At 42.7% G+C, this 54165-nt stretch carries 44 protein-coding genes and 3 pseudogenes; 14 read left to right on the forward strand and 33 right to left on the reverse strand.

Features of this window, described 5'->3' with window-relative positions:
• The coding region (locus V7K35_RS07460; RefSeq protein WP_335077640.1) for an RNA-guided endonuclease InsQ/TnpB family protein at window positions 1–669 on the reverse strand (669 nt) is incomplete at its 3' end.
• Between the two features lie 344 nt (window positions 670–1013).
• On the opposite strand from V7K35_RS07460, the gene V7K35_RS07465 reads away from it, so the two are divergent.
• A complete protein-coding gene (locus V7K35_RS07465; RefSeq protein ID WP_335077641.1) occupies window positions 1014–1277 on the forward strand; it encodes a hypothetical protein in 264 nt (87 codons plus the stop codon).
• Between the two features lie 248 nt (window positions 1278–1525).
• The gene (locus V7K35_RS07470) at window positions 1526–1798 is read left to right on the forward strand and encodes a hypothetical protein (RefSeq protein ID WP_335077643.1); all 273 of its coding nucleotides are present in this window, start codon (window positions 1526–1528) and stop codon (window positions 1796–1798) included.
• Window positions 1799–1865: 67 nt separating this feature from the next.
• Here V7K35_RS07470 and V7K35_RS07475 read toward each other — a convergent pair whose 3' ends face one another.
• The 5 genes from V7K35_RS07475 to V7K35_RS07500 form a co-directional block, all read right to left on the reverse strand.
• Complete coding sequence (locus V7K35_RS07475; protein WP_335077645.1) at window positions 1866–2615, reverse strand: phosphatase PAP2 family protein; 750 nt, start codon at window positions 2613–2615, stop codon at window positions 1866–1868.
• A 496-nt stretch (window positions 2616–3111) separates the two neighbouring features.
• Window positions 3112–3846, reverse strand: coding sequence for a glutathione peroxidase (locus V7K35_RS07485; protein ID WP_335077647.1), 735 nt, complete (start codon window positions 3844–3846; stop codon window positions 3112–3114).
• Between the two features lie 76 nt (window positions 3847–3922).
• Complete coding sequence (locus V7K35_RS07490; RefSeq protein ID WP_335077650.1) at window positions 3923–4852, reverse strand: alpha/beta fold hydrolase; 930 nt, start codon at window positions 4850–4852, stop codon at window positions 3923–3925.
• 22 nt (window positions 4853–4874) lie between these two features.
• On the reverse strand, window positions 4875–5699 hold the full coding sequence (locus V7K35_RS07495) for an SDR family oxidoreductase (RefSeq protein WP_335077652.1): 825 nt from the start codon (window positions 5697–5699) through the stop codon (window positions 4875–4877).
• Between the two features lie 151 nt (window positions 5700–5850).
• Window positions 5851–6324 (reverse strand): glutathione peroxidase, encoded by a 474-nt coding sequence (locus V7K35_RS07500; protein ID WP_335077654.1) that lies wholly within the window; start codon window positions 6322–6324, stop codon window positions 5851–5853.
• Window positions 6325–6879: 555 nt separating this feature from the next.
• On the opposite strand from V7K35_RS07500, the gene V7K35_RS07505 reads away from it, so the two are divergent.
• On the forward strand, window positions 6880–7335 hold the full coding sequence (locus tag V7K35_RS07505; RefSeq protein WP_334795763.1) for a DUF2141 domain-containing protein: 456 nt from the start codon (window positions 6880–6882) through the stop codon (window positions 7333–7335).
• A gap of 189 nt (window positions 7336–7524) precedes the next feature.
• On the opposite strand, the gene V7K35_RS07510 is transcribed toward V7K35_RS07505, so the two are convergent.
• From V7K35_RS07510 to V7K35_RS07535, 6 genes and pseudogenes are all read right to left on the reverse strand, one after another.
• Window positions 7525–8667, reverse strand: coding sequence for a peptidoglycan-binding protein (locus V7K35_RS07510; RefSeq protein ID WP_335077656.1), 1143 nt, complete (start codon window positions 8665–8667; stop codon window positions 7525–7527).
• Window positions 8668–8797: 130 nt separating this feature from the next.
• Window positions 8798–9864, reverse strand: a pseudogene (locus V7K35_RS07515) (DMT family transporter).
• Between the two features lie 394 nt (window positions 9865–10258).
• Window positions 10259–11110 (reverse strand): hypothetical protein, encoded by an 852-nt coding sequence (locus V7K35_RS07520; RefSeq protein WP_335077658.1) that lies wholly within the window; start codon window positions 11108–11110, stop codon window positions 10259–10261.
• 119 nt (window positions 11111–11229) lie between these two features.
• Window positions 11230–12060 (reverse strand): PIG-L deacetylase family protein, encoded by an 831-nt coding sequence (locus tag V7K35_RS07525; RefSeq protein ID WP_335077660.1) that lies wholly within the window; start codon window positions 12058–12060, stop codon window positions 11230–11232.
• A gap of 818 nt (window positions 12061–12878) precedes the next feature.
• Entirely contained in the window at window positions 12879–13088 is a 210-nt protein-coding gene (locus tag V7K35_RS07530) for a hypothetical protein (RefSeq protein ID WP_335077662.1), read from the reverse strand.
• A gap of 503 nt (window positions 13089–13591) precedes the next feature.
• Entirely contained in the window at window positions 13592–15244 is a 1653-nt protein-coding gene (locus tag V7K35_RS07535) for a Ppx/GppA phosphatase family protein (RefSeq protein WP_335077664.1), read from the reverse strand.
• A gap of 624 nt (window positions 15245–15868) precedes the next feature.
• Here V7K35_RS07535 and V7K35_RS07540 point away from each other — a divergent pair.
• The 4 genes from V7K35_RS07540 (at window position 15869) to V7K35_RS07555 (ending at window position 20892) form a co-directional block, all read left to right on the forward strand.
• The gene (locus V7K35_RS07540) at window positions 15869–16750 is read left to right on the forward strand and encodes a 4-hydroxybenzoate solanesyltransferase (RefSeq protein ID WP_335077716.1); all 882 of its coding nucleotides are present in this window, start codon (window positions 15869–15871) and stop codon (window positions 16748–16750) included.
• A 42-nt stretch (window positions 16751–16792) separates the two neighbouring features.
• Entirely contained in the window at window positions 16793–17563 is a 771-nt protein-coding gene (locus V7K35_RS07545; protein WP_335077666.1) for a DsbA family protein, read from the forward strand.
• A gap of 552 nt (window positions 17564–18115) precedes the next feature.
• Window positions 18116–20089: an NACHT domain-containing protein gene (locus tag V7K35_RS07550; RefSeq protein WP_335077668.1), complete on the forward strand. Its 1974-nt coding sequence runs from the start codon at window positions 18116–18118 to the stop codon at window positions 20087–20089.
• 623 nt (window positions 20090–20712) lie between these two features.
• Complete coding sequence (locus V7K35_RS07555) at window positions 20713–20892, forward strand: hypothetical protein (RefSeq protein WP_335077670.1); 180 nt, start codon at window positions 20713–20715, stop codon at window positions 20890–20892.
• 80 nt (window positions 20893–20972) lie between these two features.
• Here V7K35_RS07555 and V7K35_RS07560 read toward each other — a convergent pair whose 3' ends face one another.
• The gene (locus V7K35_RS07560; RefSeq protein ID WP_335077672.1) at window positions 20973–21434 is read right to left on the reverse strand and encodes a globin domain-containing protein; all 462 of its coding nucleotides are present in this window, start codon (window positions 21432–21434) and stop codon (window positions 20973–20975) included.
• A 206-nt stretch (window positions 21435–21640) separates the two neighbouring features.
• Here V7K35_RS07560 and V7K35_RS07565 point away from each other — a divergent pair, with 206 nt between their 5' ends.
• Window positions 21641–23137 carry a carotenoid oxygenase family protein gene (locus V7K35_RS07565; RefSeq protein WP_335077674.1) on the forward strand — a complete coding sequence of 499 codons (1497 nt, stop codon included), beginning with the start codon at window positions 21641–21643 and terminating at the stop codon, window positions 23135–23137.
• A gap of 64 nt (window positions 23138–23201) precedes the next feature.
• Here V7K35_RS07565 and V7K35_RS07570 read toward each other — a convergent pair whose 3' ends face one another.
• On the reverse strand, window positions 23202–23498 hold the full coding sequence (locus V7K35_RS07570; protein WP_335077676.1) for a hypothetical protein: 297 nt from the start codon (window positions 23496–23498) through the stop codon (window positions 23202–23204).
• Between the two features lie 218 nt (window positions 23499–23716).
• Here V7K35_RS07570 and V7K35_RS07575 point away from each other — a divergent pair, with 218 nt between their 5' ends.
• Both V7K35_RS07575 and miaB read left to right on the forward strand, forming a co-directional pair.
• Window positions 23717–24532, forward strand: coding sequence for a Uma2 family endonuclease (locus V7K35_RS07575; protein WP_335077678.1), 816 nt, complete (start codon window positions 23717–23719; stop codon window positions 24530–24532).
• Window positions 24533–24656: 124 nt separating this feature from the next.
• Window positions 24657–26021 (forward strand): tRNA (N6-isopentenyl adenosine(37)-C2)-methylthiotransferase MiaB, encoded by a 1365-nt coding sequence (gene miaB, locus V7K35_RS07580; protein ID WP_335077680.1) that lies wholly within the window; start codon window positions 24657–24659, stop codon window positions 26019–26021.
• Between the two features lie 192 nt (window positions 26022–26213).
• On the opposite strand, the gene V7K35_RS07585 is transcribed toward miaB, so the two are convergent.
• From V7K35_RS07585 to V7K35_RS07605, 5 genes are all read right to left on the reverse strand, one after another.
• Window positions 26214–30107 carry a beta strand repeat-containing protein gene (locus tag V7K35_RS07585; protein WP_335077682.1) on the reverse strand — a complete coding sequence of 1298 codons (3894 nt, stop codon included), beginning with the start codon at window positions 30105–30107 and terminating at the stop codon, window positions 26214–26216.
• A gap of 206 nt (window positions 30108–30313) precedes the next feature.
• Window positions 30314–34357 carry a TonB-dependent receptor gene (locus V7K35_RS07590; RefSeq protein WP_335077684.1) on the reverse strand — a complete coding sequence of 1348 codons (4044 nt, stop codon included), beginning with the start codon at window positions 34355–34357 and terminating at the stop codon, window positions 30314–30316.
• Window positions 34354–35904, reverse strand: coding sequence for a hypothetical protein (locus V7K35_RS07595; protein ID WP_335077686.1), 1551 nt, complete (start codon window positions 35902–35904; stop codon window positions 34354–34356). The genes V7K35_RS07590 and V7K35_RS07595 overlap by 4 nt, the downstream gene beginning before the upstream one ends.
• Before the next feature lie 156 nt (window positions 35905–36060).
• Entirely contained in the window at window positions 36061–36624 is a 564-nt protein-coding gene (locus tag V7K35_RS07600) for a hypothetical protein (protein ID WP_335077688.1), read from the reverse strand.
• Window positions 36625–36797: 173 nt separating this feature from the next.
• Window positions 36798–39299 carry a beta strand repeat-containing protein gene (locus V7K35_RS07605; RefSeq protein ID WP_335077690.1) on the reverse strand — a complete coding sequence of 834 codons (2502 nt, stop codon included), beginning with the start codon at window positions 39297–39299 and terminating at the stop codon, window positions 36798–36800.
• Window positions 39300–40103: 804 nt separating this feature from the next.
• On the opposite strand from V7K35_RS07605, the gene thrC reads away from it, so the two are divergent.
• The 3 genes and pseudogenes from thrC to V7K35_RS07620 form a co-directional block, all read left to right on the forward strand.
• On the forward strand, window positions 40104–41414 hold the full coding sequence (thrC, locus tag V7K35_RS07610) for a threonine synthase (protein ID WP_273767552.1): 1311 nt from the start codon (window positions 40104–40106) through the stop codon (window positions 41412–41414).
• Window positions 41415–41650: 236 nt separating this feature from the next.
• On the forward strand, window positions 41651–41926 hold the full coding sequence (locus V7K35_RS07615) for a ubiquitin-like small modifier protein 1 (protein WP_334797366.1): 276 nt from the start codon (window positions 41651–41653) through the stop codon (window positions 41924–41926).
• Between the two features lie 273 nt (window positions 41927–42199).
• Window positions 42200–42398, forward strand: a pseudogene (locus V7K35_RS07620) (RNA-dependent DNA polymerase); the annotation flags it as partial.
• 40 nt (window positions 42399–42438) lie between these two features.
• Here the strand turns inward: V7K35_RS07620 and V7K35_RS07625 are convergent.
• The 14 genes and pseudogenes from V7K35_RS07625 to V7K35_RS07690 all read right to left on the reverse strand — a co-directional run bounded on the left by V7K35_RS07625 (window position 42439) and on the right by V7K35_RS07690 (window position 51206).
• Window positions 42439–43860: a mercuric reductase gene (locus tag V7K35_RS07625; RefSeq protein ID WP_335077692.1), complete on the reverse strand. Its 1422-nt coding sequence runs from the start codon at window positions 43858–43860 to the stop codon at window positions 42439–42441.
• Between the two features lie 163 nt (window positions 43861–44023).
• Entirely contained in the window at window positions 44024–44389 is a 366-nt protein-coding gene (locus tag V7K35_RS07630; protein ID WP_335077694.1) for a hypothetical protein, read from the reverse strand.
• 28 nt (window positions 44390–44417) lie between these two features.
• Window positions 44418–45065: a cysteine hydrolase gene (locus V7K35_RS07635; RefSeq protein WP_335077696.1), complete on the reverse strand. Its 648-nt coding sequence runs from the start codon at window positions 45063–45065 to the stop codon at window positions 44418–44420.
• Window positions 45066–45150: 85 nt separating this feature from the next.
• Window positions 45151–45399: a DUF302 domain-containing protein gene (locus V7K35_RS07640; protein ID WP_335077698.1), complete on the reverse strand. Its 249-nt coding sequence runs from the start codon at window positions 45397–45399 to the stop codon at window positions 45151–45153.
• Between the two features lie 52 nt (window positions 45400–45451).
• Complete coding sequence (locus tag V7K35_RS07645) at window positions 45452–45919, reverse strand: nuclear transport factor 2 family protein (protein WP_335077700.1); 468 nt, start codon at window positions 45917–45919, stop codon at window positions 45452–45454.
• Window positions 45920–46081 (reverse strand): DUF6130 family protein, encoded by a 162-nt coding sequence (locus V7K35_RS07650; RefSeq protein WP_335077702.1) that lies wholly within the window; start codon window positions 46079–46081, stop codon window positions 45920–45922.
• An 86-nt stretch (window positions 46082–46167) separates the two neighbouring features.
• Window positions 46168–47196: an alpha/beta fold hydrolase gene (locus V7K35_RS07655; RefSeq protein WP_335077704.1), complete on the reverse strand. Its 1029-nt coding sequence runs from the start codon at window positions 47194–47196 to the stop codon at window positions 46168–46170.
• Window positions 47197–47334: 138 nt separating this feature from the next.
• Window positions 47335–48330: an alpha/beta hydrolase gene (locus tag V7K35_RS07660; protein WP_335077706.1), complete on the reverse strand. Its 996-nt coding sequence runs from the start codon at window positions 48328–48330 to the stop codon at window positions 47335–47337.
• A gap of 135 nt (window positions 48331–48465) precedes the next feature.
• Window positions 48466–49353, reverse strand: coding sequence for an alpha/beta fold hydrolase (locus V7K35_RS07665; protein WP_335077708.1), 888 nt, complete (start codon window positions 49351–49353; stop codon window positions 48466–48468).
• Between the two features lie 148 nt (window positions 49354–49501).
• Entirely contained in the window at window positions 49502–49651 is a 150-nt protein-coding gene (locus tag V7K35_RS07670) for a hypothetical protein (RefSeq protein ID WP_335077710.1), read from the reverse strand.
• Between the two features lie 73 nt (window positions 49652–49724).
• Window positions 49725–49928 carry a hypothetical protein gene (locus tag V7K35_RS07675; RefSeq protein ID WP_335077712.1) on the reverse strand — a complete coding sequence of 68 codons (204 nt, stop codon included), beginning with the start codon at window positions 49926–49928 and terminating at the stop codon, window positions 49725–49727.
• A gap of 112 nt (window positions 49929–50040) precedes the next feature.
• Window positions 50041–50229 (reverse strand): annotated as a pseudogene (locus tag V7K35_RS07680) (response regulator transcription factor); the annotation flags it as partial.
• Between the two features lie 162 nt (window positions 50230–50391).
• Window positions 50392–50763 carry a VOC family protein gene (locus tag V7K35_RS07685; RefSeq protein WP_334793420.1) on the reverse strand — a complete coding sequence of 124 codons (372 nt, stop codon included), beginning with the start codon at window positions 50761–50763 and terminating at the stop codon, window positions 50392–50394.
• A gap of 221 nt (window positions 50764–50984) precedes the next feature.
• Entirely contained in the window at window positions 50985–51206 is a 222-nt protein-coding gene (locus V7K35_RS07690; RefSeq protein ID WP_335077718.1) for a hypothetical protein, read from the reverse strand.
• A gap of 122 nt (window positions 51207–51328) precedes the next feature.
• On the opposite strand from V7K35_RS07690, the gene V7K35_RS07695 reads away from it, so the two are divergent.
• On the forward strand, window positions 51329–53974 hold the full coding sequence (locus V7K35_RS07695; RefSeq protein ID WP_335077714.1) for an MGH1-like glycoside hydrolase domain-containing protein: 2646 nt from the start codon (window positions 51329–51331) through the stop codon (window positions 53972–53974).
• Window positions 53975–54165: the final 191 nt, after the last annotated feature.

Genomic DNA, 54165 nt, shown 5'->3' on the forward strand with positions numbered 1-54165 from the left:
TGCAGCAATCCTTTCATTGTCTGACGTGACAATAAAATCAATTAATCCTACATCAATACCAACAATATTGTTAGCATCAAAATCGGGCTTGATTGTTGGAACTGTCTTGTCTTCTAAGCTTAGTATTACATAATAGCCGTCAGCTTTTTTAGTTACAGCAACAGTTTTAATATCAAAACCATCAGGTATTTGACGATGAACAATAACTTTAACTGTACCTATTTTAGATAATGTGATTTTGTTGTTTTGAAGATGATACTTTTTGAATTGTGGATAAGTGAAAGTCTTGTATTGTCCTTTAGCTTCGAATCTAGGCTTGCCGCTACGTTTACCCGTGCTATCTCCTTTAATCCATCTGTCAAAAGCTATTTCAACCTTTTTAGGGACTTCTTGCAATACTTGAGAGTGAATACCTTTATACCAATTTCTATCTTTTTTTAGTTGGGTTAATGTTGCTTGTTGGCTAAAGCGATTGGGCTTGTCCTTTAACTCTGGAATATGGCACACAACAAGAGAACATCTATCTATAGAGCAACGGTTTCGCTCATACCAATCAAACCTTTGAGCAAGCTGATAATTGTACTGGTAACGTAACATATCTAGCGTATTATCGATAATTTCAGCTTGCTTTTTAGTTGGTTTCAATCGGTACTGATAAGATGTTTTCATAATATTATTTTTGCTTCGACCTATTGCTATAATAACATAAAGGATAGCCAAAAGACACCCAAAATGAAAAATAAAAGATTAAGCCTAAGAATTAGCGAAAGAAGAATGGTAGTGTTGCAAACTTATGCTGTAAACAAAGACAAAACTATTACATCGCTAGTAGAAGATTGGATTGATTCTCTCAATTCAGAAAAAGTTCGTTCGTCATCGACCAACGATCCTAATTGAACTGTGTTCAATATCGCTTGTTGGTCAATTCCTCACTCACGCGCATTCATCACAACACTGAATTGAGTACAATTTCAGTGTGAGACTTCTGCTGTTTCAGTTAAAGAAATAGGCGGATGTACTTGGAAGGCAAGGTGCTGGAACTGTTAGCACTGCTGCTGGGGCAAGAAGCAGAAATTTACATGGGAAGTCGGACACAGAAGCCACTAAAGTCGGGAACATTAGAGCGGATTCTCTACGCCAGAGACTTGTTATTGCAACAGATGGACAATCCACCTTCTATTGCAAAACTGGCACGCTTAGTCAAACTCAATGAGTATGCACTTAAGCGCGGATTTCTATACGATTTTAAATCATCAGGGGACAAGGTTTGTTCATAAATTTTTTAAATCATTTTGGCGATTGATATTCGTGCTGATTTTTTATGTTTGAGAATTTTTTTAGCTATTTCAATTCCTTGACTATAACTAAATATTGATTCTGTGACAAAATCAGATACTGGAATAACTAGAGCCTCTTTGGGGTGAGGTAAGTGGCAGCAAAATTTTTATATTTTTACATTTAGTCTGTGTGGAAATTTTAACTAATAATAGCTACAATAAAAATACTGAGGCATCTTCATAAAAAAATGACAGATTTAACTCCAAGTAACACATTTTTAATAGCAGGAATTGTTTTTATAACGATTGCTGTCATCGGGCAATCTAAATTAGGTTTTATTGAAATTAATCCCGGTTTTTTTGGAAGATTCTTGGCTCTATTTATTGGTATTTCGAGCTTATTATATGCTTTGGGATTACTTAATTTTTCAGCCGAAACCCTTGACTTATTAAGAACTTCTATGACAGAACAAATTAAACAAAGCATAGGTTCAATTAATGAACTTATACAAGGCTCGTAACAGGTTTGACAAATTGATTTATGGGTGCATTTGAATACTTTTGGTTAAGGGGAAAAGCTTAAGGTTATCAACTTTCTTCAGGAAGTAAGGTTGTTTCATCCTCAGGGCGATCGCCATCTAGAGATTTGACTTTAGTTATATACGGTTTGATAATTAGACTGACGCCAATTGTCCAACCTAATGTAACCATCCAACCTGCGAGAATGTCACTAGGAAAATGAACCCCCAGATAGATACGACACCACGCAATAGCTATCACATATAAACTGCCGAAGATGAGAAACAACCAGCGCCAGGAGCTAGCCCAAGTTAAGAATAGTAAAATTGCTACCAAAGTTACACTCGTCATGGCATGAGCACTGGGAAATGCAAAACTAGACTCAGGCGCAATGGACTGCCACAATTGTGGACGCACTCGATGCATCAATTCCTTCGCTGTGCGGTTGATGATGATGCTTCCCACTGAGGCGGTGAGTAAATAAGCTAGCGATCGCCAGCGTTTTTGAAGTAGTAATATTAGTGCGATCGCACCCAAAATCGGTATCGCCGTCCAAGGCAACCCAATTATAGCTAGCGTCACTGCTAAAACATCAAGCTGTGGGTTTTCTGTAGAATGAACTGCTAATAGAATAGGCACATCCCACGGGAAGCCAGCTTGATTCTGCCATATCTTCACTGTCAGGATTTCAAAGACTTGCAAAGGTAAATAGACTCCTATCAACAGGAGTAAGAGCGATCGCCAACGAGCAATCAACAGGTTTTTGAGAAAATTAAGAGGCGACTGACTCTCTTTATTGGCTTTTTTCACTTTTTCCATATCTAAGTTAAAAAGACTGATCAACGACTTCAATGATTACAAATTATTGAAATCTTGAGAAGTTCCACATTACAGTACGACAAATGTTCATAAGTAAGATTATGACAATTTTGGCATTCAATATATTGATAATAACCGTAGTGCGGGCAGTAAATATCAAGATGTTGAATTTTGTTGGCACAATTAACACAGCGTGATTTTTTAACTCTGCTAGCTGCTTGGACTTTAGCATTAAAAAAGAATTTTGAAAAAGCTGGATAATTCCAAAACCAATAATTTAAATCAGTAAAATATCAGCATAATTGTTCAGCAAAAGTAAACCACAAAAAAGGGCGCTAATGATATCAAATAGAAATCGAAATATTGCACCTATTTGAAGAAATTAAATATTTTAACGATAGAATGGCGGCGCTTGACCCATCCAAGGGCGATCGCCGCCTTTTCTCATAACAACCTAAAGTTGACACAGCTGTCACCTGTGTCAACCAAGTGAAACCTATTTCGCTGCAAAGTAGGCTTCTAGTGCCTCAGAACCACCAATTAATTTACCATCGATAAATACTTGGGGAACTGTTGTCGCACCTGTAACTGCTTTTAACGAGCGTGTGGTGATATCCTTACCCAAGGTAATTTCTTCGTAGTTAATGTCATGTTCCTTGAGCATCGCCTTAGCACGGGCACAGAAGGGACAGCCCACTTTCGCAAACAGGGAAACTACTTCGGGCTTCACTGCTTGAGGGTTGATGTATCTGAGCATTGTTTCGGCATCGGACACCTTAAAGGGATCTCCTGGCTCATCTGGCTCAATAAACATTTGATTAATTACACGATCTTTCACCAGCATCGAGTAGCGCCACGATCGCTTACCGAACCCCAAGTCTGATTTATCTACCAGCATTCCCATGCCTTCAGTAAATTCACCATTTCCATCGGGAATTACTGTGATATTTTCTGCCTCTTGATACTTTGCCCATTCGTTCATCACAAAGCTATCGTTGACAGAAATACAGATAATATCATCGACACCATTTTTTTTGAAAACCCCAGCCAACTCGTTGTAACCAGGGAGATGAGTTGATGAACAAGTCGGAGTATAAGCACCCGGTAAGGAGAAGACAACCACTGTCTTATCAGCAAACAATTTATCGGTTGTCACATCCACCCACTGGTCGTCCACACGAGTATGAAAAGTGACATGGGGAACCTGTTGTCCACGGCGATCAGAGAACATAATTTTACTTTTTGAAGTAATCAATTCCAGTCATAACCTATCATAGGAAGACTAGTATGATGTAACTATCGATCAGCTAAAAAACTTCATTAATAAATGGAGCGATCGCTGCGACAAATTCAGCGGTTGATTCATATGGTAAAACATTACGCCCATTTATTTTTATACCTCGACCTTGAGGCAAACAGGACAGGTAGTGAGCCAAGCGTTCATCTGGCGTTTCTTTTCTATTGTCTTGACTAATACTCGATGCAGTTTCCCCCACAACCGCTAATGTTGGTTGCCCAATAGAGGCGATATGACTAGTATAATCCTGTCGCCAAAACCCTGCTAAAAAAGAAAACACTGCATGGCGACTAGCAGGATTTTCTGCACCTGCAAACAATGTATCCAACCACTCTGCATCCACAGCATTATCAGAAGCAAAGAGTTGACGAGTCGAGAAAGAATGTAAAAATTTTGGGGTGCGTGCATAGCGATAAAAAGCACTCCCCAAAGGCGAATCTAACAGATTCCAAAGGAGTTTTTGCTGCCATTCTGGTGATTTATTTGTCATCAAAGCCCATGTAGGAGGCCCAGAGAGTACAAGTCTGGCAATTAAATTTGATTGCTTTTGGACTAATTGGATAGCAACTGGTAATAAAGCACCTTGTACTACTACAATCACAGGTTTTTGCACAACTGTTTGTAAAAAGTACTGTAACTGTTCTGCCCAATCACTAGGAGTGTAAGCTACATGAGGCATATCACTTTCACCACATCCTAGTAAATCAGGATTGTAAATTGAATTACACTCACCTGTATTATACCATTCGCGACAAAATCGCTGCCAAAATTGCCGTGACAATCCGACGCCAATAGGATGAATTAATAGTAAGGGAATACCCTCAGGTGTTGTATTAATTGGTTGATGAACTTCATAAGCACAACGATAATTCTGCCAACTGTAAAACTGGCTAGGAGATGCTGTCAAATTGATTGTGTTAGCTACAGTAGATGGTTGCATAATCCCTAGTTTTTAATTCTTGCTAAAAAATCATCTGTGGATGAATTAACTGGTATCCAGCCTCTTTAAGTTTTTCATTCGATACCCAAGCATTATATGGGCGGGTACTCTTGATAGAAGTATCCCATTTTACTTTGGGTAAATTATGTTTTTCAAATAGGCGCTCTAGCAAGTCTTGGCTGGTGAGATGTGCATCATCTACCAGATTGTAAATCCCTTGCAAACGACGGTGACGGGCAAATTCTATCGCACCAACAATATCATCCAAATGAATCCAATTTGTGATATCCTCGCCATTGCCAGGACGGGTTGTACCAGAATATCTGCTAAATATTTTCAACAGTTCTCTGCCAGTTCCATAAATTCCTCCTAAGCGAAAGATACAAACGCGGAGATTTTCACTAGATGCTGATAGCAATACATCCTCTGTTTTTCGGAGAATCTGTGCATTTTGATTAGCGGGTGCAAGCGGTGTTTCTTCATCTACCCACACACCATTTCTGTCACCATACACGGCATAACTCCCAGTGTATATTAATTGTTTCACACTCGGAATCTGCTGCAAGGATGAAATTAAAGTTTGAGCAGTTTGTAGATAAGTTTCTTCATAAACTTCCCCATTTTTTGCACCAACACTCAAAAGTACAACATCTTGATTGTGCAAAACTGATTTTAGACTATCTAAGTCATTCCCGCAGGTAACTACAACTCTTTGGGATACTGATTGTAGTGCCGGGACACGCTCAGGGGAAGTTGTGGTTACACTGACAACAAAATTCATCTTTTGTTGCCAATATTGAGTAACTTTATAACCAACATAACCACAACCAATGATTGCAACGTTCATGACAAATTAGACACAAATAAATTAAACTACTTATCGAGACTAAATTCTAAATTAAGGGACTGGATGTAAATAAATTTAACAGTCCAGAGCTAACACTCAATAGTCAATAGTACAGAAAACTTTACCTAATCACTAATGACTATTTTGTTAATTATTTCTCAATTATGGCAATTATTTCTGGTGAATTTTGCTGGACACTACTATTAAATCGAGCTATTACTTCACCTTGTTTATTAACTAAAAATTTTTCAAAGTTCCAAGCTCTAGTTCCCGTTGGTTTAATTGCTTTGATAAGTCGCTCATAAAGTGGATGCTGCTGCGAGCCTTTGGCATGAACTTTATCGAATAGTTCAAAGGTAACACCATATTTACTCGTGCAGAATTGCGAAATCTCTTCATTGCTTCTTGGTTCCTGCGCTCCAAAATCGTTACAGGGAAACCCCAAAATACGTAACCCTGCTTCCCCATACTTCTGGTTCAATTTTTCTAACCCTTCGTATTGAGAAGTATAACCGCAGTAGGAAGCCACATTCACAATTAAGAGTACCTTTCGGGTGTAGTCGTTTAATTGCTTATCCTCACCGTTGATGGTCTTGACCGAGATGTCCGAAATTGTGTTACTCATCTTGAATCTGATTTATCGGGAATATTGCCAAGTTTCCCATATTACAGGTACTCTAAACCCGGTTTATTTAAGGAAATTAGGTTTGTTAGCCAAGTTTCCCACTACGATTCTATTTAACTCAGGCTATAAGGTTGTATGGGAGTTTCGATAGATGTTTCCCTCACTGATTGGTGCTTAATGGGCAAGGCGATGTCTAACGATAAGCTAGGATGCGGAGCATTTTTGCTCAACTGGTGCAGCTGATCAATTAAGATAGCGATCGCCTGTGAATTGACACTGACAACGAGATTTAACTAAGTGATAACTCTTCTATAAATAGCTTAACAATCTCCTTTCTCAGGATAGATATTGGAAATCTGCGTTGTTTTTGATACAAATTTGTGTCGCAGAGATAAATAATGAATATTGACTATTGCGTATACAGACAAATTTAGAGACAAAATATGGCAGGATACTTGCGAGTATTGACCGAATAATGTCACGATCAATCTGCGTGATCTAAATCAAAGTGAAAACTTAATTTCAGCAAAACTTATTTTACCTTGTGACAATTTTATGGCTAAAGGATTAAGAGTTAGTATATTGTTATTGGCAGTTCTGGGAAATCTGGCATGGTCATTTAGTGCCAAGGCTAATTTTAACGGCAAACTCACCGTGGAAATTGATGGCTTGAAGAACAAAGAAGGACAAGTGTGTGCCAGTATATTTGCAAGCAGTGAAGGATTTCCTAGCGATCGCAATCACGTCTTACAAAAGCAGTGTACCAAGATTACTGATACTCCCTTTATCATTACCTTTGAAAACTTGAAAGCGGGCAGTTATGCCGTTGCTGTCTTCCACGATCAAAATAATGACGGCACTCTCAATAGAAATGGACTTGGTATACCAAGCGAAGGCTTTGGATTTTCCAGCAATCCAGAAATTCGCACCAGAGCGCCCAAATTTAGCGAAGCAGCATTTTTGGTTGCAGGTTCAAACACTAATATCCAAATCCAATTGAAATATTTTTAAGCTGACAACGGATTTAAACTTGGTGCAGTAGACAAACTAGAACTCAAAACCACATATAATATCATGTCTGTTTAATAAGTAATCAAGCGGACATGATATCAGACACTACGCACAGTCACTGACACAATGCTTATGAGCGTCAGGGATTGAAGGAAACAATCTAAAATCCGAAATCGAATGACTTCTGCTCTATTCTCGTGAATCGTCGTGTGAATCTTCTGGTAGACCTTGTTGTTCCGGTAAGCCACGCATTCGATTCATCTGAGTTAAAGCATATCGTGCTGTTGCTTGCACTTCGGCATCTGGGTCATCTAACGCATGGAGTAACATCTGACTCATTTGACCCATCGTGTCGTAAACGCGCGTCAAGTCACGGATGGCATTTTGCCGGACTTCTGGACTTTCATCTTGGATTGACATTGCTAAAGCCCGGTTCATCGGTTTGAGTGTGCGGGTCCCAATTTCTGCCAAAGCTGCCAAAATTAAGCTGTTTTCTTGAGAATCAGCATCAATCATCAGGTCAACCATAGGCTGAATTGCCCGCGAATCTCCGTGCTGACCTAAATCCCAAATAGCCTTGTGTCGCTTCGTTGGGTCAGAACTGCGTAAGTCTTGAATTAATTCGTCAACGATATTGAGTTTAGCAAGGCGGGAAGTTTTTTCTGGTAGCAGCAATTGTGTGGTGAGTGGTGGCGTAGCTGTTTGTGGACTAGTTACAGTCTCTGGTGAGGGTGGAATCATTGGGTCTTTGTTAGCTTCACTCAAACTTTTAATATTTGATATTTCGGACTTTTGCACTTGTTTCACTTGACGAAACCACCTCAGCAGGTAAACAAGTGCGCCAATACTTCCTAGAACTCCAATGGCAAATATTAACCACCAGACAAAACCTCTCTCAGTCGGCTTGGGTGTTGCAGATGGTTTGGAAGTTGGAGCAGGAGAGACAACAAATGGAGAGGTGACAATCTGATTTTTGGCAAACAAGGCTGCTTGCAGTCTGCCCATAGTCGCCAGACCCGTAATACCATCTACTTTTAAACCCTTTGCTTTCTGGAATTTAGCTACAGCGATTTCCGTACTGGCGTTGTACTGTCCATTTACCACGCCACTATAGTACCCCAACTGCTTTAATTGGGTTTGTAGTCTCTGCACATCTGACCCTTGACTACCGGGTCTCAAAACAGCCGGACTAGCAGTAACTGTCGAACTAGCTTGTGCAAGTTCTAAAATTTCAGGTGCTAGGTTAGGTGTGGCTGTACTTGCGCGATTTGGGTAAAAACCCACGCAAGAAAAACAGGTAAATATCAAGATTGAGGAACGGCATAGCCTCATATTGCAAGTTTCAGCCTAAACGTGCTTTTGAAGTCTTTTATCTCACAATAACTTTAAGATGACCAAATGTTAACTGTTATTTGTCATTTATTCTTCTGCTCCCCTATTCCCTCATCTCCCCTTTAACGAGTTAAAGTAAAATTTGTGGTTCCGATTCTCTGACTGCTAAGGTTAGGGGGTTCAATTTTTTAGCCGATGCTTCTAAAACTGGTTGCTGTATATTAGCTATTTCGCCGACAGTAACTGTGTCGTTTTACCCTCTAAAGCATCACGTTGGTTAATCAGATAGATGCTGATTAAAGTAAGGAAAACACCGATCCACTGCAACGGACTAAGGACTTCTGAGAGGAAGAGATTACCAAATACTAAGGCAAAGATGGGTGTGAAGAAGGTCAGGGAACTAAGACTGGTGAGATTGCCACTAGATGCAAAGTAGAAAAATAACCCGTAGGCGATCGCACTGCCAAATACAGTAGCATAACCCAAAGCCACTATATCAGATGCTCCTAGATTCTCCCACTGCTGAGATTCGACAACTGATGAAACTCCCCATAATGGCAATCCACCCAAAATCATGTGCCATCCCGTAGCAGTTACTGGGTCAGCATGTCGGCACACAAACCGAATCAACACTGTTCCCACAGCCATTGATAGCGCTGCCAATAGCATCAACCACTCGCCACTAGCAAACAAATCTTGCCAGTTCCCAATTGTGATATTTGCGCCTGAGTCGAGAAAATGGAAAATCCACTCATCAGGTAAGCCAATTAAACCAATGCCTGCCATTCCCAAGGCTAGCCCCAGCCATCCCCAAAAACCAATATGTTCCTGAAATAGCCACAACGACAGCAAGGCAACAGCTAAGGGTTGCGAGTCAATCATCACAGACCCTAATCCCGCACTGGTTCTGACTAATCCCTCTGCCAAAAAGCCTTGAAATAGCGTCCCATCTACTAGAGCAAATAAGGCAATCCACAGCCATGCAGCCCAACTCTTGGGCTGGGGTTTATCCATGAATGCAGCTGCTATTAAAATTAACACTCCAGCTGGTATCAAACGTACACCTGCCATGAATAGCGGTGTGGTGTGGGGTATTACTCCTTTCATGGCTACCATTGCCGTCCCCCATAGGAAAAAGGGGGTAATTAACAGGATGGGGGCGAAGGGAAGTTGAGATGCACTGAGTTTCAGTTGCATGGGTTTATTAATGCTTTTGTTTAACAAGCGCAAAATTTGCTTCACCTAATTTTACCGAATTATGTAGTTTTGCGATCGCCTCTGGCGGGTGCAAAGCACCATCGCGTAGCGTCAGGCAGAAAAGGAATTAATACTCAGGTGTAGCTAAGGTTACACGAGGCTGAAGATTGTAATCAGACGGATAGCTTTAAAAAGCTTTATCAGGGAACAAGCACAAGCGCTTAAAATCAGGCAGATATACAGTAGTTTTTATATCTAAAAAGCCTACCGATAAAGTGCTTATTTAAACTAATAATGCAAGTGATTTATCTTTCAGAGCAGTTGACTCAATTTATCTTTATCAATTCAACAAATGCAGTAAAAGAAATGCAGGTGGAGGTTATTTCCGAAAAACTCACAGTGAAGTAACAACTCTGTACTTTATTGCTCTATAAACATGCATTATGGCTTTGCTAACTTTAAATACAATTTTTTCCAGAAGAGAGCGTTTAGGATGTGCAAATTTTCCGTGTTCCTGAAAATATGTCAACATCTCATCCATGTTTGACTGTCCCTTTTGAATTTTGACCAATTCAATTTTGTTATTGAAAAAGGAAATACCTGACATCTCGCTCCATCTCACTGGCAGCCCTGCTTTATAGGCAGCCAGACCTATGGCATTACCTTCGCCTTCATAAACTCCATTTAGCTCAAAATATTTGGCAAGGATTTCCCATGTTTCTAAAAATTCAATTTCTTTTCCTGTTGACTTAGTAACAGAAAACAAATATTCATGGACAAATGTAACATTTTCACATTCTGGATCTAAATTTAAAAATTGCGCTGCTTTTTTTATGACTTCAATTTCTTTAGAAAAATACTTGTCAGTTTTTGTCAAAGCTTTGGCAAATTTTTTCGGCATATCCATACAAGCTCTAGCACTTATCCCTGGCTCTGAAAGCCATTCTATATATTCTGGTACAGGTGCCAAGATTCGCATATCTGAATCAATGAATATACATGAATTAAATAGAGATAAAGCCTTAGCAATAGCAAATCTTTTATCGTGGTAACACTTAACACCCTGCTGCTGATGCTGAAATGCCAAAACTTGAGAATATTTGCTAAACTCTTGAGGGTCATCAGTGAGAACTATAAAAGCAGTGTTAGGTGAATATAGTTCTAGGTCTTTTGCTAATAAACTAGCCAGCCCCCGATACACTTTGCCTAATGCTAAAGTGCAAAAACAGAATTGTTGTTCACTCATATTTTTATGATTTGAGGGTAAAAGCTTAAAAATGTGAAAGTACTCAATTATTCATCACCCATTCGTACAGAATTCCTCCTGAATTCTGACTTATGAGTTCTTCTTATTTAAAACCTTTTTTACTCCTGACCGGAGTCTGATTTGAAAAAAATCTCATGAGGTAAGAAAAACCGCCAGAGAAAACCAGGGGGAAGTACGGCACTCGATTCAGCATCTATAGGTAAATATTGAGAACGATAGATTTCAATAGCCTGCTTTTTCTTAGATTGCACTTGATGAATTGCGATCCGATGAGCGCCTACCAATTCATCAAACTTCAGACTGCGAAACAATAAAGACTTCCAAAGCAACCAAATAGCATATTGCCACAGTTCTACTGTCACTTCTGCTTCAGAAATAGCAGCTTTAACCAATTGATAAGTAATTTCATGATCTCGACTGCGATCTTGTTTATGAGTAACGTATACCTCTTGTGGTTGAAAACTACTTAATAATTGTGCCATTTCTTCAATGGTTTGCTGTTGTTCAGTTTCTGTCATTTTGTATAATGCGCCATCAGATTTATCAAGAAAGTGAACATCTGTTGATTCCACTCCTAAAATCTTCAAAGCTGCTATCGCTTCTTGTCTACGAATTTGAACAATTTCTGAACGGGTAATCTTGGTATGACCTCGATGAGAACCTCCTCCATCTGTAACAAAAACAACTTTAATCGGTATTCCTTGTTCTCGCTTGAGTGCAATCATACCCCCACAACCTAGTGCTTCATCATCTTGGTGAGGAGAAAATACAATTACCGACTTCTGGTTAATATTTAGTAGTTTACTGCCTTGATACAGAAGCCAGTAGAACTGTAGTTTAATCAGTAGTTCTCGAAATCGGTATTTCAACAACCACCACTTATTGTGCAGCCCGAACCTTAAGCGATGAAGAAGATATCTTATTTTCATAGCACCAGATATGATTTGAAATTACTATCTGAAAAATTATTACCCAAATGGTATTAATATTTCATTGCAGACATAAACATTGCCAAACTGCTAACTAGCATCTGGATTGAATGACAAAGATTAATTTGTATTCGATTTAGATTTTTATCTTATTCGATATTTTATTAAATGTGTGCCAGTACGATGGAAATTTTATGTTATTTATAAAACTTAAGTGCGGACAGTGATCACGGGCGGCTGCATCATGTCAACAAAATAATTCTATTCTCAATAAGCTAAATATAATCGCATTAATCACTGCTTATTGACATAAACTTAGGCGTAGACGTTCTGTGGCTCGCCGTACCCTTCCCTACGCCACCAGGGGCGAACGGGATCTTGCTAGACACAGCGTCTCCAATAGGAAAAGGCATTGCTTTGAGTTTGGGAAACTAAACATGATGGTTATAAAAATTCTAATTTGCGCCCAACTGCTGGGGATTGGGTAAAGGCGCTCAGACTTGCTGTTAATGAGTTAACTATCTGTGGAAGGGTAGACAGCCACTATTACAGCTGAACTTATGGTAAGTGTTATTGGTGCGATCGCTCTACAAAACTTAGTGCTGATATATTTCCTGGGTTTGTTAGACCAAAATAAGCTGCTGTTGTTGAATCAACATCACAGCCTAAAGTTTTTTTAGCAGAGAAAATTATAGAAATTCGTAATAATTAATAATAGCATACTGGTCAAATCCTAGCGATCGCACATTTTTTAAAAACTCTAAAGTTGCCTCGGTTTGCGGAGGTTCAATTTCCAAAGTCACTATTTCTGGTTTTCGTTATAAAAGTTGAATGAGTTTCTCTAGCGCTTCTTCTTTCGTTGGACTAGAACTTTTAATATCTGGCAATCCTCGCACTCTAGCACTAACCCCGCTATCTTGTTCATTTTCAATCAGTACATCGTAAGTTAACTTAAGTACAGTTTTAGTAGGGGAAGTTGTCACGGATAAATTCATCAGATTTTTACCTCCAGCTTTGATATCGATCATAGTTCTCAAAGCTGAAGAATTCTCACAATCAATAAGTGTAAGCTATATGCTGAAGCCTGAGTATTCTCCAATACAGAAAACTGAGCAATTTAACCTACTTGATTTAAATTTCATAAAAAGATATCTAAGTTTTCCCAGCTTAGATATCGTATAGCAACATAACCTACATTAAATAGATTGTTAACTCTAGTCTAATTATAATTCTAATTTTTGTTTTTAAACTAAGTAAGTAAGCGTAAACAATTAAAGGTTTGCAGTAATGTCTGAAACCCTTGCTATGAGGGAATTTGATAGTTTTACATTGTGTAACATAGTTTGTTTTATTCTTGCCCACTCACTTCTTTGGGTAGTTGATCAATTTATCCTTAAGTATGATAAAAAAGTATATAATGATTTCACTATAATTGTAAATCATAGATAATTTGTAGTGGCGCATATATGAGCGCTTATACTTTATTCAGCAGGTGCGTTACACAGCATTAACGCACCCTAATTTCTAGTTTCTATGAGAAGCTAGCAAAGCTAGACTTTTCTAAACTCGCTACTAATTTTACACCAAATTCTTCCTCAAACACTGCTTTTTTATATTCTAAACTCCAGAGTTCTAAGGCGCAGTCATCATTAGGTTGAGATGGGAATATTAGTAAATTACACTGCCCCAACTGTGGATAATACTCACATTGCACTTGAGCGATCGCACCAATTTGTCGTCTATCTAATGCCACCGCTAATCTCAGAATTGCACTCAATTGACTGACCATTTGTCGCTGCTGTTTAGTCAGCAAACTCTGGTAATTTTCATGTTTTTTCTTGGGCGGTGATTTACGATGATAACGCGCTAAATTGGCAATGATTTCAATCTCAGTTTCTGTATAACCGAGTAACTCACCATTGCGAATTAGATAGTAAGAGTGCTTGTGATGAGACGAATGACTGACATAATGACCGCAATTGTGTAAGATTGCAGCTGCCCACAGTAGTTGTCGCTCGTCAGATCCCCAGTGGTGTAATGTACCTTGAGTTTGGTCAAATAAACTCTGGGCAAATGCTGCCACGCGATCGCTGTATTCTAAATTCACGTGGTATTTATTAGCGAGTTTTAGAACATTGCGTTCCCGAACTGAACTTTGGTAGCGCAGCTTATCTTCAATTAAACCGTGGGCTAACATCCAGTCTACAATTACGCCCTCCCTCAGAGAACGCTCACAGACTGTGACCGATTCACTACCCAAAAAGGTCATCACTTCCTGTAATATCACTGCACCAGCGAGTATAACTTCAGCCCGCTTATCTGGCATACCGGGAATCGCAGCTTTTTCTGAGTTACTCAGTTTCCGTAAGCGATTTACCCACTCTCGCAAGTCTTTAAGACTGAACTGGTAGCCATTTAAAGTAGAAGGAATAACACCTGACTTTTCTCGTGCATGAATCATCGCCAGGGTTTCAATTGTGCCAGACGTACCCACCAAACGCGCAGATTCCCCAAGCTGGAGATTTGCTAGCACCTCATCCACGGAACGTTCCAACATCCCACGTGCATAAGCTTGCAGATGGTGAAACTCAGTGTTGCTGATGGGATCAGTGGTGATTAACTCGCTAGTGAGTCGCACTGCACCGACTTTGGTACTGGTGAGAGTGCGCGCTTGGTGACTGTCGCCCAAAATTAACTCTGTGGAACCACCGCCAATATCAACAATCATGTGGGGCTGGTTGTGAAATTCCATGCCCGACAGCACGCCAAGGTAGATTCGTCGCGCTTCTTCTTGACCAGAAATCAAGTCAACGCTTAAACCCAACTCTGTTTCTATTTTGTGCAAAAAATCTTTACCATTGGGGGCTTCCCGCACAGCACTAGTTGCCACGGCAATGATTGTTTCAGCGTTGATAGTTTTGGCAACTTCTTGGAAGCGTCCTAAAGCAGCGATCGCCTTTTGAATTATCTCTGGTTTGAGTTCCCCAGTGGTAAGATTGCGATCCCCAAGTCTTACAGTTTCTTTTTCTCTGGCAATAATGCTGAAGGTTGGTAGTGTGGGATCAATTTTGACTACTACCATGTGCAGAGAATTTGTTCCCAAGTCAATAGCAGCAATAATCCGATCTTGCTTAGGTGGTTGAGTTGGAACACTCTCCCAGCTAGCCGAAACTAAATTCAGCATCTAGTTTTCTCTCTTTATAAGAAATGATGACAAACGGTGATATATCGGGGTAGCTGGCACTGATATTTATTGCAATACACTTGCTCAAACTGAGTGCTGTTAGCGGATAGCTAGGGTTTAGCCCGTACTCAGTAAATTAAAAAATACTCAGCACTCTTCATCTTTGGTCGAGGGGAACTAAGCTAGGACTTACGCACACTCTACGAATTCTCGGCGCTCTTGGCACGGCAGTTGCTTCAAGTCGGCAGAGCCGCCCAACGCACTGCCTCGTCTTGGCGGTTCGATAAATTAAGCGAAGTTGGCAATTTTTGCGTAAGTCCTGTAAGCTAAGTATATTCACCCTACTGTTTATAACCGTAGTGACTATTTAAAGATATTTTAAGTTGCCACTTGGGGTTATATTTTTACAAATAACAAATAACGTTATTCTTTAGATGTAAAGAGATGTAAAAATGTGTGAATTAAAGAATAGAAAATCGTAATAGCCTGTTAACTGCTAGATTGATGCTGTATTATTGGCATAATTTGGCGAATAGAGGCATGTTTTTATAAATATCAAATAACGTTATTCTATAGATGTAAAGATGTGTGAATTCATCTATCTAAAGTTATTTGTTGATTCCTATGTTAACGATGCCAGAACGCCCCCAGCAACCAGTTTGGCTTGTAATTATCCGGCTTTTGCGCTGGCATAAACCAGAAGGACGCTTAATTTTAATGATTCCTGCCCTTTGGGCTGTGTTTTTGGCAGCTTCTGGGAAACCGCCTTTGCCTCTGGTTGGTGTGATTATATTGGGTACTCTCGCCACGAGTGCGGCTGGGTGCGTTGTCAATGATTTGTGGGATCGGGATATTGATCCACATGTGGAGAGAACACGCGATCGACCCCTGGCTTCTCGCGCCCTCTCTGTGAAAGTTGGGATTGTAGTCGCGATCGTATCGTTAGCATGTGCAGCTATCCTGGCCTTTTATCTTAACCCCCTGAGTTTTTGGTTATGCGTGGCAGCAGTGCCTGTAATTCTGCTGTATCCAGGCGCAAAGCGGGTGTTTCCTGTGCCGCAACTGGTGCTTTCCATCGCTTGGGGTTTTGGGGTATTGATTAGCTGGAGTGCAGTGACACAAACCATCTCACAACCAACTTGGTTACTTTGGGGCGCGACTGTACTGTGGACATTAGGATTTGATACACTTTACGCCATGAGCGACAAGGAAGACGATCGCCGCATTGGTGTTAATTCTAGCGCTCTATTTTTTGGGAATTATGCCCCTGTAGCTATTGGAATTTTCTTTGCTGGCACAGTCTTGTTATTCGCTTGGTTAGGTGTACTCATACATCTACACTTCGCCTTCTGGATTAGCCTTGCAGTTGCTACTATCGGATGGATTTGGCAGTCTCTGCGATTAAGACAGCGAGACTTACCCAATCCTGTTTATGGTAAAATGTTTCGGCAAAACGTGTGGATTGGTTTTATTTTACTTGCTGGGATGATTGCTGGATCTTTTTAACAAGTAAAAAGTAATGTATAGAATCTCCTGGAAGAAGTATTTATGGGTATATTCTTTAATTTGTTTAGTCCCCTGTTTAAGTATGTACGTACTTGGACAGCAATAGGTCTGCTATGTTTAGTTATTGTCACCTGGTCAATTACTGCCCAAGCTGCTAGCCGCATTGATCCGCAACTGGAACAGCAAGTATTACAAATTCTCCGCGAACATCCAGAGGCAATTATCGAATCTGTTCAAGCCTATCAGCAGCAACAACAACAAAAAACAAAGCAAGCACAGCAAGCATTTTTACAGGATTTCAAGACAAATCCTCAAACAGTAATTGGTGAGTCTCCCACCACAGGTTCAACTCAATCAAAAACTGTGCTAATCGAATTTTCAGATTTTCAATGTCCCTATTGTGCCGAGGCGCATAAAACATTGAAACAATTGTTAGTAAAGTATCCAGATAAAGTAAGATTAGTTTACAAGAATTTACCGCTGACTTCAATTCATGCTGAAGCATTGCCAGCTGCGACGGCAGCTTGGGCAGCATATCAGCAGGGCAAGTTCTGGGAATATCATGATGCGCTATTTACTAATCAAAAGCAACTAGGTGAAGCATTATATTTAGATATTGCTAAAAAACTGAAGCTAGATTTAGGTAAATTTAAACGTGATCTTACTCTTGCTACTCCCGCCATTACAAAAGATATCCAATTAGCAGAGAAATTGGCTGTTTCTGGCACACCTTTCTTTGTAATTAATAGTCCGACTGTTTCAGGAGTGGTGGAGCTAGCAGATATCGAAAGTATATTGACTGGTGCTAAGTAAGTCGGCGTCAATCAATTTTTGATAATAGAAAAATAGGATTTAGATTGACCCCAGCAATCAAGTCACTTGCTTGTCAAAAAATATTTGGATAATGGAAAAATAGAATTATTATCGCGTTTAAATTCGCAAGTCTTAAACATGCATTAATGCTACTCAATCGCTGTTAAAATTGCTGGGAAAAGCCGTCTATGATTATTGTCGTAATGGGTGTATCCGGTTCTGGCAAAACCTTTGTATGCCCTGCGTTGGCAAGGCTTTGAGTCACAATTCTGTTTTTGCTACTCAAATGCTACTTAAATGCAGCACTATTTTTAAGATTTTTACTTACTTCAAAGGCTGATCGCGCTACTCAAATGCTACTCATTTTTTGCGATCGCACTTTATAACCATTCGGTCGGCTGCCGAGTCGAACGGCTACCACATTCCTGTTTGCAGGCGAGAACAGCTACCCGCTGATATCCTCCCACTGGATGCCGGGCGATCTATTTATCATTTTAGCCATACATTTTAAATTACTAGAGTGAACGGCATGGTATTCTCAAAGTATTGGGAATGCGTGAACCTGTCAAGCTGGAATCGCTCTATACAGCAGTGCAGTTTTTAGATGATGATGCTATCCGTAGTTTTGAATCTATTGAGAATTTAGAAAAAGTCTATCGCCAAGCTAAAAGCCGAAGGTTTCAATCTCACGATGGTAAAAAACAAGCAGGAATTAAAGTTGCTAATGATAAGCAATATCTGATGGTACTTGGTGGGCCTGGTGCAGGAAAGTCTACATTTGTGCGGAAGATGGGATTAGAAGCGCTCAAAGGTAAAAAAGGAAACTTTAAACACGCCTGCATTCCAGTTTTTATCGAATTGAAAAGGTTTGCATCCAGTAACATCAATATTGAAACGTTTATTACTGAGGAGTTTGATACTTGCGGCTTTCCATCACCAGATAAATTTACAGCTAAGGCTTTAAAAGAAGGTAAGTTACTAATTTTGCTGGATGGATTGGATGAAGTACCAACAAAAAACTTAACCGAGGCAATTAGTCAAATTCAGAATTTTGTTGACAAGTATGATCAAAATCGTTTCATTGCCTCCTGTCGCACGGCAGCTTATCGCAGCAGTTTTCGTCGCTTTAGCGATGTATCAATGGCAGATTTTGACGATACTCAAATTCAGCAATTTATTGATAACTGGTTTCATTCAGATGCAGACAAACAGGCGAAGACAGGCGATAAATGCTGGGAATTACTGCAAAAACCAGAACATGAAGCTGCTAAAGAATTAGCGCACACACCTTTATTGCTGACATTTCTGTGTTTAGTTTATGACCGTTCCCAAAGTTTTCCAAATAATCGTAGTGTTCTTTACAAGAAGGCGCTGCGGATATTGCTAGAAGAGTGGGCATCAGAAAAGCGAATTCTCAGAGATGAGATTTATCAAGGGCTGCATACAGAATTAGAAGAGATATTACTATCAGAGATTGCTTATACAGGTTTTGAGTCTGACAGGCTATTCTTTTCACAGCGCGATATAGTTGGGCAGATTAAAACATTTTTAGCGAGTAATCTGAATGCACCTCAACATTTAGATGGGGAAGCAGTGCTGGAGGCCATTGCTGTTCAACAAGGAATTTTGGTAGAACGAGCCGAGGATGTCTTTTCATTCTCTCATCTAACGCTACAGGAATATCTAACAGCACAATATATTGATGACCATCGCCAAGTTGAGAAGTTAGTTACTGAACATCTGACACATGAACGCTGGAAAGAGGTGTTTTTGTTAGTAGCTGGGTTAATGCGCGGTGGTGCAGATGATTTGCTGCTGCTGATGGAAAAGGAAGCGCAAAAGTATATTAACACCCCAAAGTTACAAGCTTTATTAAACTGGGCAGAACAGGTAACAGTTGGATCGCCAGGGGATTTTAAACCTGTCGGTAAACGCGCAGTTGCGATCGCCAACGCCAACGCCAACGCTTACACCTACACCATTCCCAACGCCAACGCCATCGCCATCGCCATCGCAAATGCCAACGCCATCGCCATCGCCATCGCAAATGCCAACGCCATCGCCATCGCCAACGCCAACGCCATCGCCATCGCCAACGCCAACGCCAACGCCAACGCCAACGCCAACGCCAACGCCTACGCCTTAGCCGAAGCTATTAACTACACTCGTGAACTTGAGAAATTAAAAATCTTCAATAACGTTGATTTTACTATACTAACCGCTAAATTAAAAGCATTGAAAGCTAGAATTCCTGATGATAAACAGCCAAGGGAAGTGCGTCTGGCATTTGCTAAACATCTGCAAAAAACCTTACTCGATGCTTTCAATCTCACCCAAGAAATGATCGATTTATCTAAGGCAGAAGCGAAAGCACTCGGCGATTATCTCTACGCTAATCATCTCATAATCCAGTGCAAACAAGCAGCAGTGCGAGTATCCCCCCAAACCTGGGAAGCAATTGAAGCGCGGATGTTGTTGGTTCCAGTAGTTAAGCAACAATATGAAAATGAAAAGCTAGCCAAATAAACGCTCCATGAGTTCATAACAACAGGCTAAGAATATAAAAACTCGAACCTTTACAGCAATCCTGCACTGTGAAGAGGATGTTTATGTAGCTGAATGTCCAGAGGTAGGAACCGCCAGCCAAGGAGAGACGATAGAAGAAGCGATCGCTAATTTGCAAGAAGCAACGGAACTTTATTTAGAAAAATTCCCACTTCCTGAGATAGCACCTCGTTACTTGCTAACCACTTTGAGATAACCAGTGCTTAAGCTACCAAGAGTTCGAGCTTCTGAAGTTATTAATGTTCTGGAACGCTTAGGAACGTCATCCTGTATCTAGCTTCCCTCTCCTTTATAAGGCTACCGTGTATACACAAGTCGTTTACCCCCCTTAATCCCCCCGATGTATTGGGGGGAAACAGGAATTTAGTTCCCTCCCATTTCTAAGGGGAGGGTTAGGGTGGGGTAAAACTGACGCGAAAAACCAGATGAGTAAACTATTTCAGACTTGCGTATACACCGTAGCCTTTATAAGAAGAGGGATTGAGGGTGAGGTAAGCTAGGGAGATAAATTGTATGTTATTTAATTCTTATTCCTGAGTACAGTTTTGCATAAAAGCGTAGCGTTTTGAATGCATTGAGATACATTGGCATTGCATCAAGACGCATTAACATTGTATCGAGACGCATTGGCATTGTATCAGGATACATTGGCATTGTATGGGGACGCATTGGCATTGCATCAAGACGCATTAACATTGTATCGAGATACATTGGCATTGCATCAAGACGCATTAACATTGTATCGGGATACATTGGCATTGTGAGAGGAACGCCAAATTTAATTTGCTACGAATTAATGAAATGCTGTAATAAGTTCTTGCCGTTATGACACTAAGTCCTGTAGTTAGGGATGCACAAGCTGTGGTTTTTTCTCTTCACCCACATATATCTCATCTTCTCTGTTGATAAATACCTCAGACAATACTTGATAAGCTTCACTCCAAGCTGCCATTACTTCTTCTGTAGCTGCTTCCCCCAAAACATCTTTCATTGCTTGCAGTAAACTTTTTCCGACAATAGGATATTGTTCTGGTGTAACATGGGTCTGCACATGGCGATGAGCAATCTTTTCCACCATCGATTTTAAAGCAGGCAAATTATCAATTTGATTAGCATAGCCATAAACTGCTGTAGCCAACCTCGCAGGCTGAGAACCATTTGCTTGAGCAGACATATCAAATTGTTTTCTAATTTCTGGATGATTTTGAAACATAATTTCATACATCAGAGTTGTGATTTGCTGACCGTTCTTTTTTAAGATAGGTGCTGTAGATTTAACGATATCTATTGTTTGTTGGCTAATCATAGTTTTCTGAACCACTTGGAATGTTGATTGACTTCAATTTAGTGGTTATTCCCATTCGTTACTATGAGCTAGCTCAGTTAACGAGTAATATCATGTCAAAGCCTCTATACATCCACAGCTAGAGGCATTGTTGAAAAATTGCAGCAAAGATGAAAATGTAAGAATGCAGTTATGTACATCGATAATTTATCAAGTAACAATTTTATATGCATACCATAGAGAGAAAGTCAACAACAAAAGCCTGGGCAGGTGCGATACCTTCTCTACCAGAGGCTACGCCAACGGTGAGCTTTCCTGCGGAACGCTGCGCGAACGCGATCGCAGAACCGGCAAAAGAATTTCCCTCTACGCAATTGCCAATTCTTTCTGGCAAAATCCCAGATAGCTTGCGTGGCACACTTTACCGCAATGGCCCCGCACGGCTAGAACGCGGTGGCATTCAGATGGGACACTGGTTTGATGGAGATGGGGCAATTCTGGCTGTAAATTTTACCGATGCAGTCGCAACCGGGGTTTATCGCTACGTGCAAACCTCTGGCTATCAAGAAGAAGCCGCAGCAGGTAAACTACTCTATGGCAATTATGGTATGACTGCACCAGGCCCAATTTGGAATCAATGGCAAAAGCCGATCAAGAATGCTGCCAACACTTCGGTGCTAGTACTTCCAGATAAACTTTTGGCATTGTGGGAAGGTGGTAAACCCCACGCCCTTGATTTACAAACTTTAGAAACTTGGGGCGAAGATGATTTAGGGGGGTTAACTAAAGGATTAAACTATTCCGCGCATTGTAAGCGTGACGAGCAAACAGGGGAGATTTTTAACTTTGGCATCACCCCTGCACAAAATGCGACGCTTAATATTTACAAAAGCGATTCGACTGGGCGGATTATCCAACAAGCCGCATACCAGTTAGATGGTGTACCATTGGTGCATGATTTTGTTTTAGCAGGACAGTATCTTGTATTTTTCCTTCCGCCAGTGCGGTTGAATGTCTTACCCGTGCTAATAGGGATAAACAACTATAGTGATTCGCTAGAGTGGCAACCTAAATTAGGAACTCAGATTTTAGTTATTGATCGGGAAACTCTATCTGTAGTGAGTCGTGGAGAAACCGAACCTTGGTATCAATGGCATTTTAGCAACGGTTATGTAGATGCTAGCGGTTCAGTAATTGTGGATATTGCCCGTTATGAAGATTTTCAAACTAACCAATATCTCAAGGAAGTGGCTACAGGTAAGACTCACACCCCAGCTAAAAGTACACTAACGCAAGTTCATCTGCATCCCCAAACTGGCAAAGTTACGTCAATTCAGCAACTATTAAACCGACATTGTGAGTTTCCTAATGTACCACAGCAAAACGTGGGGCTAGCTTCTCGATACACATATATGTCAACATTCCGTTCAGAAACAGATATTAGCCAAGAAATATTAAATGCGATCGCTCGTTTTGATCACAAGACTGAAACCCTCACAGAAGCAGACTTAGGAGAAAATCGTTATCCTTCAGAACCCATCTACGCCCAAGACACCCAAAACCCTGCACAAAGTTGGGTGCTAACCGTTGTCTACGATGGTAATTCTCATAGTAGCGAAGTTTGGGTATTTGATAGCGATCGCCTGGATGCCGAACCCGTTTGCAAACTAGGATTACCCAGCGTCATTCCCCACAGTTTCCACGGCACTTGGAACCCAGCATAAATAAGTTATGAGTTATAAGTGAAGAATTCAATACTTACTTTTAACTCATAAAAGAACAAGAGTTTCAGAGAGTTATTGTGTAAGTCCTAAAATTACAGCTATTTTCAGGTAAATAGACCACGCGGTAGGGGCACAGCAATGCTGTGCCCCTACGATAGATGTGGTTCAAATACTTGAATTCTGCTGTAAGTTTAGCAATGCCAATGCATCCCTCTACAATGCCAATGCGTCTCTCTACAATGCCAATGTATCCCTCTGCAATGCCAATGCGTCTCTCTACAATGCCAATGTATCCCTCTGCAATGCCAATGCGTCTCTCTACAATGCCAATGCGTCTCTCTACAATGCCAATGCGTCTCACTACAATGCCAATGTGTCTCCCTGCAATGCCAATGCGTCTCTCTGCATTTAAAAACGCTACGATTATTATGCAAAACTCTACTTAGCAATTAGCAAAGATGTGTATACAATCTCTTGAAAATCATTTAGAGATAAGTATTTTGGCAAAATTGGGATACTTCCCCATCCCTGTGCTGGAAACGATAAAATAAAAAATAAACTTACATTCATGCTGTGTTTATGGCAACCCAACTCAGCAAAGCCAAATCAGCAACAGAACTGGTAATATCTTGGGAAGCGTTGCCCGACGACTTTCAACTAGAGGATGAACCAGTGGAGAATACCGGTCAGCCAATTTTGGCTGGTGCTTTGCGTGAAAGTCTAGAAATCAGTGGATTCATTCAACCCCAGATGTTAATAGCCTCAAATTTTGGTCTTTGTGCGACTGTTAACGGGCAATTTATTGCGAAAGCACCTGACTGGGTTTATGTGCCGTCGGTTAATGAAGTTGTAAGTAATCGGAAAAGTTATACACCCAATTTAAAAGGTGATATCCCGGCGCTTGTTATAGAATTCCTCTCCGACACTGAGGGTGGGGAATATTCGGTAAAGCGAACTTATCCACCAGGAAAATGGTTTTTCTACGAGCAAATTTTGCAAGTTCCCATTTACATTATCTTTGAACCAGATGGCGGTTTATTAGAATTTTATCAATTAGAAAATAAACGCTATGAGTTAAAGCAACCTGACGAAAATGGTCGTCATTGGATTAAGACAATGGGCTTATTTTTGGGAACTTGGCAAGGAACAAAAGAAGCTAGAACTGGTTATTGGTTGCGCTGGTGGAATGAAACTGGTAATTTGTTACCTTGGGCTGTGGAACAAATTGAACAAGAACGTCAACGTGCTGAACAAGAACGTCAACGTGCTGAACAAGAACATCAACGTGCTGAACAAGAACATCAACGCGCTGAACAAGAACGTCTGCAAAAAGAACAACTGATTGCTTATTTGCAATCTCAGGGTATTGACCCGAATAATTTGCCTCCCTTCTAGTAAAAAGTAAAAAGTTACTAATAACTCCAAGATTTTGTTTTCGTAGGGTGCGTTAGTGACAACGTAACGCACATAGAATAAAAATAAACCTTATATACATTACGCTGATTAAGCATAATTGCCCATGACCACTTCTAAACGCCATTACCACATCACTACTTTCGGTTGTCAGATGAATAAAGCTGACTCAGAGCGCATGGCTGGCGTTTTGGAAGACATGGGCTTTGAATGGTCAGAAGATCCGAATAATGCAGATGTGATTCTCTACAATACCTGCACAATAAGGGATAATGCCGAGCAAAAGGTATATTCCTATCTCGGCAGACAAGCAAAGCGCAAGCATGAGCAGCCTGATTTAACCCTCATCGTTGCTGGTTGCGTTGCCCAGCAAGAAGGTGAAGCGCTGTTGCGGCGAGTCCCGGAATTAGACTTGGTAATGGGGCCACAACACGCCAACCGCCTCAAAGATTTGCTAGAGTCAGTGTTTGACGGCAATCAAGTTGTCGCAACCGAGTCGGTTCATATTATTGAAGATATCACCCAGCCGCGACGGGATAGTAAAGTAACAGCTTGGGTAAATGTAATTTACGGCTGTAACGAACGCTGCACTTACTGTGTAGTTCCTAATGTGCGTGGTGTCGAACAATCTCGCATACCGTCAGCTATCCGGGCTGAGATGGAAGAATTAGGACGCCAAGGTTACAAGGAAATAACTCTACTCGGTCAAAATATTGACGCTTACGGCAGAGATTTGCCAGGAACAACAGCAGAAGGACGGCATCTGCACAACTTCACAGATTTACTTTATTATGTACATGATGTACCAGGGATTGAAAGGTTAAGATTTGCTACTAGCCATCCCCGTTATTTTACAGAGAGATTAATTAAGGCTTGTGCCGAGTTGCCCAAAATCTGCAAACACTTCCACATTCCCTTCCAATCTGGGGATAATGAACTTTTAAAGGCGATGGCGCGAGGTTATACCCATGAAAAATATCGCCGGATCATCGATACCATTCGGCGGTATATGCCAGATGCTTCAATTAGTGCTGATGCGATTGTCGGTTTTCCTGGGGAAACAGAAGCACAGTTTGAAAATACTCTAAAACTGGTGGAAGATATTGGCTTTGATATGTTGAATACAGCAGCATATTCGCCGCGTCCAGGGACACCAGCTGCTTTGTGGGACAATCAGCTAAGTGAAGAAATTAAAAGCGATCGCCTCCAACGGCTCAATCATCTAGGAAACTTGAAAGTAGCCGAGCGATCGCAACGTTACTTTGGACGCATTGAATCCGTTTTAGTAGAAGACCAAAATCCCAAAGATAAAACTCAAGTCATGGGACGCACTGACGGTAATCGTCTGACATTCTTCAGTGGCGACATCAAAGAATTGAAAGGGCAGTTAGTGAAGGTAAAAATTATCGAAGTTCGCCCTTTTAGCTTGACGGGTGAACCAGTTGAAGTGAGACAAGCCTTGTCTGTGTAAGATAGGACTTACGCAAAAATTGCCAAAAAGCTTAATTTATCGAACCGCCAAGACGCCAAGAGCGCCGAGAATTCGTAAAGTGTGCGTAAGTCCTATAAGAATTAGACATCTGGTGAAATTAAATATGCATCATCCAGAACTCTTGTAGAGACATAGCGCTGCTACGTCTTGATATTCTTTGTCACTAGATATTTATTTCACCTTAACCCGGAAACGGATAAACCCGTAGGAATTAATTGGTGTACCTGGTGCAGTTGCATTTGGCACATTTCCCAAATTCACAACCACCACACCATTAATATTACTACCATCACATTTGATACTAGGGTAATTAATCGTGGGGTTAACACCTGGCGATAAATATTCCGCTGTATCCCCATCTTTGGTATTAGTTAAGGATTCAGTTACACCATTGTTTTGCCAAATGATCCCTCGATCGCCAGTTAGAAGACCACTTGTGTTTTTGGTTGGGAAATTATTGAATGCAGTTGGTAGGAAAGTGACATTATCAGGAATGCGATCGCAAATCAAAACATTATTTGCTATTGCCTTACCTGCGGAGAGGAAATAGATAGTGTATTCTATTTGATCACCCGGCTTGACATAACCGCCATTGATGCCACCGAGCATGAAGCTATTTAAGGATGGCCAATTGTCAGTGTCCTGGGGCGGGTCTGTTGGTGTGGGTTGGGTTGGAATGGTGATGTTATTATCATCGTAAGGATTTGTTGGGGCATCAATATAACTGCCCAAAGAATCCCCCCCAAATGTGGTAGTGCCGCCATTAATCGCTGTAATCCGTTTCACAAGCAAGACATTAGGTATTGTAGCGAGAGTGACAGTTCCTGCGGTAAAGGGCATACTTACTGTCGCAGGCGTAGGATCAACTTGCCCTGCTGCATCAATCGCCGCATAGGTAAAGCTGACGGTAATCGCTCCATCGTTGGGGTCAAGCTGCAATAGAGCAGGGTTATAGTTAGAAATTATCTGCCCTGCGGTGACGGCAGTGCCATTATAGGTCAGTGTACCATTGGTCGGCAAGGTAACAATCTTGAACGTCTTACCACTGCCCAACGCACCATCTTCTGGGTCAGTTCCCGCTAATGTTGGCACCTGCACCTTCGCTGTGCCACCGGGATTGGTTTGAGAGGTGGAACTGAGATTGGTTGTATCTGGCAGTTGTTCAATCCCAAAGTTGACACCAGTGATATTGCTAGTAGTGACGCTGACACTGACTTTGCTATCCACTGTACCATCGACTGCCCCATTCAGGTTCTCTCCAGTGCTGACCCAACCAGAGGGGAGTGCGATCGCAGGCGGTGTTGCACCAACAGTTGCTGTTGCTGTGGTGATTTGCACGGTGTAGTTCGCATTGGCTGGTACATTAGTAAAGGTGTAGGTACCATTCGCCGCTACAGTAGCAGTGGTAACCACTTTATTTGTGCTATCAACCAGCACTGCGTTTATTCCACCTGCATTGGTTCCAGTTTCTGTGCCATTTTGAATTTTGCTACCATCAATATCATCGAAAACTGTACCGGAGATGGTGACAGGTGCTGCGGTAAAGGGCATACTCACCGTCGCAGGCGTGGGATCAACTTGCCCTGCTGCATCCACAGCTGCATAGGTGAAACTTACTGTAATCGCTCCATCATTGGGGTCAAGCTGCAATAACGTAGGATTATAGTTAGAAATTATCTGCCCTGCGGTGACGGCAGTGCCATTATAGGTCAGTGTGCCATTGGTCGGCAAGGTAACAATCTTGAACGTCTTACCACTGCCCAACGCACCATCTTCTGGGTCAGTTCCCGCTAATGTTGGCACCTGCACCTTCGCTGTGCCACCGGGATTGGTTTGAGAGGTGGAACTGAGATTGGTTGTATCTGGCAGTTGTTCAATCCCAAAGTTGACACCAGTGATATTGCTAGTAGTGACGCTGACACTGACTTTGCTATCCACTGTACCATCGACTGCCCCATTCAGGTTCTCTCCAGTGCTGACCCAACCAGAGGGGAGTGCGATCGCAGGCGGTGTTGCACCAACAGTTGCTGTTGCTGTGGTGATTTGCACGGTGTAGTTCGCATTGGCTGGTACATTAGTAAAGGTGTAGGTACCATTCGCCGCTACAGTAGCAGTGGTAACCACTTTATTTGTGCTATCAACCAGCACTGCGTTTATTCCACCTGCATTGGTTCCAGTTTCTGTGCCATTTTGAATTTTGCTACCATCAATATCATCGAAAACTGTACCGGAGATGGTGACAGGTGCTACGGTAAAGGGCATACTCACCGTCGCAGGCGTGGGATCAACTTGCCCTGCTGCATCCACAGCTGCATAGGTGAAACTTACTGTAATCGCTCCATCGTTGGGGTCAAGCTGCAATAACGTAGGGTTATAGTTAGAAATTATTTGCCCTGCGGTGACGGCGGTGCCATTATAGGTCAGCGTGCCATTGGTCGGCAAGGTGACAATCTTGAACGTCTTACCACTGCCCAACGCACCATCTTCTGGGTCAGTTCCCGCTAAGGTCGGCACCTGCACCTTCGCTGTGCCACCAGGATTAGTTTGAGACGCTGGATTTAAGTTGGTCGTATCCGGGAGTTGCTCAATCCCAAAGTCTTTACTAGAGATGCTTGTGCCAGTATTAAAAGCAGCTGTTGTTAGTGGGCTAGTATTGACCCAGTTAGGAGGGAGCGATGCTGTAGGGGCAGTATTACCTACTGTGCCAGCAGTTGTACTTAAGAGAATTTTAACGTTGCTTTGATTCAGGGGAACATCGAGAAAAGTGTAAGTACCGTCTGCTGCGACAGTTGTTGTTTTTAATACTTTATTGTTAGAATCCACAAGAATAGCATTTAACAACCCACCTGCATTAGTGCCGGTTTCTGAGCCAGTATTAATATTAGTAAAAGTCCCGTTAGCGCTATTGTCGGCATCATCCCAAACCTTGCCACTGAGGAAATCATCATCATAGATTGTGTAGTTGGAAGCGATCGTTGGGGAATTACCACAAGTCGTTGTTGAACTGGCGAAAAAACTAGTTGAAGGTTGTATGGTGAATACGATTGTCCTCATGCCTTGAGGAATATTGTTATTAATGACAGTAAAAGGAATGGTAAAGACACTAGTGGCATCGCTGCCGTCGTAGTTGCCTGCAGGAATAGTGATATTAAAAGTGGATGTGCCTGATGTCGTATTGTAGTCTGTACCCAAAGCCGCTGTACCAGAGACGGAAATCGGAACACTGATCCCGCCAGTTGGTACTAAACCAACAATCCTAAGTTTAGGTGGGTTGCTAGTAGGGTTAGTTTCCGATTCTGCTGCACCACCTGAACTCGCTGTAAACTCAAGCACAGGTTTACCAGCAAATTGCACATCATCAAGGAAGTTACCTACAGTATTGTTCCCACCCGCTGTGGAAACAGCCGCAAATCCTACAGGTTTATTCCCAGAAGCACCAGTATAAGGTACAGAGCCAGTGTATCGTACCCAGCCATTTGCTGCATTATTGTTACTTACAGGAGGAATAGTTGCACCATTCTGTGCTACTGGTTGTGCCGTAACTGTTCCATTGCTAGTTGTTGAAAATGTGCCAAAAATAGTTTTTGTTGAATCGGTATTTAGTCCAATTAAAAAATTGGCTACATCAGCAACAGTTGCACTTGACCGCCCACGGTGTAAAAGAGAGAATGTGATCGTCTCATTTTTAATTAGGCATATATTCTGATACAACTGAGAAGCTTGTTCAGCATTTAACTCAGCAAATTGATTCCCTGCATTGGTTGCTGTACTAACACTAATAAATCCTGTTGTCCAAATCTCAATCAGTGGTACTTTACCTGGAGATACATAACCAGTACAGTTACCTGTTCCATTTGCTACTGAGCCATGAGTTGTTTCCCAGCCAGGGATAATACCTGGCGACACTTGAACATAACAAGCAGAGCCAAAAACAGGTTGCTCAAAACTAGGATTTAAGAACGATCGCTGGATATATTGACCTTGTGCTACTGTAGGTTGAAGTACTAATGTTGCACTGATCAGCCCCCAGCCAAAAATATTAAAATTTTGCCATAAATTCTTCATTAGTAAATCACCATAAAATAACCTTTACAAAATGTTTATCACCTTAACCCTAATCATTAATGAGGGCTAATTCACCTCAAACAAATCTTCAGTCTTTAGCTTGCCCAAAGTCGTAGATAATCTACCATCTGTATTCAGATTTAGTGTGGCGATCGCTTTTAAATACCTAAATAAACATGTCATTCTAAAAGTAATAATTAATAAATTTAAATTGCTCCATCTTTTTTCACCTGCGCTTCTGTTTGATTTGGCTGCTTTTGCTGGCGCGCTACAGGTTTTTGCTGTCCAAATCCATCAAATAATTCGTTGAGCTTAACGCTTATACCCAAATATGCACCGCCTGCGGAACGTGTTCCTGAGAAATCCCGATCATCAACTTTACCAAACACATATCCAGCCGAAACGCGCAGGTTAGGCGTGAGGTAGTAGCCTGTTTCTATGACAAACCCTGTCTCGCTGTAGCTAGACTGACTAATTACACGAGCCTCACCCACCAAATCCCAGCTATATCCCAAACGATAGGTTGCCCGGAATTGGGCTAGATTTACTGTGCTAGTACCAGCTAAATCACTGGCTATGTAAGAAGTACTGTTACGCAAGGCATATTTGCCATAAAATTCCCATTGCCAGTTAGGAGCATAAATAGCTTCTAAAGCAAAAGTATGGTCTTGGGAACCCGTACCACTACCTAAGAGGATAGTGTCAGGGATAGTTGATGGATTTTGGCGATATTCATAACGCAATAAGGCATTAAATTTATCGTTATTGGGGTCGCGGTAGGCTAAACCTAGCTTTAGGTTCGCTGTATCTCCCAATCCTGAAAGCTTTTGATTGGAAGAACCGGCTTGTTGATAACGTACCAAAGCTGTGATCGCCGGAGAAATTTTACCCGTAACACCTGCGGTAATTACTGTATTACCACCACCAGAAGAGGAGCGATGTTCGTAACGAGCGCTGGCTTGAAACTGCGGATTATCAGAGTATTCCAGCCCCACACTGTAACTATCGCCCCCATCAAATCCGATCGCAGATGCTGATTGACCAACAGCGAAGGGTTGAGCATATTGTTGACCTGCCGCAGTCCGTCCGAAGAAGTTGCCAAAAACGTGTTCGTAAGCAACGTTCAGCCGCAATCCCGAAGCAATAGTCCAGCGATTATTTAGACCTATTGCTCCTTGGGTAGTCATTTCGTTAGCACCACCCAAAATTGAGTAACGACCAGTCAAGGTAGTATCTGATCCGAGTTTGTGTTCACCGTTGACACTCAAGCTGGTGATGGAATTACCCGAATATTGACCGCTAGTGTAAAACTGTTGGGCCAGACTGATATTCACACCAGGAATTGCTGCCCAATTCAACCCTAAGATGGTACGGTCTGGGTAAACAGTATCTTTTTGGGAAGATAAACTCAGTTCATTTTGGGCTTGGAAAGTCAGATTCTTAGCGATGGGAACTGAAAAACGCGATCGCAATTGATCAGAACTACCACTCAAGGCGCTGTCGGGGATGTGGTCTTCCCGATGACGATGAATCCAATCCACATCAAGGGTAGCGCTACCCAAGCGTTGTTGAATTCCAGCGGAAATCGTCGTCAGTGAATTATTAACATTGCTCCCAGGTATGGCTTCCGAACGGGGTGCAAACAGTTCTTCAAAGGTGTCTAAGGGTTGGGGAGCAATCCCAAAGTTGTCTTCGTGGTCATATTGCGCCCTGACATTGGTACTTGACGAGAGTTTAGCTGTAACCTGCGCTCCATAACGGGTTTGTCCTGGGACAAAGCTGATAGTGGAATTATTAGCAAAACCTGTATCAGCAAAGCGATAATAGGCACGACCTAAAATCCCATTGGCAATTTGTCCCTCAGCTTCTAACCGATACGCATCACCCCTGATTTTTCCCACAACATCAGAATCATTAGTGGAATGGGCATATTCTGCCATTAACCTACCTTGATCACCCAAAGAAATTAGTGCATCTGCGCCGTAGAGTTGAAAGTCACGCACCCCGTGATTTTCTTGGACGTAAGTTGCACCGATCCAACTTTCCTGATTAAGTTTGCGGGAAAGGCTATATTGCAGACGACCTGCAAAGATATTCCCATCAGAGTCTTGGCTGTCATATTGATAGCTAACAACAATCCGGCGTACCAAGACTTGTCCAGTTTGATCAATATCAGTGCGAAGAATGGGTTCGCGGAATAATAAGGTACCGCGATCGTAGTCGATTTCGTAGTCTGGGCCTCGGTTAAGTTGCTTGCGTTCTATTACAGTCCCAGGACGATTGAGTTCTTCTAACTCGATAAAGACATTTTCACTGCCTGGTTGTAGTATTCTGCGAGAGAGGAAGTAATAGCCACTAGTGCCATCGGGAGGAATAGTATCCCGTTGAAATCCTTCTAAGTGGTTGCCATACAAACCTGTAATTTGTAAGTTCCCTAAGTTGTAGTTAGCTTTAAAGCCGTGGAGTTGACGGGTGATAGAAGTAAATTGCTGCGATCGCCGCGCAAATTCTTCTGTATTGTAGTCACCCCACATGGCATAATCAGGATCAGATCCGGGGATACGAGTTGAACGCTCAAAACGTAGAAAGAAGCTGTCTATAGAAGGAGCGGTGGCATTAAATGTCGAGCTATCGCCGTAGACTGGATAGTTTTGCTCGCTGGATTGGTAAGTTTTAAACAGGCGATTATCGCAGTTGCAATCTTCATTCAGGCTACGAGAACTATTGTATGCGCCTGTAAACAACCATTCCCCGATCGCACCAGTGGCAAATATCGCTGAATGGAAATCTAATTGCGTTCTGTTGTCTTTATCAGGTGGGAGGAAATCACGGAAACTGCCGTAATAATCTGTACCTCTAGCGCCCAAACGTAAATCTATTACACCACTAACCAAACTCGGACGTAGTGCAGTTTCAAATTGCAGTTGGGTAAAGGCTTCTAAATTATTAGCGATCGCACGAATTCTGACAGTTTGGGCATTCAGTTGCGATCGCAAAATCGCTGTAAATTGCCCAGCTTTCGCCTCTACTTGAAATCCGGGTTCATCGGGTTTGAAATCTTTCCCAACAAACTCCCCAGCAGTAGGTATCAGAGTGATAACAGCATCACGGTTAGAGCGATTACCACTTGCATCGATCAGTTGACCCCGGATTGTAGCCGTAGAACGTCCATCTGCTGGAATCCGAGATTCAACAGTTTCTAAGGTTAGTTGCTGTGGCGCTCCCCGGACTGCTACTTGCATCGTTACAGGGGGTTCTGTCCCTCCAACTACTTGTGCAGAGATGGTGTTATTACCTTCTTTTAACGAGACACCATACCATGTCTGCGTTACCAAGTTAGCAGTGGTATCAGTTTCCGTCCGTCCAACTAAGGAGGGGTCTACCAAGGCGCCATTCACCCGCAATTCCACTTGACTACCAACGGGAAATTGCACAATCACCGTAGTAGCTGGTACATTTACTACGGTGTCAGGCGTTGGAGTCAGAATTTTAATTGCTGTGGAGATGGGTGGAGTGGGAGACACAGGAAGATTTTTCTCTTGTCCCTGTATTTCCGTGTCCCCGCGTCCTTGCGCCTTTGCATCCTCAGCTACTCCTGCTATTTTGCGTAAGCCTCTAGGCAAATCAATAGAAGTTGCTGGTTGAAATGGTTGTATTTCTGTTGGAGAAGCTTGAAACTGTGTCTTAGTGTCTCTGCGCCCTTCATTCTGGATTCCGGCTATTTTGCGTAAGCCTCTAGGTAAATCAATAGAAGTTGCTGGTTGAAATGGTTGTATTTCTGTTTCACTTGGCTGAACATCTGGAATTGAAGTATCAGTAATTGGTGCTGAAGAAGTTGAGGGAAGTTCGAGGGGTGAAAGTTGCTTGTCTGAACTTCCCAAAAGATGCGGAGAATTTGAATCCGTACTTTTTTCAGCAACTTCATTCCAATTCGCTTGATCTTCGACCTGACTTTTTACATGATCTGGAAAAACCAAAGCGAAACCTAACCCCCTAGCTTCCTTCCCTACAAAGGAAGGGGAAGAATCCAAAGCCTCTCCCCTCTTAGGGAAGAGGTTTTCCAGATTCCCTGAAAAGTGAGGATCTTCAGCACCCTTGTCTGCTAGCGAAGGCGAATCGGGGAAAAAGAGATTTTCACTTGCAGGTTCCGCTTTGACTATGGCAGGATACAAAACGAGGCTGAGAGCTACTGGCATTACCCCGATCATCTTCAGGTGAAATATACTTGTATGGTGCAGTCTGGGCTTCATTTCTTGACTGGCTCCTGGAAGGCGGGGGTAACTGCGAAGTTCATACGTACCAAGCCACCAGGCTCTAAACGCACTAAACGAGATTGGCTATTCCGTTCGCGGAATTTTTCGTTGGGAGCTAGGGTGTAACCGGGTACACTGCTGAGGTCTAGTACACCTGTATGGTTTCCTGGTAAGGCATTGGCTAAGGAAAACAAACCATTGGGATCTGTGGTGATGCGGTTTCCATCCTCCAGAAAAATCACTGCATTGGGGACTCCAGGCTCACCAGGTTCTTGTTCACCGTCAAAGTTTTTATCGATAAACACGCGACCGATAATAGTGCCACAGTCAGAAACGATTCCTGAACGAATTTTTAACTGGTGTGTTGCAGGGCCATCCTTGGTGCTAAAACGGTTATCAGCTCGTTGGGCATTAACGATCGCACTGTTGCGACCGTTACCACGCAGAGCATCGGCTGTTAGTTGAGCCGCATAGGCAATATTCAGGATTTTTTCTGTAGGAATTGTTACGTCTGTGCGGAATGTCACCGTGTTTCCATTACGTTCTGAGGTGAGAGTGATTGCTTGACCATCCAACTCTCCCCGCACAGATTTAGGTAAGAACTGGAATCCTAAAGGTAAGTTGTCGGTGACAACTATATTATTCAAACCAGCATCAGCTAGATTTTTTACTGAAAGGCGGTAGATTACCGTATCTCCAGGTTCAGCAGCAGCGCGATCGCCTGTTTTGATAATCTGCAACTGATTGGCTTGACACATATTTGTAGTGAATTCAAAGGCTAATAAGTCCAGTCCCACTGTTTCTGCACTGGGAACTAAGACAACTGTTTGCTCTAGCCTGGTCTCACCTGTGATATTGATTGGTTGACCATCTAAAGAAGTAGCGACATATCGCACCACATTATTACCTTGTGTGCCCGTGCTACCAAGGATTTCAATTTTGATGCGCCGTTGTTTATAGATAGAATTCGGCGGTGGATTGACTACAAAAATGTAAGTTCTACCTGGAGCAGTTTGACCTTTATTCGGGTCAAGTAGAAAATTGTAGAAACCCGCAGGGTTATTTGTAATGAAATATGGGTTACTATTCTCGGTATTTGGCGGTTTACCGCCCAAAACGTTGTTACTAGAAATATCTGGTAACTCTGTTCGAGTCAAAGCAAGCAAGCTGCCCAATTCTGTCCCCGTTGGGTCACTAGGGTTAAGTTCATATACGCCAACTGAAAAACCTGTATAGTCAGGTAAAATAGCGCCAGCACAACCTAATATTCGCCCTAATGGGTCAACTAATGGATTCGAGTTAACATTAAGCTGATTAGAACTTCCTTGATATTCATAATTACTAGCAGAATCTGTATAAGTATAAGTAGCTTGATTAGTTATTGGCAAAGACGCAGCAAGATTGTTAGTCGATTGTGCTCTGGCTGGTACAGATATAGTAGTATGTAAAAAACTTACCAAAATAACGGTTGCTGTTAATTTTTTACACCAGATATTATTAGAAGTAATTTGCTTTTGTTTTTGAGGACGGCTCACTGAATACATTTTTTATGGGATGCAAATTTTATTACTAAAAGTAATTAGCTTTTGGGATAAATTCACAACTACTAAACGGTATTTTGCACACAAAGCAATTAGTAATTTATAATTAAAGTTTCAATTACAAATTACTAGTTTTCGGAGTTTTTGTATCTTATTAAATCAACGCACTTGGGTTTGATAAGTCGCTTTGACTATTGTCTTTGCTGCAACTAATGGCACTTGCAAACGGATATGGGTATAAAGATTCGCTGGTGCTGGTTTGGTTTCAACTTTGCCGTCAGGAAGAGTAACTTTAACAGTGGGATTTTCGACAAAGCTGCGTCCGCCATCAATGCTATAAATAACTTTGGCATTGTTAGTAACATTGGTTGATTGAAGTACGTACACCATTCCTTTAGGAATAGGTTGATTGAGAATCAAATTCTTCACTGGGCGATCGCTCTTATTTTCGCCACTCAAGGTATATCGCAATACATCTCCTGGGCGCACTACAACTTGACCTTTCAAAGCTTGCCATGTCTTGCTTTGCTTACCTTGTTGATCCTGTGCTACTACTTGCTTATCAGCCTCTAAGCGCAATTGTATTTGCCCTTGAGTTTTGACATTTTGAGCGATGGCACTTGTAGAATGCCATACATTTGCGATTCCCGGAATTTGACCGACAAATGGAATTGTAGCAATCAGTGCAAACGCTCCTAAACCTGCAAGAGAAAGACGCTTCATATAAATAACCTCAAAAAATTTCCAGAATAATGTTGATTGTTGATTTATATTTCCCTGTTTTCGCTAGGGAATAATCAGTTTGTAGTTAGCGCTTTATGGCTAAATTGCCAACTACAAACACATAGGTCGAATGGCATCCCTCTTTGTAAACAAAGAGAGTGAGGTCAAACTATCTAATTAACCTTGCGTTGGAAAGTAAACGTTCTTTGAATACCCGGTGCAACCTGTCCAGTCACAGCATCCACATACTTAGTTACATCTGTGTTTGCCGTAGTTCCAGTTTGGTCATTACCAGGGAAGAATTGAATAGTTGATGTCCCAGAATCCTTGGCTGAACTAACAATGTTGCTAGTATCAATTTGACTGTTGTTATCGTTGTCTTTCGCCCAGTTGTTAGGACTTTGCGTGCCATCTTCAGTAATCACAATCTTGTCAACATTCAGAATCACATTTCCACTTCCCACTTGAGGAGTAGAAATATTTTTATAAGTAATCCGATACTCAATGATATTTCCTGGGGCAGGTTTTTTGGCTGTAGTACTAAATGTGCCATCAGTGCTACCCCCTGGCAGTGCTGGCCCAGTTCCTGGTAAAACTCGTGACTCTTTTAGCAATTGCAAGAAGCCAGTGTATACACGGTCAATACTGATGTTGTTGGGTTGTCCAGCAGGTAAACCACTAGTATTTGAGTCAATGAAAGCCGTAATCGGTGTGGGGAAGCCGCGTTCGATAGTAGTTGTGACGGCTGCACCTTGAGCAGTAGTATCAGTTGAGAGTGGCGTACCAGCAGGCAGGTCAACGCTTACACCATAGTTAGCTTTACCACCATTAGCTGGAACTGCATCAATTCGCACTGGATTAGTGGCACTAATTGGGTTCCCCCCGACTGTACCCGCACCACTTGTGAATGCAAAGGTTGTGCCATTGTACGTGTAAGCAGCTGATAAACCTTGATAGGATACCGTCACCACTGTACCACTAGGCAAATCACCTGGTGTTGCTGGTGGTGTAGGTACCAGAGAAATATTGGCAGGAGATGTACCACTATTCTGAACTGTGTTAGTAAAAGATACCGCAGCCGGATTAACTGTTAAGCCAGGAGCAATATTGGGTGGAATTAGTGCTGATTTATTGGTAAAGTCATCATTGTTGCTGGTGGGTCCAACGGCATCAGGTACTCCATTTGGTCCATTCAACACAGAGGTGGCATTGGGTACTGAGAGGGTCGCTATGTTGTAATTCCCAGTCGGACTATTAGTACCAGTGTTATTATTCTGTGCGTCAGTTTGATTTGCAGGAACCACCACGCCATTAGCAACAAAACCACCATCTGGTGTAGTAGGAAAGGTTTGACCAGTGGAGTTAAAGTTATCTGGGTTTTGGTCTCCTGAGTTGTCATAGATTTTAGTGGTCGGGTCTCCAGCAGTTGTACCGGCCACTTGAGCGATGTTGTAAATGTTTACTGGGCCATTTCCAGTTGCACCAGTGGTCTTAACTTGGATGCTAAAACCGTTAACTGTTGTCCCTGTACCAACTGAAGTGACAAGGTTAGGATCGTTAATAAAACCGACCCGTGTAACTGAACTTAAGGATGCTGGGGCGGTAGTTGACCACGTAGCAGCTTCAGCATTTGTATTAGTAGTGGTAGTAGTATAAACTACTCTCCAGCCGGAGGGAGCAATTGGAGTGCTATTAAGCACCGTATTTGCTGGAATAGCATCAGAAACTAAGATGCGGCTAACTGTTGCACCATCAACACTGATATTTTCACCAGCCAAAGCTGCGGGAGTCACACCACTATTAGTTACGTCGTTACCCTCAACCCGCAAGCTCAAACCATAAGTTAGCAGGTCATCAGTCAGAGGAGTAGAAGTGCCAGCATTATCATAGGCTGTCTTAGTTTTGAGAATAGTTGCTAACGCCCTAGTTTTAGCAGTATTTCCTACTTGAGTCTGCTGGGTAGCACTGGCTTCTCTCACACCATTGATTGGCGCTCCTGCTGTGTTGTTATTATCTACAGTGTAAACGTCGCCACCATCAGCAGTCCGGGGTTGGTTTTGAGCATCACCAGGAGTTTGTCCTAGTCTGGCAGTGATAATATCGCCTGCTTGAGCGCCTGCTTGCACGGTAACTGGTACACGCACCAACACAGTACCATTAACTGCGATCGCACCTGTAGTTAGTCCACCAGCAGGGATATTTATCCAGGTTGTACCGCCATCAGTACTGTATTGCAAGTTACCAGATGTAGTACTACCAGGTAATAGCCCCGAAACTGTGGCTGGACCTGTTGTTGTCGCTAAGTTAGGAATCTGGAATTTGGTAAGGTCGTTACCGACGTTGGTTACAGTGTAAGTGTAAACCAGTGTATCACCAGCCTTAGTACTAAGACCTGGGTTCGTTTGATTTGCAATCCCAGAACCTGTAACAGTAATACCAGCCACCTCTGCTACAGTCACGGTGACAGTATTAGATGTGGAATTGATGGGACTCCCTGGCGCGTTGGGATCTTCGTAGGTCGCTGTCGCGGTGTTACTGATAGATGTACCCGCAGATGTACCGTCAGCTAATACAGGTGCAATAAATTGGAAAAAGCTACCAGTTAATAATGCTGTTGCTACTAGAGATAGGTAAGGCTGATGCTGCTTGTTGACAGATTTCTTTCGGTTTACCATAGAAGTAGTTTATTTATTTGCTGAACTTGTATCTTGGGTTTTGAGACAGGATAAAGTTCAGCAATTCCTTAAAGAATTACCGACTAGACCTGCCCAAAACCTTAATGTTTCGGGGAGTGCGTATTTGAGGAGTTAACTTATTGACACTCCTGAAAAACTATATTGAGGCAATACGCAGAAATTTTATTACCTACTTGTTTTACGCGTACCATTGATTATCAAGGCTGGCAACCACAAATAGGAGTAACTTACTGTGAATTGTCTATGTAAGTAGAAATGTAACTTTTACAGCTAAAAAATCCCTCCGTATAAATAAGTAACTTCTTTAGCTGTGAATGAGTGCATCCAAGCTGAAAAATTAACTTTATCTTGGCAACACACATAGCAATTTTAGTGATCTAATCAGACGCTCAAAACAGTACAACTTATATATGTAAATGCTTTTGAGTTTTTATTGTCATATATGCATCTTATTCTGTGGAGTCATTTAGATAAAAAATAAAAATACAAGCTTAACTAAGTGATTCAGATCACTTAAATGGAGTAGTGATTGAAATAAATGTAAATTCATCATAATTAAAATGTAATTTAATCATATTACTTCTCAGTGTTAAAACTGAGTTTTTATGAGATGGAAAACAGAAGTACAAATACTAAGTAAAGCAAGCCATTACTGATATCAAAATTTTACAATAATCATTCCTTTCAATACCAAACATACCCGACAAAAATTGTCGGGTATGTTTGACTGGTATTTTTGCTCGTGTTACTATCAGGCGATAGACAAACAGGGAAAGCTAGTTTATGACTCAGGCAATCAAAACCCAAACCCAAACTCAAACCAGCACTGCCTACTTTCAAGCCTTGAAATGTAAGGAATGTGGTGCAGAATATGAACTCAAAGCCAGTAATGTTTGTGAGTTATGTTTTGGACCGTTAGAAGTCAAGTATGACTACAGCGCCCTACGTCTAACTGTCACTCGTGAAACAATTCAAGCCGGTCCCAATTCAATTTGGCGCTACCGTCCCTTTTTGCCTGTTGCAACTGACAATGTTATAGATGTGGGAACGGGTATGACTCCCTTGGTTCGTTCCCACCGTCTTGCCCGTCGCCTGGGTCTAAATAAGCTTTATATAAAAAATGATGCCGTAAATATGCCCACCCTGAGTTTTAAGGATCGGGTGGTATCAGTTGCCCTATCCAGAGCGCGGGAGTTGGGTTTCACTACTGTTTCTTGCGCTAGCACTGGTAATTTGGCAAATTCTACAGCTGCGATCGCAGCTCACGCCGGTTTAGACTGCTGTGTGTTCATCCCCGCAGATTTAGAAGCCGGTAAAATTCTGGGTAGTCTGATCTACAGTCCCACCCTGATGGCCGTCAAGGGCAACTACGATCAAGTAAATCGTCTCTGTTCGGAAGTTGCTAATACACATGGGTGGGGTTTTGTCAATATTAATCTGCGCCCTTATTACTCTGAAGGTTCCAAGACGCTAGGTTTTGAAGTTGCAGAACAACTGGGTTGGGAACTACCTGACCATGTTGTTGCTCCCCTAGCTTCTGGTTCACTATTTACAAAAATTTATAAAGGGTTCCAAGAATTTGTAGAAGTTGGTTTGGTAGAAGGTAAGAATGTTCGTTTCAGTGGCGCTCAAGCTGAAGGTTGTTCACCCATCGCCCAAGCCTTCAAAGAAGGACGCGACTTTATTAAGCCAGTGAAACCGAACACGATTGCTAAGTCGCTGGCGATCGGCAATCCAGCAGATGGCATTTATGCTGTGGAGTTAGCCCAGAAAACTGGTGGTAACATTGAATCAGTCAATGATGCAGAAATTATTGATGGCATCAAGCTGCTGGCAGAAACCGAAGGCATCTTCACAGAAACTGCTGGTGGTACAACCGTGGCTGTGCTGAAAAAACTAGTAGAAGCTGGCAAAATTGATCCAGATGAAACTACCGTGCTTTACATCACTGGCAATGGTCTTAAAACCCAAGAAGCATTACAAGGCTACGTTGGCGAACCCTTAACTATTGATGCCAAACTCGATAGTTTTGAACGGGCGCTAGAGCGATCGCGTACTTTGGATCGCTTGGAATGGCAACAAGTCCTCGTATAGTTAGGATTTAGGAGTTAGAGTGTTCCAAAAAATAAATGATCCAAAACCTGTCATTGCGAGCGCAACGAAGTGTAGCGAAGCAATCCCAAGATATTGCGATTGCTTCATTCCGCTTTGCTCCATTCGCAATGACAATTGGGCACTTTTTTACTTGGAGTACTCTTATAAGTTTTTTTATTCATGACTCCTAACTCTTAACTATATTCCTCACTCTTCACTCTTAACTTTGTACTTGTATGGCTGTAACAGTTTTAGTTCCCACTACTCTTCAGAATTTGACTAATAATCAAGCTACTCTAGAATCCAACGGTAGCACCATTGCTGAATTATTGGACTCCTTGGAACAAAGCTTTCCTGGTATTAAATCCCGGTTGTGCGATGAAGAAGGCAAGCTACGTCGGTTTGTAAATTTTTACGTCGATAGCGAAGATATCCGCCATTTAGAAGGGATAAATACACCCCTGAAAGATGGGGATGAAGTAAGTATTGTCCCCGCTGTCGCTGGTGGTTAATACAGAGAACATCAAATAAAGTAGAGGGTTGACTAGACAAACCTTTGAGAGATTGCCTCGTTCCCAGTCTCAGACTGGGAATAGTGATTAAAATAATTCGTAATTTGTAATGACGCTCAAGTTCTAAAGCTAGCAGGGGGACGTAATTCTCGCCAATTACTTTGGGGTTCGACTGTTGTAACTTGTTCAATATGGGCTAGTGATATTTGCCAAAGTTCTAAAAGTTACTTTTAACGTGTCTCAGTATTTTCTCATGAATGATTCCGGATTGCTGTAGATAAAGCGTTCCCAAAGGTTTCCTACTCCGAAAACAAATACGTTAGTCAAAGGTGACAAATCGCCCTACGATGGTGACTTCACCTATTGGAGTGAGCGAAATAGCAAACTTTATGGAGGTGAAACCTCTAAAGCCTTAAAATTGCAAAGCCATGAATGTGCATCCTGTGGTTTGAAATTCACAAGTGAGGAGCGGGAAAGTGACAGAAGAGGGATAAAAGTAAATCCAACATCTATTACAACTTGGAAAACAATATATTTAACCCTTCGGTCATCGTGGGATGAGTCAAAATACCATCGCGCAGAACGGTGTAGGGCATCTGAGCTTGCATCACCATCTGCACCGTTGAAATCACTTCACCTGCTTCATGACACAACAAGGAACACCCTAAAATCCGATCTGTCTCGGTATCTACAATCGCCTTTAGCAGTCCATCGGTTTGACCGAGTGTTTTCGCTCTAGGAACAGCTGACGCATCAATCTTCGCTACGCGGATGGCATATCCTTGTTGCTGTGCTTCAGTTTCAGTCAAACCCACATGAGCCAGTTCTGGATCGATGAACAGACAGGATGGCACTAAGCGATGTCTGACGACAAGCCGCTTTGCGTCTACGCCTGTACTGCGGTTGCCCCCATCAATTAAATTAGCTTTGATAATGCGATAATCGTCAAGCGATATATGGGTGTATTGTGGGCCGCCGTTGATATCGCCTAACGCCCAAATCCCCGGAATGTTCGTCTCCAAGCGATCATTGACTTGAATAAATCCGCGTGTATCAGTTGCTACACCAGCAGCAGCTAAATTTAAACTATCGGTATTGGGCGCACGACCAACGGCGACGAGCAAATGCGACCCCTGGACGCTGAGTTCACCATCGCCAACTTGGATTTTCAGGACGGTTTCATTACCAGTGCGCTCAACCCTTAACACCTTCGCCTTTAATAAGAATTCAATACCATCTTGTTCTAAAAGTCTTTGAACTGCGATCGCTATATCTGGATCTTGCTGTGACAGGATTTGCTCACTTTGCCCAATGACAGTAACGCCAGAGCCAAAGCGCCGAAACATCTGGGCAAACTCCAAACCAATATAGCCACTACCGAGAACGATCAGGTGTTCAGGCAAGTATTCTAGCTCCATAATCGACTCACTCGTTAAAAATTCAACTTCTGTAAGTCCGGGAATGGATGGAATTAACGGTCGTGTGCCTGTATTAATAAATAACCGTTCGGCGGTAAGTAAGCGATTGTTCCCCTCAGTCGTCGTTACTGCGATCGTTTTGGGAGCAACAAATCTTGCTTCGCCAATGATCAAGTTGTTATCCAGAGCCGTTTCTAAATTGTGCAAGTTCATTTCACGCGCAGATTGCACAACCGATCGTTTTCGTTGGATCACCTCTGCTAAATTAACGCTGGGTGTGTTGGTTTTAACCCCATAAGCAGCACTGTTTCGCACTGTGTTTGCTACATTGGCACTCGCCACCATAGTTTTAGTAGGAATGCAGGCGATGTTGATGCACCCGCCACCAATCATATTTAAACTGCGTTCAACCAGAGCGGTTTTACGTCCGTCAGCGACCAGTGCTGGTGCAAGTGTTTTACCCGCCTTACCGCCGCCGATAATAATGTCGTCATAGTGTTGAGTGTCCACTTCCATATCCTTTGAGTTTGATCAGGTGAATACGATGTCTAGAAGGTGTTTTGAATTTCAAAAAACTGGCTGACTGAGAAGGTTTTAGCGATAACGTATTTGACGAGCATAACTCCAGATAGCTAGCCCTAGCTGAGTTTCCAAAAGTTCATAACACCCGCTAGAAGATTCAACTTTTTCTACAAGCTTGCCGCATTAAAATACGGTTGTTTTTATACACCTCTAAAGTTCCAGACTGCGGGTTATCTAACGTGCCATCCCACACCCAATATTCATAAATTCCCTTCCGAAACTTATACACTCGAACACCTTCTGTCGCTTGGCTAGTTCCTTTACCCAAACTTAAATTACCGTTGGGATTGGTCGCGCGATAGAGCAGTTCACCGTTCGTATATTTCTGCCAAATATTGATGTTATAACCACCCTGGCATTTTGTACTCAGGATGATGCCAGCAGTAGAATCAGCAGCAGCAGGTAAGGAAAAATTAGCTAAGATACTGATTGGCAGAGCAAGAAGTAACGCGGATGTTTTCATAAGTGTTGTAAAATTGATGAGTTTAACACTACTTTATTGCTGCTACAACTTCATCTGTAGAAAGGACTGCATTGGCAATATACCCAAAGTTGATCAGTGCTGCCTTGTAGCCGTCGCCCAGTTCCGGATGCCGAGGGGCTGCTGTTGCATCCTTGACAACAACGACTTGGAATCCCTGCTCGAGCAATTCGCGTAGGTGAGCTTCAACACAAAGATTTGCCAACATTCCAAGTAGAATGACTTTGCTGATGTTGCGTTTACGCAGTTGCAAAACGAGGTCGTTAGTTTGCGGCCCATAGACTTTGTGGGGACTGGCCACAATCGTCTTGCCATCCTCAATGAAGGGCTTATAGCGATCAAGCCAGTCAGCACCCGATCCCAGGAATCCATCGAGGCTCAACGCACCACGGCGATCAAACTCCTTAACCTCAAGCATCATTTGCTCTAAGTTTCCGGCAAACTTCCAATTATGGTCGGTGGGATAGTAATAGTGAGGAGAAATAAAAACCTCGAATTCATTCTGCTTTGCGGCTTTGAAGATTCGCTCGATGTTTTCGACGGTCTTGTTATCCTTAACACTCTCACCCACCAAATCCCAGGAAACCCCTTTTTCGCTCAAGACATCGTTTTGCGGATCGATGACGACTATTGCAGTGTCATTCTTGTTAATGTTCATGGTTTTTCTCCTTATTTATTGATTTTCACCATTCTTTTTCTTAAAAACCACCCGCCATGTGCAGCGTTTTCCCAGTGATTCAAAATCAGAATATCTTGGTTGCCAGGGCGATCGTTGGTTCTGCAACCATGAGGGGAGTTCCAGCTTTGGGGTTGCCAAACAGCAACAACTGTGTAAGACACAAGCTTAGTCCAACTTTTTCAGCTTCAGCCTGTTGATCAATGCGGGCAAAAATGGTGATGCCTTTCACTTGAAGGACAACTTCTAATCGATCAATGGTTGCAGGCAGTAAATATTGACTGAACTGGCTAATAATGCTGTTGTTTGCATTCATAGCAGTGGACTTCTTGTAGGATAAAAACTGGGTGATATGGTCATTGGGCTTTTTAAAGATTGAGGTCTGACAATCCGGGATAATCGTCAGGACGACGACCTAATATCCAGTGGTATTTGCGATCGCTCTGGTGAATTGGCAGGTCGTTGATGCTGGCAATACGCCATCGCATGAATCCGTGTTCGTCAAACTCCCAATTCTCATTGCCGTAGGAACGGAACCAGTTGCCGGAATCATCATGCCATTCGTAAGCAAATCGGACAGCAATGCGGTTGTCTTGAAAAGCCCAAAGCTCTTTGATCAGACGGTAGTCCAATTCTTTAAGCCACTTACGTGCTAAGAACTGAACGATCGCCTCACGACCAGATAGAAATTCTGAGCGGTTGCGCCAATTGCTATCCGACGTGTAAGCAAGTGATACTAGTTCAGGGTTACGTGTGTTCCAAGCATCCTCTGCGATTCGGACTTTTTGGATAGCGGATTCATTATCGAAAGGCGGCAGGGGTAGTGGGATCGTCATTTAAGCACCAATTCCTTTAGATGCCCCCGTCACAATTGCGGCCTCTGCTAGCGGTTCGGGAAGCGGTGGATCGACAATCAGCTTGGGTGGTGCTTCGTTTGCGATCGCAATCAACGGTGATGATCCGATAATGTCCCTAGCGCTCGGTGTGTGGCTATTCATAGCAGGTAAGTACCTGAGAGTAGTTTAGTTTATATAACGATCCATTTGAAGGTGAAGCGGCGCAGAGTCATCGCTCCAGAGAAGCATTAACGTTTCTTTGATACGATTTCCCAGACCGCAGTTGCGAATGCTTTCGGATCTTCCTGGGGCAGGTTATGACCGATGTTTGGAATGACCCGATGCTGACGTTCGCCGCTAAACTTCGCTGCCGTCGATTTCCCATCGGTTGCTGGCACAACACCATCTGCGTCCCCGTCCAGTGTGATCGTCGGCACTGTAATGGTCGGTTGCGCGGCGAGTTGCTGCTCAAGCTCCTCATACATGGGATAGCCGGCAGCAAGTCCAAGGCGATGGCGGTAGGAATGAATGACGACCTCCACATAATCGGGGTTGTCGAAGGCGCTGGCGTGTTGATCGAGCGTTGCCTCGTCAAAGTGCCAGGAGGGCGAATTGCGAGTCCAGAGAATCCTCGCAATCTCACGTCTGTTAGCCGTCAATCCGGCGCGTCCGCGCTCGGTCTGGAAATAGTATTGGTACCAGATCCCGGATTCGATCGCGGGTGAAAGTGGCAGCCCTGCCTTAGCAATATCTTGGATCAGGTAGCTATTGACGGATACCAGACCTGTACATCGTTCAGGCCAGAGAGCCGCAACAACGCAAGCGGCTCGTCCACCCCAGTCATAGCCAGCAAGCACAGCACGGTTTAGCTGCAATGCATCCATCAAGGCGATCGCATCGGCACCGATCGCGGCTTGCTGCCCGGAGCGTGGTGTGGCGCTGTCGAGAAAACGGGTTGATCCATGTCCCCGCAGGTAGGGAACAATCACCCGACATCCGCATGCAGCAAGCATTGGTGCAACGTCAATGTAGCTATCGATGGAATACGGGAACCCATGCAGCAGCAACACCGGAGATCCATCGCTCGGTCCTGCTTCGTAGTAACCGATGTCAAGGACACCCGCTTTGATCTGCTTGATGGGAGTAAACCTAAATTCAGATCGTTTGGGCTTGTCGAAGCTTGCGTGTGCGGTACCCATAAGTGCCATTTCTGTGAAAATGCTTGCTGCCGCCGTTCCCAGAAAGCGGCGGCGGTTGTGTTTAATTGCTTTGAGCATCGGGTTGACTTTTTGGATTGATTAATAAGGCGATTGCACAAAGCACAGTCGCTTTACCCTTTTCCCCTACGCTAACTCGGTAAGCAGCAAAGCGATGGAAGAGCGTCTTTTCCCTTCCCCAAAAACATCGATCGCATCCTATTGCAGATATTTCTTCAATTGGGCAGCAACTTGAACAAACAGAGAACGGGTTTCTGGCAACTCGGCTAAACCATTCAGTAGTCCGAAGTCATGAATCATACCGTTGTACTGCACAGTTGTCACCTCGACCCCAGCTTCATCAAGCTTGCGTCCATAGGCTGTGCCCTCGTCATGCAAGATATCGCTCTCTGCAACCACAATTAACGCTGGAGGTAAGTCTTTGAGTTGCTCAACCGTCGCTTGTAGGGGAGAAGCATAGATGTCTTTGCGCTTTTCTGGGTCAGCGATGTACATATCATACATCCACTTCATCGTTGGTACAGTCAGAAAACGCTGATCGCCAAATTGGTGATAAGAATTCGTTTCAAAATCAGCATCTACAATGGGCCACATCAGGATTTGCAGCTTGATGTGTGGTCCTCCTTTTTCTTTCGCCTTCAAAGCAGTGACAGTTGTCATGTTACCGCCAACACTGTTGCCAACGACTGCCAAATTCTTGCCATCCACGCCAATCTCCTCACCATGCTCGGCAACCCATTTGGTCGCAGCATAAATCTCATTGATTGCCTGTGGGTACTGAGCATCTGGCGTGCGAGTGTAGTTGACAAAGACACCTGCAAACCCTGAAAGCACAACCAGATCGCGAACCATGCGCTTGTGTGTTGGGTAATCACCTAGCACCCAACCACCACCATGAATAAAGATGAAAACAGGCAATGTGCCTTTGACCCCTTCAGGTCGTACAATATTGAGGGTAATTGAATAATCCTCAGCAGTAATCGTTTTTTCAGACTCTTCAATGCCTGAAAGATCCACTGAAACGGAAGCCTGTGCATCCACAAGAACTTGACGTGCTTCGAGTGGAGTGAGTTTCTCCAGCGCCACACCCCCTGAATTCAACACTTTCAAAAATTCCTTCGTTCCTTTTGAAAGACGTGGATCATCCGCAAAATCCAAAATTTTTGCTGCTTGCGAGTTTGCTTGAGCAACCATGACATTCTCCTTTAATGAATTGTAAACAATCTGTTAAGATGCCACTGTTAAATTAATTAATTTAACAGTACTGCTTGATAAGCAGTAATTGTCATTCTACAATTACTTTTTACCGACATCGTTTCGCAGTCAAAACTATTTGTTACTAGTGGTTAGCTTGGTGTTCTCTACAACGTGAGTGGTCAGAAAGCGGCGAATATGGTCTGCGATCGCATCTCCTTCCTCTTCCAAGGCAAAATGCCCGGTATCGAGTAGATGGAACTCAACATCTTTCAAGTCACGCTGGTAGGGATAAGCACCGTCAGCAGGGAAAATATAGTCATTCTTACCCCAAACAATCAGGGTAGGGGGTTGATACTGGCGGAAATACTCCTGCCATTGAGGATAGAGCGGTGGATTTGTACCATAGCTATACAGCAGTGCCAGTTGAATTTCACCGTTGCCGGGGCGATCGAGGAAATGTTGATCGATAGTCCAGGTATCGGGGCTGATCGCTTCTAGATTGCGAACACCATTGGTATATTGCCACTTCGTCGCTTCCAGGGTGACAAGGTATTTGAGCTTTTGGGCATTCTCAGGCGATCGCTCTTGCCAGTATGCCTTAATTGGTTCCCAAAATTCGCGTAGACCTTCCTCATAAGCATTCCCGTTTTGGACGATGAGTGCTTCTACTCGCTCTGGATATTTAGCCGCAATCCGATAACCAATGGGAGCGCCATAATCCATCACGTAAAGGCTATAGCGTTTGAGATTGATCGCGGTAATAAATTTCTCCACGATCTGGGCTAGGCGATCAAACGTGTAGTCAAACTCATTTACAGTTGGCATCGAACTGTTGCCGTAACCCGGATAATCGGGTGCAACCAGATGGAAGTGATCGCCAAGCGCAGAGATCAGATTGCGGAACATGTGAGAGGATGTTGGGAAGCCGTGCAACAGCAGAATTGTTGGATTACTGCGGGAACCAGCTTCTCGATAAAAGATATTTAAACCATCGATCGAAACTGTGCGAAATGTGGTCATGACTTTACTCCTTGAAATGAACTTTAGCTTGAGGCTCCTGCCTTTGCTACTTCAGTAAGATGTGAAACCATTGAGACATGGCTCGATGGTAATGAAATGACGCTTACCTCGATCCGCTTCGCCATAAAACGCTCCAGTTCTGGTGAAATTATGCGCTCGTTTTCAGATGGGCTTTTAAAAACCATAACCGCTTGTCTATCGCCCGTGAAATCTCAACAAAGAGAGCATTAATATCCATCTCATCCAGTTCATTTGTTTTATCAATGTTTTTGCGGAGGGATTTGGCGTAAATTGCCATCAGATTGCTGCTGTTGATTAATTCCTTGCGTAATAAGCAGTAATTTTGGTTGTGTGGTTAAGAATCAGAAAACTTAATGATTTGCGGTGACAATAGCTGCCATCAATTGCTCAATGTTCCAGCGATGCCTGCGGCGGGCTACGCCTACGCTATACTGAACTCCATTAATAAACAGTGCTGGGGCAGCCGTTATTCCACTGTGTAATCCACTTTCAATATTGCTATCTGTGTTTGCATGAATTCTATAATATGTAATTGACTCTAACTTGTCGTCCACTCAGAGTTGAAACTTTTGTACAACACAATGATTGATAAATCAGTCCATATAAAAATGGAAGGTTGGCTCCAACTAAAGTTGAAATTTGGATTCCAACTTTAGTACAACTTACTTACAAACTGACAATCCCTCGTTTAAAACCAATAATCACGGCTTGAGTGCGATCGTTCACTCCCAATTTACTCAAAATTCGATTAACGTGAGATTTGACGGTGCTTTCACCGATACTCAAAGCAGTGCTAATTTCTAAATTACTCATTCCTTGCGCCATTAAATGGAGTACATCTAGCTCTGGCTCACTCGTTTTGATTGAGTTGAAGTTGGGGTAGTGCTAGGCGCCGTTTAATAAATTCGCCTTATATTTCCTCCAACACTTGTGGTATATGTACAGTTTGGGATTAGCCAAGAACATGAGTTCAGTTGCTGCCTAATTCCCAAGCTGTGCAGCAAGCTAGGGTGTTGACTACGGATTTTGCCTCAGCCCCAACAAGTTTCCGTCAATATCCTTGAAGACAGACAATTGAACTTCGTGGCCGACATCTGTAATTGGCCCGACTTCAACTCCTTTTTCAATAAGGCTTTCACGAGCAGCAACTATATTGTTTACAACAAAGGTACTAACAGCACTACCTGCAACAACAGAGTTACTTAAGTTCAATCCAATTGCAAAATTCCCAATATCAGGGATACTTAACTGTCTCCAACTAGGTGAGTCATATTTGGATTCAGGAACTAAACCGAGTTTGTCCTTATACCACTCGACACTAGCTTCCAGATTGGTAACGTCTACTTTAGTGACAAAACTATATTCACCAAAGGTGTTTTTCAATGTCATAATCTACCGTCCTAATTCAAAACTTTTGCAGTATAGATATTATCAACTATTTTAAAGGTTAAAACAACTGCAACTCAATCGGTAATTAGTAGTTCAGTATAGCTAAGTAAAAAGAGCGATATTTACAACGGGTTATTTGGCGTCGCCTGATGATTCTGTTAAACAAACGATCGTTCTTATCTTCAGACAACAAATCATCCTGCTATGTCTTTGCCACTCTTCTAAGTCATAGCTCTGAGTTTTCTTTTCTTGAGAAAGACTACTGATTTCTTGGGTGGTTGGGGAGAGCGGCATTTCTGGCAATATAGAGGTCGAATCCCAAAGGCTTCTCGTTGTGTGGGTTGTTCGCACTGCTTACATCCGAAGTTGAAAAAGCGGGTGTGAATTTCCCGCTTCTGCGCTCTGACGGTGTACTCTCGGACTTCAATAATTTTGCTGGGTATCGGATCTGTAATGAGTGTTCTATTTCTAAGAATAATTTCTAGTTATGATTAGACAAGGGATATACTGACTATCACTGTCTCCAACTGCAACGCCAGCTAAATCAGATAACCAGAGGGGAACTATGACGGCAGAAGAACAACGATTGCAAGAAGACCGCGATCGCAAAGCCTACTGGCGACGCTGGGGATCTTACCTGAGTGAGCGGCAATGGGGGACGGTGCGAGAAGACTACAGCCCCGACGGGTCAGCGTGGGACTACTTCCCCCATGACCATGCCCGATCACGTGCTTACCGTTGGGGTGAAGATGGCATTGCCGGAATTTCTGACAATCATCAGCGATTGTGTTTTGCGATCGCCCTTTGGAATGAGCAAGACCCAATCCTCAAAGAGCGGATGTTTGGCTTAACAAGCAATGAAGGCAATCATAGTGAAGATGTTAAGGAATACTACTTTTTTCTTGACAATACGCCAAGTCATGCATACATGAAATGCTTGTACAAATATCCGCAGCAGGCATTTCCCTATACGCAACTAGTAGAAGAAAACCGTCGCCGCAGCAAGCAGGAACCAGAATTTGAATTGATTGACACAGGTGTATTTGACGAAGACGACTACTTTGATGTGTTCATTGAGTACGCCAAAGCCTCTGCTGAAGACATATTAATTCAAATCACGATCGCCAATCGCAGTTCCCAAGCCAAGCCATTGCATCTGCTGCCTTCACTTTGGTTTCGCAATACCTGGTCATGGAATGGCAATAGTGAAAAACCAGTGTTAAAGGTGCTGAAATCCGAGACAGATTTTAGCATCATTGAAACGTCTCACCCCGGCATGAGCGATTATTGGCTCTACTGTGAGGGTGCAGCAGAACTTTTATTTACTGAGAATGAAACGAATTTCGAGCGGCTGTATGGCGTGGAAAATGCCTCACCCTATGTCAAAGATGGCTTTAATGAGTATGTAGTCCATAAGCGCCAGGATGCAGTAAATCCGAACCGGATCGGCACGAAATTTGCTGCTGAGTACAAATTGATCATTCCACCGGGAGCAGAGCATACTGTACGCTTGCGGCTGGCGGATTCATCTAAGATTGCCGAACCATTTGGGAGTGAGTTCGAGCAAATTTTTGGCGATCGCAAACAAGAAGCCGACGATTTCTATAACCAGATTACGAAGTTTCCCTTACCCGACGACGAACGGATCATCCAGCGTCAGGCCTTTGCTGGGATGCTCTGGAGCAAACAGTTTTATCTGTACATAATCGAAGATTGGCTCAAAGGCGACTCAGCTACTCTAACTCCCCCCGATTCGCGTCGGAGTGTTCGCAACACAGATTGGGTACATCTGTATATTAATGATATTCTCTCTATGCCAGACACCTGGGAATATCCTTGGTTTGCCGCTTGGGATTTGGCATTTCACATGATTCCCTTGGCAATGATTGACCCAGATTTTGCCAAACGACAACTGGAACGCCTGACGCGGGAATGGTATATGCATCCAAACGGGCAGTTGCCTGCATATGAGTGGGAACTGAGTGATGTTAATCCACCTGTACACGCTTGGGCAGTGTGGCAGGTCTATCAGCTCGAACAGCAGTTCTACGGACACGCTGACAAGCAGTTTCTCGAACGGGTATTTCAAAAGCTGCTACTCAACTTTACTTGGTGGGTCAACCGCAAGGATGCCGATGGTAAAAACATTTTTCAGGGCGGCTTTTTGGGCATGGACAATATTGGCGTGTTTGATCGCAGTGCGCCCTTACCAACAGGCGGTGATTTAGAGCAGGCAGATGGCACAAGCTGGATGGCGATGTTTTGTATGAATATGCTCACCATCGCCTTAGAGCTTGCTGTGGATGAACCCATCTACGAAGACATTGCCAGCAAATTCTTTGAGCATTTCCTGCGAATTGCAGCTGCGATGGATGGGATTGGTGAAGATGAACTTGTTCTTTGGGATGAGGAGGACGGATTCTTTTACGATGTGTTGCGCTTTCCAGATGGACATCATTGTCCAATGAAAGTGCGATCGCTGGTTGGTTTAGTGCCTTTGTTTGCGGTAGGAACGTTGGAACCCGAAACCCTCGAAAAACTCAGCGGGTTCCGCAAGCGAACCGAGTGGTTTCTTAAAAATCGCCCGGATCTCACAACTGGAATTGCATGTATGCATACCCAAGGTGAACACCACCGCCGTTTACTAGCAATCTTAAATGTCGATAAGCTAACTCGCATATTAAAGCGAATGTTGGATGAGGGTGAGTTTTTAAGTCCGTACGGCATTCGCTCTGTATCGAAATTTCATGCCGAGAATCCCTTCATCATCCACGTCAACGATAAGGAGTACCGAGTGGATTACGAGCCAGCTGAATCCACAAGCAATTTATTCGGTGGTAATTCTAACTGGCGTGGGCCGATTTGGTTTCCGGTGAATTATCTATTGATTGAAGCTCTAAACCATTTTCATGAATACTTAGGAGATAACTACAAAGTAGAATGTCCCACTGGTTCTGGACAATGGATGACGCTCAAGGAGGTAGCGATCGATTTGTCAAACCGACTTAAACGGATTTTTCAACAAAATGGTAGCGATCGCCGACCTGTCTACGGTGCTGTCGAGATTTTTCAGAAGAATCCTCATTGGCGAAATTTGATCACATTTAATGAGTATTTTCATGGTGATAATGGCGCTGGCTTAGGAGCAAGCCACCAGACTGGCTGGACAGGAGTGATAGCAGAATTAATTCATCGGTGTAGCAAAAGCTGATTAAACTTGTCCGAAAACTCCAAAGCCCTACTGATCAAAGCTTTAAGACTAAGCTTTGATATCTTTGTGAAAACGTAAACAATAACTTTTCTGGGTTTTATAGCAACCGCCAGTTCCATCAAGACGTAAGATAAAGTAATCATAGCCCTGTCTCCTGGTTTTCAGAATGGCTCAACCCTATAGTTACGATC

Source organism: Nostoc sp., assembly GCF_036917275.1.
Classification (GTDB): domain Bacteria; phylum Cyanobacteriota; class Cyanobacteriia; order Cyanobacteriales; family Nostocaceae; genus Nostoc.

Bases quoted from the DNA above. Each gene is read 5' to 3' on its own strand.
- V7K35_RS07465 (WP_335077641.1), top strand. From the start codon at position 1,014: ATGTACTTGGAAGGCAAGGTGCTGGAACTGTTAGCACTGCTGCTGGGG.
- V7K35_RS07470 (WP_335077643.1), top strand. From the start codon at position 1,526: ATGACAGATTTAACTCCAAGTAACACATTTTTAATAGCAGGAATTGTT.
- V7K35_RS07475 (WP_335077645.1), bottom strand. From the start codon at position 2,615: ATGGAAAAAGTGAAAAAAGCCAATAAAGAGAGTCAGTCGCCTCTTAAT.
- V7K35_RS07485 (WP_335077647.1), bottom strand. From the start codon at position 3,846: ATGTTCTCTGATCGCCGTGGACAACAGGTTCCCCATGTCACTTTTCAT.
- V7K35_RS07490 (WP_335077650.1), bottom strand. From the start codon at position 4,852: ATGCAACCATCTACTGTAGCTAACACAATCAATTTGACAGCATCTCCT.
- V7K35_RS07495 (WP_335077652.1), bottom strand. From the start codon at position 5,699: ATGAACGTTGCAATCATTGGTTGTGGTTATGTTGGTTATAAAGTTACT.
- V7K35_RS07500 (WP_335077654.1), bottom strand. From the start codon at position 6,324: ATGAGTAACACAATTTCGGACATCTCGGTCAAGACCATCAACGGTGAG.
- V7K35_RS07505 (WP_334795763.1), top strand. From the start codon at position 6,880: ATGGCTAAAGGATTAAGAGTTAGTATATTGTTATTGGCAGTTCTGGGA.
- V7K35_RS07510 (WP_335077656.1), bottom strand. From the start codon at position 8,667: ATGAGGCTATGCCGTTCCTCAATCTTGATATTTACCTGTTTTTCTTGC.
- V7K35_RS07520 (WP_335077658.1), bottom strand. From the start codon at position 11,110: ATGAGTGAACAACAATTCTGTTTTTGCACTTTAGCATTAGGCAAAGTG.
- V7K35_RS07525 (WP_335077660.1), bottom strand. From the start codon at position 12,060: ATGAAAATAAGATATCTTCTTCATCGCTTAAGGTTCGGGCTGCACAAT.
- V7K35_RS07530 (WP_335077662.1), bottom strand. From the start codon at position 13,088: ATGATCGATATCAAAGCTGGAGGTAAAAATCTGATGAATTTATCCGTG.
- V7K35_RS07535 (WP_335077664.1), bottom strand. From the start codon at position 15,244: ATGCTGAATTTAGTTTCGGCTAGCTGGGAGAGTGTTCCAACTCAACCA.
- V7K35_RS07540 (WP_335077716.1), top strand. From the start codon at position 15,869: ATGTTAACGATGCCAGAACGCCCCCAGCAACCAGTTTGGCTTGTAATT.
- V7K35_RS07545 (WP_335077666.1), top strand. From the start codon at position 16,793: ATGGGTATATTCTTTAATTTGTTTAGTCCCCTGTTTAAGTATGTACGT.
- V7K35_RS07550 (WP_335077668.1), top strand. From the start codon at position 18,116: ATGCGTGAACCTGTCAAGCTGGAATCGCTCTATACAGCAGTGCAGTTT.
- V7K35_RS07560 (WP_335077672.1), bottom strand. From the start codon at position 21,434: ATGATTAGCCAACAAACAATAGATATCGTTAAATCTACAGCACCTATC.
- V7K35_RS07565 (WP_335077674.1), top strand. From the start codon at position 21,641: ATGCATACCATAGAGAGAAAGTCAACAACAAAAGCCTGGGCAGGTGCG.
- V7K35_RS07575 (WP_335077678.1), top strand. From the start codon at position 23,717: ATGGCAACCCAACTCAGCAAAGCCAAATCAGCAACAGAACTGGTAATA.
- miaB (WP_335077680.1), top strand. From the start codon at position 24,657: ATGACCACTTCTAAACGCCATTACCACATCACTACTTTCGGTTGTCAG.
- V7K35_RS07585 (WP_335077682.1), bottom strand. From the start codon at position 30,107: ATGAAGAATTTATGGCAAAATTTTAATATTTTTGGCTGGGGGCTGATC.
- V7K35_RS07590 (WP_335077684.1), bottom strand. From the start codon at position 34,357: ATGAAGCCCAGACTGCACCATACAAGTATATTTCACCTGAAGATGATC.
- V7K35_RS07595 (WP_335077686.1), bottom strand. From the start codon at position 35,904: ATGTATTCAGTGAGCCGTCCTCAAAAACAAAAGCAAATTACTTCTAAT.
- V7K35_RS07600 (WP_335077688.1), bottom strand. From the start codon at position 36,624: ATGAAGCGTCTTTCTCTTGCAGGTTTAGGAGCGTTTGCACTGATTGCT.
- V7K35_RS07605 (WP_335077690.1), bottom strand. From the start codon at position 39,299: ATGGTAAACCGAAAGAAATCTGTCAACAAGCAGCATCAGCCTTACCTA.
- thrC (WP_273767552.1), top strand. From the start codon at position 40,104: ATGACTCAGGCAATCAAAACCCAAACCCAAACTCAAACCAGCACTGCC.
- V7K35_RS07615 (WP_334797366.1), top strand. From the start codon at position 41,651: ATGGCTGTAACAGTTTTAGTTCCCACTACTCTTCAGAATTTGACTAAT.
- V7K35_RS07625 (WP_335077692.1), bottom strand. From the start codon at position 43,860: ATGGAAGTGGACACTCAACACTATGACGACATTATTATCGGCGGCGGT.
- V7K35_RS07630 (WP_335077694.1), bottom strand. From the start codon at position 44,389: ATGAAAACATCCGCGTTACTTCTTGCTCTGCCAATCAGTATCTTAGCT.
- V7K35_RS07635 (WP_335077696.1), bottom strand. From the start codon at position 45,065: ATGAACATTAACAAGAATGACACTGCAATAGTCGTCATCGATCCGCAA.
- V7K35_RS07640 (WP_335077698.1), bottom strand. From the start codon at position 45,399: ATGAATGCAAACAACAGCATTATTAGCCAGTTCAGTCAATATTTACTG.
- V7K35_RS07645 (WP_335077700.1), bottom strand. From the start codon at position 45,919: ATGACGATCCCACTACCCCTGCCGCCTTTCGATAATGAATCCGCTATC.
- V7K35_RS07650 (WP_335077702.1), bottom strand. From the start codon at position 46,081: ATGAATAGCCACACACCGAGCGCTAGGGACATTATCGGATCATCACCG.
- V7K35_RS07655 (WP_335077704.1), bottom strand. From the start codon at position 47,196: ATGCTCAAAGCAATTAAACACAACCGCCGCCGCTTTCTGGGAACGGCG.
- V7K35_RS07660 (WP_335077706.1), bottom strand. From the start codon at position 48,330: ATGGTTGCTCAAGCAAACTCGCAAGCAGCAAAAATTTTGGATTTTGCG.
- V7K35_RS07665 (WP_335077708.1), bottom strand. From the start codon at position 49,353: ATGACCACATTTCGCACAGTTTCGATCGATGGTTTAAATATCTTTTAT.
- V7K35_RS07670 (WP_335077710.1), bottom strand. From the start codon at position 49,651: ATGGCAATTTACGCCAAATCCCTCCGCAAAAACATTGATAAAACAAAT.
- V7K35_RS07685 (WP_334793420.1), bottom strand. From the start codon at position 50,763: ATGACATTGAAAAACACCTTTGGTGAATATAGTTTTGTCACTAAAGTA.
- V7K35_RS07695 (WP_335077714.1), top strand. From the start codon at position 51,329: ATGACGGCAGAAGAACAACGATTGCAAGAAGACCGCGATCGCAAAGCC.